The sequence below is a fragment of the Paramesorhizobium leguminum genome (assembly GCF_003217235.1).
In the GTDB taxonomy this organism is placed as follows: Bacteria; Pseudomonadota; Alphaproteobacteria; order Rhizobiales; family Rhizobiaceae; genus Paramesorhizobium; species Paramesorhizobium leguminum.
Map to the genome: position 1 here is coordinate 164,360 of NZ_QJTF01000003.1, position 56,667 is coordinate 221,026.

The 56,667-nt window shown below is 60.4% G+C and carries 57 protein-coding genes (2 of these 57 only partly in view); 32 read left to right on the forward strand and 25 right to left on the reverse strand.

What is annotated here, in order from left to right; translation table 11 throughout:
- The 4 genes from rnr to rpmG form a co-directional block, all read left to right on the forward strand.
- Window positions 1-2,280: the 3' portion of a ribonuclease R gene (gene rnr / locus C7477_RS03945; RefSeq protein WP_425373503.1), read on the forward strand. The gene continues 42 nt to the left of window position 1, outside the view; 2,280 of the gene's 2,322 nt are visible here — the last part of the coding sequence; its start codon lies beyond the left edge, outside the window; it ends in the stop codon at window positions 2,278-2,280.
- Window positions 2,277-2,705, forward strand: a complete 429-nt coding sequence (locus C7477_RS03950) for a DUF983 domain-containing protein (protein WP_110749206.1) — start codon at window positions 2,277-2,279, stop codon at window positions 2,703-2,705. Before rnr ends, C7477_RS03950 begins: the two co-directional genes overlap by 4 nt.
- A gap of 270 nt (window positions 2,706-2,975) precedes the next feature.
- The gene (locus C7477_RS03955) at window positions 2,976-4,139 is read left to right on the forward strand and encodes an MFS transporter (RefSeq protein WP_110749208.1); all 1,164 of its coding nucleotides are present in this window, start codon (window positions 2,976-2,978) and stop codon (window positions 4,137-4,139) included.
- A gap of 101 nt (window positions 4,140-4,240) precedes the next feature.
- Window positions 4,241-4,408 carry a 50S ribosomal protein L33 gene (gene rpmG, locus C7477_RS03960; RefSeq protein ID WP_110749211.1) on the forward strand — a complete coding sequence of 56 codons (168 nt, stop codon included), beginning with the start codon at window positions 4,241-4,243 and terminating at the stop codon, window positions 4,406-4,408.
- Between the two features lie 373 nt (window positions 4,409-4,781).
- Here rpmG and C7477_RS03965 read toward each other — a convergent pair whose 3' ends face one another.
- Together C7477_RS03965 and C7477_RS03970 are read right to left on the reverse strand one after the other, a co-directional pair.
- Window positions 4,782-6,155 (reverse strand): PleD family two-component system response regulator, encoded by a 1,374-nt coding sequence (locus C7477_RS03965; protein WP_110749213.1) that lies wholly within the window; start codon window positions 6,153-6,155, stop codon window positions 4,782-4,784.
- Between the two features lie 12 nt (window positions 6,156-6,167).
- The gene (locus C7477_RS03970; RefSeq protein ID WP_110749216.1) at window positions 6,168-6,539 is read right to left on the reverse strand and encodes a response regulator; all 372 of its coding nucleotides are present in this window, start codon (window positions 6,537-6,539) and stop codon (window positions 6,168-6,170) included.
- Between the two features lie 225 nt (window positions 6,540-6,764).
- Here C7477_RS03970 and C7477_RS03975 point away from each other — a divergent pair, with 225 nt between their 5' ends.
- Together C7477_RS03975 and C7477_RS03980 are read left to right on the forward strand one after the other, a co-directional pair.
- Entirely contained in the window at window positions 6,765-7,067 is a 303-nt protein-coding gene (locus tag C7477_RS03975) for a DUF3572 domain-containing protein (RefSeq protein WP_245411717.1), read from the forward strand.
- 4 nt (window positions 7,068-7,071) lie between these two features.
- Window positions 7,072-8,361: a DNA polymerase IV gene (locus C7477_RS03980; RefSeq protein ID WP_110749218.1), complete on the forward strand. Its 1,290-nt coding sequence runs from the start codon at window positions 7,072-7,074 to the stop codon at window positions 8,359-8,361.
- Window positions 8,362-8,464: 103 nt separating this feature from the next.
- Here the strand turns inward: C7477_RS03980 and dnaE are convergent, their stop codons facing one another.
- Window positions 8,465-11,968 carry a DNA polymerase III subunit alpha gene (gene dnaE / locus C7477_RS03985; RefSeq protein WP_110749220.1) on the reverse strand — a complete coding sequence of 1,168 codons (3,504 nt, stop codon included), beginning with the start codon at window positions 11,966-11,968 and terminating at the stop codon, window positions 8,465-8,467.
- A 502-nt stretch (window positions 11,969-12,470) separates the two neighbouring features.
- On the opposite strand from dnaE, the gene C7477_RS03990 reads away from it, so the two are divergent.
- Window positions 12,471-12,929 (forward strand): MaoC family dehydratase, encoded by a 459-nt coding sequence (locus C7477_RS03990; protein ID WP_110749222.1) that lies wholly within the window; start codon window positions 12,471-12,473, stop codon window positions 12,927-12,929.
- Entirely contained in the window at window positions 12,929-13,633 is a 705-nt protein-coding gene (locus C7477_RS03995) for an HpcH/HpaI aldolase/citrate lyase family protein (RefSeq protein ID WP_110749224.1), read from the forward strand. Before C7477_RS03990 ends, C7477_RS03995 begins: the two co-directional genes overlap by 1 nt.
- On the opposite strand, the gene C7477_RS04000 is transcribed toward C7477_RS03995, so the two are convergent.
- Together C7477_RS04000 and C7477_RS04005 are read right to left on the reverse strand one after the other, a co-directional pair.
- Window positions 13,620-14,243 (reverse strand): flavin reductase family protein, encoded by a 624-nt coding sequence (locus tag C7477_RS04000; protein ID WP_110749392.1) that lies wholly within the window; start codon window positions 14,241-14,243, stop codon window positions 13,620-13,622. The genes C7477_RS03995 and C7477_RS04000 overlap by 14 nt on opposite strands.
- A gap of 1 nt (window position 14,244) precedes the next feature.
- The gene (locus C7477_RS04005) at window positions 14,245-14,835 is read right to left on the reverse strand and encodes a nitroreductase family protein (protein ID WP_110749226.1); all 591 of its coding nucleotides are present in this window, start codon (window positions 14,833-14,835) and stop codon (window positions 14,245-14,247) included.
- 108 nt (window positions 14,836-14,943) lie between these two features.
- Here C7477_RS04005 and C7477_RS04010 point away from each other — a divergent pair, with 108 nt between their 5' ends.
- A complete protein-coding gene (locus C7477_RS04010; RefSeq protein ID WP_245411706.1) occupies window positions 14,944-15,939 on the forward strand; it encodes a hypothetical protein in 996 nt (331 codons plus the stop codon).
- 74 nt (window positions 15,940-16,013) lie between these two features.
- Here C7477_RS04010 and C7477_RS04015 read toward each other — a convergent pair whose 3' ends face one another.
- From C7477_RS04015 to C7477_RS04070, 12 genes are all read right to left on the reverse strand, one after another.
- A complete protein-coding gene (locus tag C7477_RS04015; RefSeq protein ID WP_425373508.1) occupies window positions 16,014-17,351 on the reverse strand; it encodes a peptidoglycan DD-metalloendopeptidase family protein in 1,338 nt (445 codons plus the stop codon).
- Window positions 17,352-17,677: 326 nt separating this feature from the next.
- Window positions 17,678-18,331, reverse strand: a complete 654-nt coding sequence (locus tag C7477_RS04020) for a protein-L-isoaspartate(D-aspartate) O-methyltransferase (protein WP_110749228.1) — start codon at window positions 18,329-18,331, stop codon at window positions 17,678-17,680.
- A complete protein-coding gene (serS, locus tag C7477_RS04025) occupies window positions 18,328-19,608 on the reverse strand; it encodes a serine--tRNA ligase (RefSeq protein ID WP_110749397.1) in 1,281 nt (426 codons plus the stop codon). Before serS ends, C7477_RS04020 begins: the two co-directional genes overlap by 4 nt.
- Before the next feature lie 81 nt (window positions 19,609-19,689).
- Window positions 19,690-20,514, reverse strand: a complete 825-nt coding sequence (tatC, locus tag C7477_RS04030; RefSeq protein ID WP_110749230.1) for a twin-arginine translocase subunit TatC — start codon at window positions 20,512-20,514, stop codon at window positions 19,690-19,692.
- Window positions 20,511-21,038, reverse strand: a complete 528-nt coding sequence (tatB, locus tag C7477_RS04035; protein ID WP_110749232.1) for a Sec-independent protein translocase protein TatB — start codon at window positions 21,036-21,038, stop codon at window positions 20,511-20,513. Before tatB ends, tatC begins: the two co-directional genes overlap by 4 nt.
- 119 nt (window positions 21,039-21,157) lie before the next feature.
- Window positions 21,158-21,388, reverse strand: coding sequence for a twin-arginine translocase TatA/TatE family subunit (locus tag C7477_RS04040; RefSeq protein WP_110749234.1), 231 nt, complete (start codon window positions 21,386-21,388; stop codon window positions 21,158-21,160).
- 231 nt (window positions 21,389-21,619) lie between these two features.
- Complete coding sequence (scpB, locus tag C7477_RS04045) at window positions 21,620-22,375, reverse strand: SMC-Scp complex subunit ScpB (protein WP_110749236.1); 756 nt, start codon at window positions 22,373-22,375, stop codon at window positions 21,620-21,622.
- A complete protein-coding gene (locus C7477_RS04050) occupies window positions 22,368-23,222 on the reverse strand; it encodes a segregation and condensation protein A (protein WP_425373504.1) in 855 nt (284 codons plus the stop codon). Before C7477_RS04050 ends, scpB begins: the two co-directional genes overlap by 8 nt.
- Window positions 23,223-23,244: 22 nt before the next feature.
- The gene (nagZ, locus tag C7477_RS04055) at window positions 23,245-24,264 is read right to left on the reverse strand and encodes a beta-N-acetylhexosaminidase (RefSeq protein WP_110749240.1); all 1,020 of its coding nucleotides are present in this window, start codon (window positions 24,262-24,264) and stop codon (window positions 23,245-23,247) included.
- Window positions 24,265-24,341: 77 nt separating this feature from the next.
- Window positions 24,342-26,774, reverse strand: a complete 2,433-nt coding sequence (locus C7477_RS04060; RefSeq protein WP_110749243.1) for an SPOR domain-containing protein — start codon at window positions 26,772-26,774, stop codon at window positions 24,342-24,344.
- A gap of 150 nt (window positions 26,775-26,924) precedes the next feature.
- Complete coding sequence (gene argS / locus C7477_RS04065) at window positions 26,925-28,679, reverse strand: arginine--tRNA ligase (RefSeq protein WP_110749245.1); 1,755 nt, start codon at window positions 28,677-28,679, stop codon at window positions 26,925-26,927.
- 30 nt (window positions 28,680-28,709) lie between these two features.
- Window positions 28,710-29,933, reverse strand: a complete 1,224-nt coding sequence (locus C7477_RS04070; protein ID WP_110749247.1) for a deoxyguanosinetriphosphate triphosphohydrolase — start codon at window positions 29,931-29,933, stop codon at window positions 28,710-28,712.
- A 114-nt stretch (window positions 29,934-30,047) separates the two neighbouring features.
- Here C7477_RS04070 and erpA point away from each other — a divergent pair, with 114 nt between their 5' ends.
- From erpA to cobJ, 5 genes are all read left to right on the forward strand, one after another.
- A complete protein-coding gene (gene erpA / locus C7477_RS04075) occupies window positions 30,048-30,371 on the forward strand; it encodes an iron-sulfur cluster insertion protein ErpA (protein ID WP_425373509.1) in 324 nt (107 codons plus the stop codon).
- An 81-nt stretch (window positions 30,372-30,452) separates the two neighbouring features.
- The gene (cobG, locus tag C7477_RS04080) at window positions 30,453-31,805 is read left to right on the forward strand and encodes a precorrin-3B synthase (protein ID WP_281032516.1); all 1,353 of its coding nucleotides are present in this window, start codon (window positions 30,453-30,455) and stop codon (window positions 31,803-31,805) included.
- Window positions 31,795-32,424 (forward strand): precorrin-8X methylmutase, encoded by a 630-nt coding sequence (locus tag C7477_RS04085; protein WP_110749249.1) that lies wholly within the window; start codon window positions 31,795-31,797, stop codon window positions 32,422-32,424. Before cobG ends, C7477_RS04085 begins: the two co-directional genes overlap by 11 nt.
- Complete coding sequence (locus C7477_RS04090; RefSeq protein ID WP_110749251.1) at window positions 32,424-33,155, forward strand: precorrin-2 C(20)-methyltransferase; 732 nt, start codon at window positions 32,424-32,426, stop codon at window positions 33,153-33,155. The genes C7477_RS04085 and C7477_RS04090 overlap by 1 nt, the downstream gene beginning before the upstream one ends.
- The gene (cobJ, locus tag C7477_RS04095; RefSeq protein WP_245411707.1) at window positions 33,155-34,576 is read left to right on the forward strand and encodes a precorrin-3B C(17)-methyltransferase; all 1,422 of its coding nucleotides are present in this window, start codon (window positions 33,155-33,157) and stop codon (window positions 34,574-34,576) included. Before C7477_RS04090 ends, cobJ begins: the two co-directional genes overlap by 1 nt.
- Window positions 34,577-34,633: 57 nt before the next feature.
- Here cobJ and C7477_RS04100 read toward each other — a convergent pair whose 3' ends face one another.
- The 3 genes from C7477_RS04100 to C7477_RS04110 all read right to left on the reverse strand — a co-directional run bounded on the left by C7477_RS04100 (window position 34,634) and on the right by C7477_RS04110 (window position 36,669).
- Window positions 34,634-35,152, reverse strand: a complete 519-nt coding sequence (locus C7477_RS04100; protein ID WP_110749254.1) for a hypothetical protein — start codon at window positions 35,150-35,152, stop codon at window positions 34,634-34,636.
- A 115-nt stretch (window positions 35,153-35,267) separates the two neighbouring features.
- Complete coding sequence (locus C7477_RS04105; RefSeq protein WP_425373505.1) at window positions 35,268-36,200, reverse strand: alpha/beta hydrolase; 933 nt, start codon at window positions 36,198-36,200, stop codon at window positions 35,268-35,270.
- The gene (locus C7477_RS04110; RefSeq protein WP_245411718.1) at window positions 36,184-36,669 is read right to left on the reverse strand and encodes a flavin reductase family protein; all 486 of its coding nucleotides are present in this window, start codon (window positions 36,667-36,669) and stop codon (window positions 36,184-36,186) included. The genes C7477_RS04105 and C7477_RS04110 overlap by 17 nt, the downstream gene beginning before the upstream one ends.
- A 265-nt stretch (window positions 36,670-36,934) precedes the next feature.
- On the opposite strand from C7477_RS04110, the gene C7477_RS04115 reads away from it, so the two are divergent.
- The 4 genes from C7477_RS04115 (at window position 36,935) to purB (ending at window position 41,081) form a co-directional block, all read left to right on the forward strand.
- Window positions 36,935-38,044, forward strand: coding sequence for an ABC transporter substrate-binding protein (locus tag C7477_RS04115; RefSeq protein WP_110749260.1), 1,110 nt, complete (start codon window positions 36,935-36,937; stop codon window positions 38,042-38,044).
- Between the two features lie 79 nt (window positions 38,045-38,123).
- Window positions 38,124-38,831, forward strand: a complete 708-nt coding sequence (locus C7477_RS04120; RefSeq protein ID WP_110749262.1) for an SAM-dependent methyltransferase — start codon at window positions 38,124-38,126, stop codon at window positions 38,829-38,831.
- Window positions 38,832-38,902: 71 nt separating this feature from the next.
- Entirely contained in the window at window positions 38,903-39,577 is a 675-nt protein-coding gene (gene rpe / locus C7477_RS04125; protein WP_110749264.1) for a ribulose-phosphate 3-epimerase, read from the forward strand.
- Window positions 39,578-39,776: 199 nt separating this feature from the next.
- Window positions 39,777-41,081: an adenylosuccinate lyase gene (purB, locus tag C7477_RS04130; RefSeq protein WP_110749266.1), complete on the forward strand. Its 1,305-nt coding sequence runs from the start codon at window positions 39,777-39,779 to the stop codon at window positions 41,079-41,081.
- Window positions 41,082-41,158: 77 nt separating this feature from the next.
- Here the strand turns inward: purB and C7477_RS04135 are convergent, their stop codons facing one another.
- The gene (locus C7477_RS04135; RefSeq protein WP_245411708.1) at window positions 41,159-41,962 is read right to left on the reverse strand and encodes a VOC family protein; all 804 of its coding nucleotides are present in this window, start codon (window positions 41,960-41,962) and stop codon (window positions 41,159-41,161) included.
- Between the two features lie 147 nt (window positions 41,963-42,109).
- On the opposite strand from C7477_RS04135, the gene C7477_RS04140 reads away from it, so the two are divergent.
- The 3 genes from C7477_RS04140 to C7477_RS04150 are packed head-to-tail and all read left to right on the forward strand — an operon-like array spanning window position 42,110 to window position 43,367.
- Window positions 42,110-42,337, forward strand: coding sequence for a DUF4160 domain-containing protein (locus C7477_RS04140; RefSeq protein ID WP_110749405.1), 228 nt, complete (start codon window positions 42,110-42,112; stop codon window positions 42,335-42,337).
- Window positions 42,312-42,809: a DUF2442 domain-containing protein gene (locus tag C7477_RS04145; protein WP_110749271.1), complete on the forward strand. Its 498-nt coding sequence runs from the start codon at window positions 42,312-42,314 to the stop codon at window positions 42,807-42,809. The genes C7477_RS04140 and C7477_RS04145 overlap by 26 nt, the downstream gene beginning before the upstream one ends.
- Window positions 42,810-42,818: 9 nt before the next feature.
- A complete protein-coding gene (locus C7477_RS04150; RefSeq protein WP_110749273.1) occupies window positions 42,819-43,367 on the forward strand; it encodes an RBBP9/YdeN family alpha/beta hydrolase in 549 nt (182 codons plus the stop codon).
- A gap of 127 nt (window positions 43,368-43,494) precedes the next feature.
- Here C7477_RS04150 and C7477_RS04155 read toward each other — a convergent pair whose 3' ends face one another.
- Complete coding sequence (locus C7477_RS04155) at window positions 43,495-43,815, reverse strand: DUF1476 domain-containing protein (RefSeq protein WP_110749275.1); 321 nt, start codon at window positions 43,813-43,815, stop codon at window positions 43,495-43,497.
- A gap of 239 nt (window positions 43,816-44,054) precedes the next feature.
- Here C7477_RS04155 and purC point away from each other — a divergent pair, with 239 nt between their 5' ends.
- The 7 genes from purC (at window position 44,055) to C7477_RS04190 (ending at window position 48,881) form a co-directional block, all read left to right on the forward strand.
- Window positions 44,055-44,819: a phosphoribosylaminoimidazolesuccinocarboxamide synthase gene (gene purC / locus C7477_RS04160; RefSeq protein ID WP_110749277.1), complete on the forward strand. Its 765-nt coding sequence runs from the start codon at window positions 44,055-44,057 to the stop codon at window positions 44,817-44,819.
- A gap of 86 nt (window positions 44,820-44,905) precedes the next feature.
- A complete protein-coding gene (gene purS, locus C7477_RS04165) occupies window positions 44,906-45,148 on the forward strand; it encodes a phosphoribosylformylglycinamidine synthase subunit PurS (RefSeq protein WP_110749279.1) in 243 nt (80 codons plus the stop codon).
- Between the two features lie 23 nt (window positions 45,149-45,171).
- A complete protein-coding gene (locus tag C7477_RS04170) occupies window positions 45,172-45,375 on the forward strand; it encodes a hypothetical protein (protein WP_110749281.1) in 204 nt (67 codons plus the stop codon).
- Complete coding sequence (locus tag C7477_RS04175; RefSeq protein ID WP_110749283.1) at window positions 45,372-45,629, forward strand: hypothetical protein; 258 nt, start codon at window positions 45,372-45,374, stop codon at window positions 45,627-45,629. Before C7477_RS04170 ends, C7477_RS04175 begins: the two co-directional genes overlap by 4 nt.
- Window positions 45,626-46,294: a phosphoribosylformylglycinamidine synthase subunit PurQ gene (purQ, locus tag C7477_RS04180; RefSeq protein ID WP_110749285.1), complete on the forward strand. Its 669-nt coding sequence runs from the start codon at window positions 45,626-45,628 to the stop codon at window positions 46,292-46,294. Before C7477_RS04175 ends, purQ begins: the two co-directional genes overlap by 4 nt.
- Window positions 46,295-46,391: 97 nt before the next feature.
- On the forward strand, window positions 46,392-46,790 hold the full coding sequence (locus tag C7477_RS04185) for a hypothetical protein (RefSeq protein WP_110749288.1): 399 nt from the start codon (window positions 46,392-46,394) through the stop codon (window positions 46,788-46,790).
- A gap of 162 nt (window positions 46,791-46,952) precedes the next feature.
- Entirely contained in the window at window positions 46,953-48,881 is a 1,929-nt protein-coding gene (locus tag C7477_RS04190; RefSeq protein WP_110749290.1) for an FG-GAP-like repeat-containing protein, read from the forward strand.
- A 14-nt stretch (window positions 48,882-48,895) separates the two neighbouring features.
- On the opposite strand, the gene C7477_RS04195 is transcribed toward C7477_RS04190, so the two are convergent.
- A complete protein-coding gene (locus C7477_RS04195; RefSeq protein WP_245411709.1) occupies window positions 48,896-49,117 on the reverse strand; it encodes a DUF1127 domain-containing protein in 222 nt (73 codons plus the stop codon).
- Between the two features lie 132 nt (window positions 49,118-49,249).
- Here C7477_RS04195 and C7477_RS04200 point away from each other — a divergent pair, with 132 nt between their 5' ends.
- Window positions 49,250-50,662 carry an aminotransferase-like domain-containing protein gene (locus C7477_RS04200; RefSeq protein ID WP_110749294.1) on the forward strand — a complete coding sequence of 471 codons (1,413 nt, stop codon included), beginning with the start codon at window positions 49,250-49,252 and terminating at the stop codon, window positions 50,660-50,662.
- Between the two features lie 9 nt (window positions 50,663-50,671).
- Here the strand turns inward: C7477_RS04200 and C7477_RS04205 are convergent, their stop codons facing one another.
- The gene (locus tag C7477_RS04205; RefSeq protein ID WP_210206132.1) at window positions 50,672-51,820 is read right to left on the reverse strand and encodes a hypothetical protein; all 1,149 of its coding nucleotides are present in this window, start codon (window positions 51,818-51,820) and stop codon (window positions 50,672-50,674) included.
- Between the two features lie 173 nt (window positions 51,821-51,993).
- Here C7477_RS04205 and purL point away from each other — a divergent pair, with 173 nt between their 5' ends.
- Both purL and C7477_RS04215 read left to right on the forward strand, forming a co-directional pair.
- Window positions 51,994-54,198: a phosphoribosylformylglycinamidine synthase subunit PurL gene (gene purL, locus C7477_RS04210; RefSeq protein WP_110749296.1), complete on the forward strand. Its 2,205-nt coding sequence runs from the start codon at window positions 51,994-51,996 to the stop codon at window positions 54,196-54,198.
- A gap of 118 nt (window positions 54,199-54,316) precedes the next feature.
- Window positions 54,317-54,550, forward strand: a complete 234-nt coding sequence (locus C7477_RS04215) for a BolA/IbaG family iron-sulfur metabolism protein (protein ID WP_110749298.1) — start codon at window positions 54,317-54,319, stop codon at window positions 54,548-54,550.
- Window positions 54,551-54,780: 230 nt separating this feature from the next.
- Here the strand turns inward: C7477_RS04215 and C7477_RS04220 are convergent, their stop codons facing one another.
- Window positions 54,781-55,794 carry an alpha/beta hydrolase family protein gene (locus C7477_RS04220; protein ID WP_245411719.1) on the reverse strand — a complete coding sequence of 338 codons (1,014 nt, stop codon included), beginning with the start codon at window positions 55,792-55,794 and terminating at the stop codon, window positions 54,781-54,783.
- Window positions 55,795-55,964: 170 nt separating this feature from the next.
- Between C7477_RS04220 and C7477_RS04225 the strand changes: the two genes are divergently transcribed.
- Window positions 55,965-56,667, forward strand: the 5' portion of a protein-coding gene (locus tag C7477_RS04225) for a helix-turn-helix domain-containing protein (protein ID WP_110749301.1). 317 nt of this gene lie beyond the right edge of the window; 703 of the gene's 1,020 nt are visible here — the first part of the coding sequence; the start codon lies at window positions 55,965-55,967; its stop codon lies off the right edge, out of view.

A 56,667-nucleotide genomic window follows, 5' to 3' on the forward strand; every position in this document is an offset into this window, starting at 1 on the left:
AAACCGGACGCCCGAGCGCATCTGCCGACGCGCGACGACATCCTGACCTTCATCAACGAGAACCCCGACAAGTCGGGCAAGCGCGACATTGCCAAGGCCTTCAATCTGAAGGGCGACGCCCGGATTTACCTCAAGGACATGCTGCGCGATCTCGCCGACGAAGGCCTGATCGAGAAGCGCGCCAAGCGGCTGACCACCAAGGGGGCGCTGCCGCATGTCGCCGTCCTCGACATTACGGGACGCGACAAGGATGGCGGCCTGATCGCCAGACCGGCGGAATGGGATGCGGCAGGCGGACAGGCGCCGGAAGTGCTCATCCGCATTTCACGCGGCGATAAAGGTCCGGCTCCCGGCGTCGGCGACCGGGTGCTCGCCAAGATATTCCCCTCAGCCGACAAGGCCGGTCCGGCCTATACCGCGCGCATCATGAAACGGCTGGAGCACCGGCGCGATGCCGTGCTGGGCGTGCTGCGCCAGACCCGCGACGCCGAATGGCGCCTGGAGCCCGTGGATCGCCGCCAGCCGGAACTGGTGGTCGACGGGCAGGCGCTGAATGGCGCAAAAGCTGGCGATCTCATTGAGGTCGATGTCACCCAGGCCGGGCGCTACGGCTTGCCCCGTGCCGCCGTGCGGCAGATCGTGGGCTCGATCGACAGTGAAAAAGCGCTGTCGATGATCGCGATTCACGCGCATGAGATACCCCATGTGTTTCCGCAGGAGGTGCTGCGCGAGGCCGAAGAGGCGAAGCCCGCCACCATGGCGCCCCATCAAAAATGGCGCGAAGACTGGCGCGCGCTTCCGCTCGTCACCATCGATCCGGCGGACGCCAAGGACCATGACGACGCGGTATTCGCCGAGCCGGATACCGACCCCGCCAATCCCGGCGGCCATATCGTTACCGTCGCCATCGCCGATGTCGCGGCCTATGTCTTGCCCGGCTCCGCGCTCGACCGTGAGGCGCTGAAACGCGGCAATTCCGTCTATTTCCCCGACCGCGTCGTGCCGATGCTGCCGGAACGGATTTCCAACGATCTCTGCTCGCTGAAGGAAGGCGTGGACCGCCCTGCCCTCGCCGTCCGCATGATCTTCACCGCCGAAGGCCGCAAGCGCTCGCACGGCTTCCACCGTATCATGATGCGTTCCGACGCGCGCCTCGCCTACAGCCAAGCGCAGGCCGCGATAGACGGCGCGCCGGATGACAAGACCGGCCCGATCCTCGATACCGTGCTGAAACCGCTGTGGGCCGCCTATGCGGCGCTCAAGCGCGGGCGCGATGCGCGCGAGCCGCTGGAACTCGACCTGCCGGAAAAGAAGATCCTGCTGACGCCCGAAGGCAAGGTAGACAAGGTCGTCATCCCGCCCCGGCTCGACGCGCACAAGCTCGTCGAGGAATTCATGATCCAGGCGAATGTGGCGGCGGCGGAAACGCTGGAGCGCAAAAGCCAGCCGCTGGTCTTCCGCACCCACGATGCTCCGTCGATGGCCAAGCAGGAATCGCTGCGTGAATTTTTGCGCACGCTGGATATCAGCCTTGCCAAGGGCGCCCAGCTCAAGCCCGGCCAGTTCAACCAGATTCTGAAGCGCGTTCAGGGCAGCGATCAGGAGGAACTGGTCAACCAGGTGGTGCTGCGCTCACAGAGCCAGGCCGAATACAGCCCAGACAATATCGGCCATTTCGGCCTGAACCTCCAGCGCTATGCGCATTTCACCTCGCCGATCCGCCGTTACGCCGATCTGATAGTCCATCGCGCGCTGATCCGCGCGCTCGATCTCGGCCCCGGCGGAATCACCTCGGACGAGGTGGCGCGGCTCGCCGAAATCGCCGCGCTCATTTCCGCCACCGAGCGCCGCGCGATGGCGGCGGAGCGTGAAACCGTCGACCGGCTGATCGCGCATCATCTGGCGGGACAGATCGGCAGCGAGTTTCAGGGCCGGATTTCCGGCGTCACCAAGTCCGGCCTGTTCGTCGCGCTTGCGACATATGGCGCGGATGGCTTCGTCCCCATTTCCACGCTCGGCAACGAGTATTATCTTTACGACGAAGCGAACCATGCCATTGCCGGCGAACGCAGCGGAAAAGGCTATCGCCTCGGCGATATCGTCGATGTCAAACTGGTCGAAGCGCTGCCGCTAGCGGGCTCGCTTCGCTTCCAAATGGTCTCCGAACCGCGCCCCATGCCGGCATCGATGCGTTCGCATCACAAATCGAGCCGCGCGATGCGGGGCCAAAGGGGACGGCCATCGGGAATTCCACGGGGAAAGCGGAGAGATCGTTCATGAACCAGTCAGTTGAACCGCAGATATTCGGCGGCGCACCGGCAATTGCGCGGCCCGTCCGCCCGCTCCTGCAGGCCATGTGGCGTGGCTTCTGCAGCCGCTGCCCGCATTGCGGCGAAGGCAAGCTGTTTCGCGCCTTCGTCAAGCCGGTCGATGCCTGCGCGGCATGCGGCGAGGAATTCCACCACCAGCGCGCGGATGATTTGCCGGCCTATCTGACGATCTTCGTCGTCGGCCACGTGGTCGTCGCCGGCTTCATGGGCGTCGAGGCTTCGGTGGATTTGCCGCTCTGGGCGCATATGGCGATGTGGGGGCCGATAACGATCCTTCTGTCTCTCCTGCTCCTGCAGCCGCTCAAGGGCGCTACCATCGGGCTGCAATGGGCCTATTACATGCACGGATTTGGCGGCGAGGCGGATCATATTTAGCAATTAAAGTAGAGACGCTGGTGCTCGACTGCGCTCGTGTGCAATGGCGGGGATCGGCTCGCACTCTTCCCTCCCCCTTGCGGGGAGGGTGGCCCGAAGGGTCGGGTGGGGGTGGTGACGTTTACGCCATTGTCTCCAGAAAAAGCGTAAACGTCACCACCCCCATCCGTCTGCTCCGCAGACACCTTCCCCGCAAGGGGGAAGGAGGGCGCGAACTGGACTCGCCAACGTTCCCATTCGATCATGACACACTCCAATAAGAGTTTCTCAATGACAGATGCGGCCCCCCCCACCGCCTGGCGCTCGCTCGCCGCGGCAATCGCCACGATCAGCGCCGTGGGCATGGCGATCGGCCTCGGCATTCCGCTCTTGAGCGTGCTTCTGGAAGCGCGCGGCTATTCGGCGAGCCTCATCGGCGCCAACACGGCGGTCGCCGGTCTCGCCTCGATTGCCGCCGCGCCGCTGGCCGCCCCCATCGCCGGCCGCTTCGGCGTGGTGCGCACCATCCTCACCATGCTGCTCCTCGGCGGCTTCGCCTTTCTCGGCTTTCATTTCTTCCAATCCCTCTGGGCATGGTTTCTGCTGCGCATCGCGCTGCATTTTGCGCTGACCGTGCTCTTTGTCCTGTCGGAATACTGGATCAACGCTTCCGCCCCGCCGGAAAAGCGCGGGCTGGTGCTGGGCATCTATGCCACCATGCTTTCCCTGGGCTTCGCCGCCGGCCCTTGGCTGTTCTCGCAGATCGGCAGCGCCGGAATGCTGCCCTTCGGCGTCGGCTTCGCCATTATCATGCTGGCGGCGATCCCGGTACTTCTGGCCTGGAAGGACAGCCCCGATTTCGGCGAGAGCGAGCATGTGCCGTTCGTCCGCTATATCTTCGCGGTGCCAACGGCCACGGCCGCCGTCTTCGTCTTCGGCGCGGTCGAGACAGGCGGTTTCGCACTCTTCCCGGTGTTTGGAACCCGCATCGGCTATACGGAAAGCGAAGCCGCGCTGCTGTTGACCATGATTGGCCTCGGCAATGTATTGCTGCAAATCCCCATTGGCCTCATTAGCGACAAGATCCGCGACCGCCGCAACCTCCTGCTTATCTGCGCCGCCATCGGCCTCGCCGGCATGGTCGTCCTGCCCTTCATCATCGCCAACTGGTATCTGGTGGCCGGGCTGCTCTTCATATGGGGCGGCGTGGTGGCGGGCCTCTATACGGTCGGCCTTGCGCATCTGGGCTCGAAACTGACCGGACGCGAACTCGCCGCCGCCAATTCCGCCTTCGTCTTCTGCTATGCGCTTGGCATGCTGGCCGGGCCGCAGGCGGTCGGCATCGGCATGGACGCCATGGGGCCGAAGGGGTTCGCTGTCGTGCTCGGCATATTTTTCGCGCTTTATATGGTTGTGACCGCGTTTCGGCTTACGGGCAAGAAGAAGCAGGCTTGACTTTTCAGCGCATATTCGTAGTGTCGCGCCGAATTCCCGCTGCCGGATGAAATCGCCGGAATCGCAGGCGGTTTCAATTAAAAAAGAGCAGGTACTGTAAAATGGCTAAGGCTACGACCATCAAGATCAAGCTTTTGTCGACCGCCGACACCGGCTTCTTCTACGTTACCACGAAGAACAGCCGCACGATGACGGACAAGATGACGAAGCGCAAGTACGACCCGGTTGCGATGAAGCATGTCGAGTTCAAGGAAACCAAGATCAAGTAATCTTGCGTTTCAGCGATATCCAAAGCGCCGCCTGACAAGGGCGGCGTTTTTGTTTGTAAGATGATGGTGAAAAATGGGGTCGGTCGGCGATGAGGCAGCGGTACGAGGATTCCACTTGGTGCCAACGCCGACCGACCGACCCCACGGACCCAGGAGATGCGGCGGACCTGAGCATCATGGGGTATTTTTTGTCTGCATACCCTTAAATCGTTTCCGACTTTCGGAAATTATGCAGGTGCGGGTCGCTCCTGCAACGCGCTCTTTACTTCCATAAAATTTGCGCAAATGTGGGAAAAAAGCAACTAGATCTTAAAAATTCAGTAACCATATCGCACAACGTGGTAAATGCGTATCAAAGCACAAACCGTTTAAATCAGGCGACGGCCCCAACCACCCGGTTGCGCCCGCTTCTCTTGGCCTCGTAAAGCGCGGTGTCGGCGCGCTTGAACAATTTCTCGACGCTATCGTCGCGCGGCTGCAGCGAGGCGATGCCTATGCTGATGGTCACATCCACGCTCGCGGTTCCGACGCGAATGGTGAAAGGCGTCGAGGCCACAGTACCCCGGATGCGCTCGGCCACGATTGCCGCCATCCGCTGATCCGTATCGGGCAGCGCCACCACGAACTCCTCCCCGCCATAGCGGCAAGCAAGATCGATGCCGCGAATGTTGCGGTTGAGCCGGCCGGCGAAATCGCGCAGCACGTCATCACCCGCATCATGGCCGAAGGTATCGTTGATGCGCTTGAAATGATCCATGTCGATGATCAACAGGGAAAGCGGACGCTCGCGCGATACCGACCGCGCAAAGAGCACGGGCATATGGCTGTCGAGATAGCGGCGGTTATGCAACCCGGTCAGGCTGTCGGTGACCGCCATTTCAATGGTCCGGCTGAGGCTCTTTCGCAAGAGATCGTTATACCGCTTGCGCTTGACCTGCGTTCGCACACGCGCAAGCAGCTCGTTGCGGTCGAGTGGGCGCATGGAATAGTCGTTGACGCCCAGATCCAACCCCCTAGCGACGAGAGCCGCCTCGCCGGGATCGGCGATGAGAATGACCGGAAGCAGCCGCGTGCGTTCTATAGCCCGCATTTGCGAGCACAGCCGCAAAGGATCGTAGCTGGAAAACCCGGTCGAGACGATGACGCAGTCATAATTGCCCTCCACCGCGGCGAGCAGCGCGGCGGACGGTTCGCTGACGGTATCGACCCTGTTATCCGCGACAAGCAGGCGCTTCAACCGCGCCGCGGCCTGGCCGTCCTCATCGACGATGAGAAGATCGGCCTGGCCGCCGGAATCCGCCGAGCGCGCGAGCAAGAGCGTTTCGATATCCGTCTCGCGCGCCGATGTCGCCCGCATGAGAAGCTCGTCCGAAAGGGTCTTCAACCGCGCCAGGCTTTTCACGCGCGAGAGAAGCTGCAGATCATTGACCGGCTTGGTCAGAAAATCATCGGCCCCCGCCTCCAACCCCCGGATGCGATCCTGCGGCCGATCGAGCGCCGTCACCATCACCACCGGGATATTCATGGTCTTCGGATCTGCCTTCAGACGGCGGCATACCTCGAAACCGTCGATGCCGGGCATCATCACGTCGAGAAGGACGATATCGACATTGCTGCTCTGGCAGATATCCAGCGCGGCTTCACCGCCCGGCGCGGAAACCACATCGTAATATTCCGCCAGCAGCCTCGATTCGAGAAGCTTCACATTGGCCGGCAGATCGTCCACGACAAGAATGCGAGCGGTCACGTAAAATCTCTCTCAGGCATCGCCCAGATAGGATTTGATGGTTTCAATGAACCGGGGAACGGAGATGGGCTTGGAGATATAGGCCTCGCATCCGCCCTGCCGGATGCGCTCTTCATCGCCCTTCATCGCAAAGGCGGTAACGGCGATGACCGGAATGTGACGCAGCTCGTCATCTTCCTTCAGCCATTTCGTTACCTCCAGGCCCGAAACCTCCGGCAGCTGGATATCCATGAGAATCAGATCGGGCTTGTGCAGCCGGGCAAGATCCAGCGCTTCCAGGCCATTGCGGGTGCGGATGGTCTCATAACCGCTCGCCTCGATCAGATCGCGGAAAAGCTTCATGTTCAGCTCGTTGTCTTCAACGATCATCACTTTTTTTATCATTGAAAACTTTCTCGAATATGCCGCGCCCAGAGCCGAGCATCCACGCGTTCACGACGATCCCGCCCATGCCGCTCCAATCCCAGTTAATATCTTAGCTGAACAAGATTGACGAAAGGCAAATGAACCGGCCAATGTCCCCGCACCTTTTATTGTGTTTCCTGTACTATAAAGTTGCCAGCAAGATTGGCTAGCCCTAAAGAGCTTGAAAGGGGACAAATGAAGAACATGATGGCAGCCGGCACGATATCAGTCGAAGGGGCCCAGAAAATAGCGATAGAAGCGCTGGCGTTTCTGGCTCAGGATGATGAACTCCTGCCGCGTTTTCTGGCGCTTACCGGCATTGGACCCAACGATATCAGGGCAGCCGCGCGCGAGCCGGGCTTTCTTGCCGGCGTACTGCAATTCTATCTCGCGCATGAGCCGACGCTGCTGCGCTTCTGCGAGGCAAGCGGCAACAAACCGGCGGATTTGCAACGCGCGCTTCAAGCGCTGCCCGGCGGCGATGAAACCTGGGATCGGCAGGTTTAAATCGATGGACGATCCGCTTTTCGGGTTTTGTCGCGATTGCCTGACGTCGCAACGATCCGCGGCACGGCGCTGCCATGCCTGCGGTACCCCAAGGCTTTTACGCCATGCGGAACTCTACCAGCTTGCGATTGCCCATATCGATTGCGACGCCTTTTATGCGGCGGTGGAGAAGCGCGACAATCCTGAATTGCGCGACAAGCCTGTGATCATCGGTGGCGGAAAGCGCGGCGTCGTCTCCACGGCGTGCTATATCGCGCGCATCCATGGCGTGCGTTCGGCAATGCCGATGTTCAAGGCGCTTGAAGCCTGCCCGCAGGCGGTCGTGGTAAAGCCCGACATGGAAAAATACGTGAAGGTGGGCCGCGAAATCCGGCTGATGATGCTGGAACTCACGCCGCTGGTCGAGCCGATTTCGATCGACGAGGCTTTTCTTGACCTCAAGGGCACCGAGAAACTCCACCGCGATTCCCCTGCCCGCGTACTCGCCCGTTTTGCCAAACGCATCGAGGACGAGGTCGGCATCACCATTTCCGTAGGTCTTTCCTATTGCAAGTTTCTGGCGAAAATCGCCTCTGATTTCGAAAAGCCGCGCGGCTTCTCAGTTATCGGTGAAAGAGAAGCGGTGGCCTTCCTTCGAGACAAGCCGGTGACGATGATCTGGGGCGTGGGCAAGGCCTTCGCGGCGACGCTTGAGGGCAATGGCATCCGCGCCATCGGCCAATTGCAGGACATGGATGAATCGACGCTGATGAAGGCATACGGCCTGATGGGACAAAGGCTCTACCGCCTGTCGCGCGGCCTGGACACGCGCCGCGTCGAGCCGGAAGGCGAGATGAAGAGCGTTTCGGCGGAAACCACCTTCAACACGGATCTATCCGAGGCGAGTGACCTGGTGCCGATTCTGCGCAGCCTCTCGGAAAAAGTCTCGCGGCGGCTGAAGGCCGGCAACATCGCCGGACGAACGGTCGTCCTGAAGTTGAAGACTCAAGATTTCAAATCGAGAACCCGCAACCGGCAACTCGCCGACCCGACACAGCTTGCCGACCGGATTTTCCGCACCGGGCTGCATTTGCTGGAAAAGGAACTGGACGGCACGAAATTCCGCCTGATCGGCATTGGCGTCAGCGATCTCTCGGACGCAGCCCGCGCAGATCCGGCCGATCTCGTCGACACGCAAGCCACCAAACGCGCCGCCACTGAGCGCGCAATCGACCGGCTGCGAACCAAATTCGGCAACAAGGCGGTGGAGACGGGGTATACCTTCGGCACGGGGCGCAGAGAAAGTGAGCAGTGAGCAGTGAGCAGTGAGCAGTGAGCAGTGAGCAGTAGTGCGAACTGTGAGCGGCAAATAGCAAGGGGGCCGCTTTATTTCGCTGCTCACTGCTCACTGCTCACCGCTAAAGCAGCTCCACATCCACCACGCCCTTGATCGCCTTGCATGCGCTGGCGATTTGCGGGGTGACGCGGTAGCGGTCGGGGAGTTCGATCTCGACCTCGCGCAGGCCGTTTTCCTTGATGACGATGAGGCTCACCTGCCCGTCGCCGCGCGTCGTCAGATGCGGCGCGATCTGCTTCAACGCCTCACTCGAACGCAGATAAAGCCGCATGGCTTTCTGGATGCGGCTCGCCTCGTCCTCCAGCGACTGCACGGTCTGGATGCGCAGGCTGATGCCTTCGGGCCGGTCTTCCGCGGCAACCGTGATCACAACCGATTTGCCCGATTCAAGCAGGTCGCGATATTGCGCCAGCGCTTCGGAAAACAGCACCGACTCGAACTGCCCGGTGGCATCCGAAAACTGCACGATGCCCATCTTGTTGCCGGTGCGCGTCTTGCGTTCCTGCTTGGCCGTCACCGTGCCGGCAAGACGCCCGGCGCTCGCGCCGCGCTTTACCGCGATGGAAAAATCGGCCCAGCTCTGCACGCGCATTTTATCCAGCACGGAGCGGTATTCATCTAGCGGATGGGCGGAAAGATAGAATCCGACCGCCTGGAATTCGCGGTGCAGCTTTTCCTGCGAAAGCCATGGGGCGACAGTGGGAAGCTGCAACTTTTCCTTGGGGCTGCCGGAAAGACCGAAAATATCCGCCTGGCCGCTCACCGCATTTTCCTGCGTGCGCTGCGCGTGGCCCATGATGCGATCGAGCCCCGCGATCATCCCCTCCCGGTCCCGCTTGAAGCAATCAAACGCGCCGGCATTGATCAGGCTTTCGAAAACCCGGCGATTGACGACACGCGGATCGATACGCTCGCAGAAATCCTCAAGGCTCTCATAGGGCTTCTCGCGTCGCTTCTCGACAATATGCTCGACAGCGGCCTCGCCGACGCCCTTGATCGCGGCAAGCGAATAGAAAATCCGGTTCTCGCCGACCTCGAACTGCCGGAAGGAACTCATCACCGAGGGCTGCACGACCTCGATGCCGAGGCGGTTCGCCTCCCGGCGGAAGTCGTTGAGCTTGTCCGTATTGGACATATCGTAGGTCATCGATGCGGCGAGAAACTCGACCGGGTAATGCGCTTTCAAATAGGCTGTCTGGTAGGAAACGATGGCGTAGGCGGCGGCGTGCGACTTGTTGAAGCCGTAATCGGCGAATTTTGCCAAGAGGTCGAAGATGGTATTGGCCTGCGCCTTGCCCACGCCGCGCTCGATGGCGCCATCGACGAAGCGGAGGCGCTGCTTGTCCATCTCCTCACGGATCTTCTTGCCCATGGCGCGACGAAGAAGATCCGCTTCGCCGAGCGAATAGCCGGAAAGCTCCTGCGCGATCTGCATCACCTGTTCCTGGTAGACGATGACGCCCTGCGTCTCCTTCACCAGATGATCGATCTTGGGATGGATAGAGGCGATTTCCTCCTCGCCATGCTTGCGCGCATTATAGATCGGAATGTTCTCCATCGGGCCGGGGCGATAAAGCGCCACCAGCGCGATGACATCCTCGATGCAGTCCGGCTTCATGCCGATCAGCGCCTTGCGCATGCCCGCGCTTTCCACCTGGAACACACCGACTGTCTCGCCGCGCGACAGCATCTCGTAGGTAGGCGCGTCGTCGAGCGGCAGGTTGGCGAGGTCGATCTCAATGCCCTTGCGGCTGACGAGCCGCACCGCCGTCTGCAGGACCGTCAGGGTTTTCAGGCCGAGAAAGTCGAACTTGACCAGCCCCGCCTGTTCCACCCATTTCATATTATATTGGGTGACCGGCATATCGGAGCGCGGATCGCGGTACATCGGCACCAGTTCCGACAAGGGTCGGTCGCCGATGACGATGCCCGCCGCGTGGGTCGAGGCGTGGCGGTAGAGCCCTTCCAGCTTCAGGCCGATATCGAGCAGACGCCCGACAACCGGCTCCTTCTCGCGCTCCTCGGCAATCTTGGGCTCGCTCTCGATCGCCTGTCCCAGCGTGACCGGATTGGCCGGGTTCTGCGGCACGAGCTTGCAGAGCCTGTCCACTTGTCCATAAGGCATTTCGAGCACGCGCCCGACATCGCGCAGCACGGCGCGGGCTTGCAGCGTGCCGAAGGTGATGATCTGAGCCACCTGATCGCGGCCATATTTGGCCTGCACATAGCGAATGACCTCATCGCGCCGGTCCTGGCAAAAATCGATGTCGAAATCGGGCATCGACACGCGGTCCGGATTGAGGAAGCGCTCGAACAGCAGGGAAAAGCGCAACGGATCGACGTCGGTGATGGTGAGCGCATAGGCGACAAGCGAACCCGCGCCGGAACCGCGGCCCGGCCCCACGGGAATGCCCTGCCCCTTCGCCCATTTAATGAAGTCGGAAACGATGAGAAAATAGCCCGGAAACCCCATCCGCTGGATGATCGATATCTCGTATTCCAGCCGCTCGGCATATTGCTCGCGCGTATAGCCATCCGCCATCCCCAGCGTCGCGATGCGCTGTTCGAGGCCCTCGCGGGCCTGTCGCGCCAATTCGTCGGCTTCCGCTGCAAGCGCCGCATCGGGATCATCCGCATCGCCCGTGAAGCGCGGCAGGATCGGCTTGCGGGTTTCCGGATACCATGAACAGCGCCGCGCGATCTCTATCGTATTCTCCAGCGCTTCCGGCAAATCGGCGAAGAGTGCGGCCATCTCGGACTGGCTTTTCAGATAATGGTCCGGCGTCAGGCGGCGGCGCTCATCGGAGGAGAGCAATTGTCCGTCGGCGATGGCGAGCAGCGCGTCATGCGCCTCGTAATCCGCGCTTTTGAGAAAGAAGGCCTCATTGGTCGCCACCAGCGGAAGCGCCCTGGCATAGGCCAGCTCGACCATCCGCGCTTCGAGCGAGCGATCATAACCCGCCGGACGCTGCAATTCGATATAGAGACGATCATTAAAGAGCGATTGCAGATGCTGGAGACGCTGCTGCGCCCGATCCGGCCGCTCGGCGGCAAGCGCGCGGCCTATAGGCCCCATCGCCCCGCCGGTCAGCGCGATGATGCCCTGCGAATGATTCGCAAGCCAGCCCGCCTCGATATGCACGGGATCGCCCGACGGCGTTTCGAGATAGGCGCGGCTTACCAGACGCACCAGATTGGCATAACCCGCTTCCGTGGCGGCGATGAACACCATCGGCGCAAGGCCCAGCGCGTCGCGCCGCGACGCATTGCGATTGTCATCGCCGCTATCGCCGAAACCAATATCCAGCTGGCAGCCGACAATCGGCTGCACCCCATCCTTGACGGCTTTCTGGGCGAATTCCAGCGCGCCGAACAGATTATTGGTGTCGGTGATCGCAATTGCCGGCGCATGGTCGCCCACCGCATGAGCAATAATCTTGCCAACCTGAAGTGCACCCTCAAGAAGGGAATAGGCGGAGTGGACCCGCAGATGGATGAATCGCGGAGCCGCCGCCGCATCACGCTCGCTTATGCCCGCTCTCACACCGTTCGCCAAAATGTCCATTTCCCAATTTGCGCTGGAAGCGACTCCGGGTCGCCCCGGGTTTCAATTCTTATGGATTATGCGCGGCCCGGTCCAGCCAAGCCTGAGCCGGTCAACAAATCTAATGCCCCCATCAGATCGCGCTCACCCAGATGGCGAAAGTGGCGATGAACAGGCTGATAGACACGAAAGACATGACGTCGTGAATGAGATCAGGCATGGGTGCGCTCCTCGTTGTTCGCTTATATTTCCCTTTTTGTTCCATTTATGTTCAATTGTCAATCAAGTTTTCCCCACTGTTTTCGGCGTATGGTTTGCGAAAGGTTAAGCAGACAAAACTTCAAGACGTTGTGAAACAAACCGTGCGGGAACCGATCCGCGCTGTGTGTGTTGCAGCTATATCCTGCCAACTAAGTGCGAGCCACTATCGAGGGTTGAGACTTGCCCGTTCTCATGGCAGATTATAAGCATTGGCTAATTCTTAAGCGGGGCCTGAGTCCCGCGAGTGCCGTTCGGAGGTATCATGCGGGGACTCTATCTTGAGCAATTCGAACCGGGACAACGCTTTCGCCATGCGATTCGCAAGACGATCACCGAGAGCGACAACATGCTTTTCTCGACAATGACGCTCAATCCGCAGCCGCTGCATATCGATTTCGACTTCGCAGCCAGGAGCGAATGGGGCAGGCCCACCGTCAATTCCATGCTCACGCTCGGCCTCGTGGTCGGCATTTCGGTGTATGACACCACCTTTGGCACGGCCATTGCCAATCTCGGCATGAGTGAGGTCGTCTTCCCTGCCCCGGTTTTCCATGGCGATACACTGCGAGTCGAGACGGAGGTGATCGCAGTCAGGCCGTCGCGGTCGAAATCCGATCGCGGAATCGTCGAGTTCGAACACCGCGCCTATAACCAGAACGATACGCTGGTTGCCCGCTGCAGGCGGCAGGCCATGATGAAAACGCGGGCAAGAGCGGCCTGATGCGTTCACTGCTGCTTGTGCCTGATGATTCGGACCGAAAACTCGAAGACGCGCTTTCGAGCGGCGCCGACGCGCTGGTTCTTGATCTCCATTCCGTCACCCCATCGCCCGGGGAAGCGGCGCGCGCAAGGATTGCCTCGTTCCTGCGAAGCGCGTCGAAAGACGGACCACGGCTCTATGTGAAAATCAGCGGTCTCGATAGCGCCCTCGCCGATGACGACCTCGCCGCCATCATGCCCGCGCGACCGCACGGGGTTGTGCTGCCAAGGTGCGACAGCGCGGCGAATGTCGTGAAACTTTCCGCGCGACTCAATGTGCATGAAGCAGAGGCCGGCCTGCCGGAAGGCGTGACGGAAATCATCGCCATCACCACGGGAACCGCGATTGGGACGCTTTCCATGGCGAGCTATCGCGGCTGTACGCCACGTCTCGTCGGCCTTGGCTGGGATGCCGAAGGCTTGGCGGCCATCATCGGCGCGCGGACAATGCATGATGAAAACGGCTGCTATACCGATCCCTTCCGCCTGGCGCGGACACTCACCCTGTTCGGCGCGAAGGCAGCCGACGTAGCGGCAATCGATACGGCCTGTATTTTGCAGGATGAGGCCGAACTGCGAAAGGACTGCGCCATCGCCCGGCGCGATGGCTTCACCGCCAAGCTCGCCATCCACCCGGCGCAAGTGCCCATCATCAACGCGGCTTAATTTCTGATGTTTCCCACTGCGGTCGCCACATCTGATAGACCTCGCTGATCGTCGCATAATCCATATATCCCAGACGCGAGACGGGCTGGGCTTTCTTGATATCGATCAGGCCATCGGTGAGAATGGCTTCATCGATGTGGATGCCGACCACTTCGCCCGTCACCAGAAAATTGCCCGATGGGTTGCCATGCCTGTCCATGGGCACCCGAATATCGGTGGCCACGCATTCCAGCGCGGCATAGGCTTCCGCCACGCGCGGCGCTTCTATCAGCTTGCAGGGAGCCGGCGTCAATCCGGCGTAATCGAATTCGCTCACGCCACGCGGCGCATTTACCGCGCTCGCGTTCATCTGTTCCCTGAGATTGCCGCTCACCAGATTGACGGCGAATTCCCCGGTCTCCTCGATGAAGGTGACACTGTCCTTACGCCCGCTCGATGAAAAGATCACCAGATGCGGGCTGTGGGAAATCACGTTGAAATAGGAATAGGGCGCAAGATTGAGCGCGCCAGCCTTCGAGCGCGTCGATATCCAGCCGATCGGCCGCGGCGCGACGATCGCATTGAAGGGATCGTGCGGCAGGCCATGCCCGTTTTGCGGTTCGTAGAACAATTCAGCGCGTCTCCCGCCAAGGCCCGGCATAGTCGCTGACGATTTGCGCGAGATCCGCGCGCGGGCGCTCCGGCACCTTCATCTCGCAGGAACCGATATGCACGAAGCCGGCAACCCGTTCATGGGGAGCGAGGCCCAGCAGCGCCCGTCCCTTCTCGTCCGATGAATACCAGTTGGTGACCCAGTTCGTGGCATAGCCCAGCGCATTGGCCGCAATGCAAAGGTTCATCGCCGCTGCCCCTGCCGAGAGGAACTGCTCCCATTCCGGAATACGCTCATGCGCAACCGGCGAGGATATGACGCCAATGACAAGGGGCGCGCGGGCGAAGCGCTTCAGCTCCTGTTCGCGCCGCGCGTCCGGCAGCGGCCCTTCCCGCTCCTCCGCCAGGGCCGCCAGATATTGGCCCACGTCTTCGCGCGCGGCATCGCGATAGATGATGAAGCGCCACGGCGTCAGCCGTCCGTGATCCGGCACACGGGTGGCGGCGCGAATCATCAACTCTATGTCGGCATCATCAGGCCCCGGCGCACCGATGGCGGAAATGGGGGTGGAACTGCGCTGAAGCAGGAAATCGAGAATGGGAGACGGCAAGGTTTTTGTCCTGTTCTTATAGAGCCGGAAAACTGCCCCCCTTATAAAGAGAGTTGCCGGGAAATTCAGCCTTGAAATTGCCACCGGTTTGGGCCCAAAACTTGGGGCATGGGATTTCTCCGCTTTTCATTTCTGATCCGGCGTCTTGGAAAAGGCGCGGCGTTCTTGCCGCCGGTCGCCGGAACGATCGCGCTCGCCTTCGCGTCCCCGGGTGTCGCGCAGGAGAAATCACCGGTATCCGGCGTCAAGCTTCCGGGCTTAAGCGAATATGCAAATCCCCAGGCGCCGGAAAACCGCCCCCTTGCCGATACCTCCGAGCTGATTCTGGAGGCGAAACTCAAGGAAGATGCGTCGGATATCCAGCGCGGCCTCGTCTGGCGGGTTTTCTCGCCCGAGCCGGCGGATGATGGGAAACTGAGTCTGATCGCCAGCTCGAAGGGCGGGACAGCCTCGTTTCATCTGCCGGAGGGCAGCTATCTCGTGCATGTCGCCTATGGCCGCGCCGGCGCTACAAAGCGCATCACCATGCGCAACGGCACCCGGCGCGAGAGCATGGTTCTCGATGCCGGCGGCATGAAGCTCAATGCTGTGTTGCCCGACGGCGGCAAGATTACGGAAAAGCTTCTGCGCTTCTCGATATATGAGGGCGACGAGGACAATGCCAATGATCGCTCGCTGATCATCCCGAACGTAAAGCCCGACAGTGTCGTTCGCCTTAACACCGGAACCTATCACGTGGTGTCCAATTACGGCACGGCCAACGCCATCATCCGCGCGGATATTCGCGTCGAAGCAGGCAAGCTGACCGAGGCCACGATGGAGCATCGCGCGGCGCTGGTCACCATGAAGCTGGTGCGCGAGCGCGGCGGCGAGGCCATGGCGGATACGTCATGGTCCGTCGTCAACGCATCGGGCGATCCGGTCCGCGAAAGCGTGGGCGCCTTTGCCTCGATGGTCCTTGCAGAGGGCGAATATGTCGCCATCGCCAAGAACAAGGACCGCATCTACCAGCGCGATTTCAAGGTGGTGTCAGGCAAGGACGAGGAAGTCGAAGTTCTGGCCAATGGCGATTACGATCAGGCCGGTGGCGAAGCGATGGATTAGTGAGCAGTGAGCAGTGAGCAGTGAAAAATTACACAATTCTGCTCACTGCTCACTATTTTCCGCTCACTATTCCATTACGATTCCAGATACTTCGCCGGATTGACCGGCGTGGAATTCTTGCGCACCTCGAAATGCAGTTTCGGCGATTTGGCGTTGCCGCTCATGCCGGAACGGGCGACCTCATCGCCACGGCGCACTTTTTGGCCGCGCTGGACGGTGATCTGGCTGTTGTGCCCATAGACCGTCACCAGACCGTTTTCGTGGCGCACCAATACCGTGTTGCCAAATTCCTTGAGCCCATCGCCCGCATAGATGACGACGCCGTTTTCCGCCGCCTTCACCGGCGTGCCCTCGGGCACCATGATATCGATGCCGTCATTGACGGCGCCACCCTCTCGCTGGCCGTAGCTTGAAAGTACCTTGCCACGCACCGGCCACCGCATCTGCGAAATGCCGGTTGCCGACGGCGCGGAGGCAACGTCTGTTTCCGCGTCCTCGATAACCTTGCTGCTCGCCTTTGGCGGCGTATAGGGCTTGACGCTCGAAGGCGCGGGCTGCGCCACGGGCGCTGCCGCCGGCGGCGTCGATCCGGTATTCACCTGATCGATCTTCGGCGCGGCCGCGACCTGCGTCGCGCCGCCCGAAGCGCCCGGAATGACCAATGCCTGGCCGACACGGATCGTACCATTGGCCAGCCCATTGGCCTTCTTGATCGCATCGACCGACGCTCCGGTCTTCTGCGATATCCCAAAGAGCGAATCACCGCTCTTCACGGTATAACTGCCCGTCGCCGGAGGCGTCGTCGTAGCCGGAGCGGTTGTTGCCGAGGCAACGGCGCCCGGCTGCTTTTCCTTGATCGACGGCGTCTGCGGCAGGACGGCTACATCGCTATTGGCGGGACGCTGCGCCGGAACGCGCGGATTTTGCGGCAGTTGCCCGAGAACCTTTTCCGGCTGCCCCTGTACCGCGCCCTGCCCGGATGTTCGTGTGCCATCGGCGGCAATGACGCCACCGCCGGAGGCAACGCCCTGCCCTCCCGGCAGCTTCAGCCGCTGACCGGCCTGGATCTTGTTGGCATCGGTGATACCGTTCGCCTGCATCAGCGCATTGGGCGACACACCGACGCGATTCGCAATACCGAAAACCGATTCACCGGGTTGCACGATGACTTCACCCGAAGCGCCGCGAACCGGGGCAGGATTGGCAGCGGCCATCTGCTGCCCCGTCGCGACGGGGCGAACGGCCTGCGGCTCCGCTGCGGCAACCGAAGCCGGCTGGCGCGGCGCGGCAATGGGAGCGGAAGCAACAGGCGCGGAGGACACGGGCGGAAGGCTGCCACGCTGCACACCCGCACTTCGTATGACAGGCGTGACCGCGGCGCGACTGATCGAGCCGGTATAATTCTGATCCACCGCCGGCGCGCGGGAAACCGCCTGCGGATAAGGCTGCGCCGCCGGGCGCCTCACGGTCGACCGCTGGGTCGATCCCGTCGCGAGGCCATCGGTGAAACGCATCACGTCGGCGCTGCAACCAGCGCCGAACCCCGCGATCAAAACGATCGCAGCGGTCCGCAAAAGCCGTCGGGACGTCTGGTCCATAACCCTGAAACGCATGTTCAACCCGTCCATACTCAGTACTCGAAGCATGGGTGAATTAAAGCGCGTTAATCTTACCTGCGGGTTAAAGCGGTTCGATCTTTATTAGAAATATTCACCATACGGATACCGTACGACGAAATTCAAAGGACGGAAGCAACCCCTTCGATGAAGGGCTGGTAGCGCACGAGCATCAGATCTTCGCGCTCGAAACGGCTGCCGGTCTTGGCAAGGCGTGCGACGACTTGGCTCCCATCTCCCGGGCCGATGGGCGCGACCATCACGCCATTGCTGGCAATCAAATCGACGAAATGGCGCGGCAAACTCTCGAAGGCCGGCCAGACAATGATCCGGTCGAAAGGGCCGCCACCCGGCGGCCCATGCCGTCCGTCCACATGCTTGACCAGCACGTTGTCGATCTTGAGCGCCTGCAGGCGCTGGCGCGCCTGTTCCACAAGCGTCTTGTAGCGCTCGATAGTCGTGACGCGCCCGCCGAGCTTGCCCATGATACAGGCGGTGAAACCGGAGCCGGTGCCGATTTCCAGCACGCGGTGCCCTTCCTCGACCCCCAGCGCCGAAATCATCCGCGCCTGATCGTCGATCCCTTCGATATATTCCCCGCAATCGAGCGGTATCGTGCTATTCTTGTAGGCGATGTCAGCCCATACCGGATTGACGAAACCGCGCCGGGGCGTCGCTTCGATGGCGCTGAAGAGCCGCTGGTCGTTCATCCCGCGCCCGCGCATCCGCAGCACGAAAGCGGCAAACTCCTCGCGCTCCGTCAGCTTTGGCATCATGCGGCTTCGATCCTCGTGAGGCCGCCCATATAGGGGAGCAACGCATCGGGAACGGTCACGCTGCCATCCGCTTCCTGGTAATTCTCCATGACCGCGATCAGCGCCCGGCCGACCGCCACGCCCGAACCGTTCAGCGTGTGGACAAAGCGCGTCGCCTTCTCGCCTTCCGGGCGATAGCGCGCATTCATCCGCCGTCCCTGGAAATCACCGCAGACCGAGCAGCTCGAAATCTCACGCCATGCCTTCTGACCCGGCAGCCAGACCTCGATGTCGTAGGTCTTGCGCGCGCCGAAGCCCATGTCGCCGGTGCACAGCACCACGGTGCGGAACGGCAGGCCCAGACGCTTCAACACCTCTTCGGCGCAGGCCGTCATCCGCTCATGCTCGGCAATCGCGCTCTCGGCATCGGTGATCGATACCATCTCGACCTTGTAGAACTGGTGCTGCCGCAACATGCCGCGCGTATCGCGCCCCGCCGAACCGGCCTCGGAGCGGAAGCACGGCGTCAGCGCCGCCATACGGATCGGCAGCTCTTTCAGATCAACGATTTCATCGCGCACCAGATTGGTCAGCGGCACTTCGGCGGTTGGAATCAACCAGCGCCCGTCGGTGGTGCGGAACGAATCCTCAGTGAACTTCGGCAACTGGCCCGTGCCGAACATGGTGGCGTCATTGACCAAGAGCGGTGCCACCACCTCCATATAGCCATGCTCGCCTGTATGTAGGTCGAGCATGAACTGACCCAGCGCGCGTTCAAGCCGCGCGAGCCGGTTCTTGAGCACCGTGAACCGGCTGCCCGAAATCTTGGCGGCCCGTTCGAAATCCATGAAGCCCAGGGCCTCGCCGATTTCGAAATGCTCCTTCGGCTCGAAAGAGAAATTACGGATATTGCCGACGCGCCGGACCTCGACATTATCCGCCTCGTCCTTACCGACGGGCACATCGTCAAGCGGCAGATTGGGAATGACGGCAAGCGCGTCCGTCAATTCCTTGTCGAGACGGCGCTCTTCTTCCTCCGCCAGCTGCAGGAAGCCCTTAAGTTCAGCCACCTCAGCTTTCAGCTTCTCGGCGGTAGCGCTGTCCTTCCCAGCCATCGCCTTGCCGATTTCCTTCGATACCGCATTGCGGCGCTCCTGCGCCTCCTGCACCCGGCCGATATGCTGGCGCCGCTTTTCGTCAAGCGCGATCAGCCCGGCGGACAATGGCGCAACGCCACGCTTCGCTAGAGCCTCATCCAACGCTTCGGGGTTTTCGCGTATCCATTTGATATCAAGCATGAGAATCGCCGTAAATGAATGAACTGAAAGGAGGATGCCGGACGAAACCGGCAACCTGAACATCGGAGACGACGCAATCAATCAGGAGACGGGGAGATTGTCCGATTCCGATTTCTCAGCTTCGGCCTGTTCCCGCTTCCGCTCGATCAGTCGCGCCAACCAGATGGAAATCTCGTAGAGAAGGATGGTTGGCAAGGCAAGGCCGATCTGGCTCGTCGGGTCCGGCGGCGTCAGAACGGCGGCCACCACGAAGGCGAGAACGATGGCGTATTTGCGCTTCTCTTTAAGCGCCTGAGAGCTGACGAGACCAGCGCGGGCGAGCAGCGAGGTGACGACCGGAAGCTGGAACACGAGGCCGAAGGCGAAGATCAGCGTCATGATCAGGCTGAGATATTCCGACACTTTCGGCAGAAGCGAGATCTGCACCTCGCCCGCCCCACCGGTCTGCTGCATGGCGAGGAAGAACCACATCACCATCGGCGTGAAGAAGAAATAGACCAGCGCACCGCCCATCAGGAAAAGGACGGGCGAAGCGATCAGGAAGGGCAGGAACGCCATACGCTCATGCCGATAAAGCCCCGGCGCAACGAATTTGTAGATTTGTGACGCGATAACGGGAAAAGCGAGCACGACCCCGCCGAACATCGCCACCTTCACCTGCGTGAAAAAGAATTCCTGCGGCGCGGTATAGATGAGTTCGGCCTTGGACGCATCCATGCCGGCCCAGGCGATTGCCCATTGATAGGGAACGACCAGGAAATTGAAGAGGTGCTTGGCGAAGGCGAAGCAAAGGATGAAAGCCAGGAAGAACGCCAGAATCGCCCAGATCAGGCGCCTGCGCAATTCGATCAGATGCTCGATCAGCGGCGCAGCGGTTTGCTCGATTTTTTCGTCTTCGATACTCACGCTTCCGGCCCGTCCGCTTTTATTTTTGCCTTACGTTTTTTCACCGGCGCCACCGGCTTTTCCGCCGCGACCGGCTCGGCTGCAACCACGGGCGCGGCGATTGCCGTTATCTCCGGTGCGGTGATTGCCGTCGTCGGCGCGGCGACGGGGGGTGCGGGCTCAGGCGGCGGCGGTGAATCCGCCATTTCCGGCGGCGGCGGTGGAACCAGAGTCGATTCCGCAAGCGCCGCCTTGTTCAGGCTCAGGCGCAATTCCTCCCCGGCGGAGCGGATTGGATCGAACACTTTGCGAATATCCGTGCGCGGATCAAGACGACGGGCATCATCGATAACGCCCTTTACGTCCTCCAGCTCGGTCTCCCGCAATGCCTCGTCGAACTGGCGGCGAAACTCATCCGCCGTCTTGCGCATCCGCGCCGTCGCCTTGCCGAAGGCGCGGAGCATCTTGGGCAAGTCTTTCGGCCCGACGACCACGATGATAACGATCGCGATCACCAGTATCTCCGACCAACCGACGTCAAGCATGATATCTGGGCTCCATCCGCATCAAGCATGATCCCGAACCGAAGGTCAGCGCCAGCAAAAAGTTGGCTAGCTTTTCGGACAAGATCATGCGACCAAAAAAGAGACGCTCGAAACCTTGATCAGGATTTCGAGGTCTTCTTCACGTTGACGGAAGAAACCGGCTGTTCAGGATTGTTATCGATGGTCTTGGCGGCGTCAGCTTCGGCCTCGTCACCTTCCGACATACCCTGCTTGAAGTTCTTGATGCCCTTGGCCACATCGCCCATCAATTCGGGAATTTTGCCGCGACCGAACAGCAAAAGCACGACGGCGAGCACGATCAGCCAGTGCCAGATTGAAAAACTGCCCATAACTTTCCTCTTGGTTGGCCGGATGCTGAAGAGGGATTCCAGCCTGTTTAAAGATATGTTCCCAACATATCCGGCCCCATGTAAGCTTTTTCTCCGCACGTTTCAAACAGAACCATGCCGTATTGGCTCACGCGCAGAAAACTTTTCCGGGATATTTCGCCTCGTACCGCTGGAATTTGCCAAAACTAACCGGAACGAGCTTGAACAGCTTCTCCTCCGGCACAGAAAAGGCTATTCCTCCACCCTCGGCGTAAGCAGCCCCAGTTCCTCCAGATCGAGATCGGTAAGCGCCAGTTCCTCCAGATCGATCTCGGTGAGCGGCTCCTCATCTCCCGTCAGTTCATCATGGTCGATCGAAGGTATCGGAACGGAGAAATGGGGCGGCATCCGCGCTGAGAGAAGCCCTGCCCCGCGCAGCTCTTCCATCCCCGGCAGGTCGCGGATATCGGGCAGCCCGAAATGGTCGAGGAAGCTCTCCGTCGTGCCATAGGTGACGGGTCGCCCCGGCACACGGCGGCGACCGCGCATCTTGACCCACCCCGTTTCCATGAGCACATCGAGCGTTCCCTTCGATGTCTCGACGCCGCGAATGTCCTCCATCTCAGCGCGCGTCACCGGCTGATGATAAGCGATGATGGCAAGCACCTCGAGCGCCGCGCGCGACAGTTTTTTCTGCTGCACCGCCTCGCGGTTCATCAGGAAAGCCAGGTCCGGCGCGGTGCGGAAGGCCCAGGCGTCGCCCGTGCGCACCAGATTAATGCCGCGCCGCTGATAGTCGGTAAGCAGGATTTTAAGAACGGCGGAAATATCGATATTCGACGGCAGCCGTTCCCTGAGCGCCCGCTCCGTCACCGGCTCAGCCGAAGCGAAGATCAGCGCCTCGGCCATGCGCACGGCTTCCCGGAGCGCCAGCCTCGCCATGCCCTCTCTCTGGGCCTCATCCGGCTCCATACCGGGCAAGGACATGACATTGGCGTTCTCAGACATCGCCGGCCGTCTCCTCATCAAGCGAGGCGCCCGGTTTCACGCGCATGTAAAGCGGACTAAAAGGCTGCTCCTGGCGAATTTCAATTTTCCCCTCGCGTACGAGTTCGAGGCTCGCCGCAAAGGAACTGGCAAGAGCGGTGGCCCGTTCACGCGCGGATGGAATGAAGGCGATCAGGAATTGGTCAAGCGCCGTCCAGTCATTCATCTCGCCCAGCATCCGCCTCAGGATGACACGCGCTTCCTTCAACGACCAGACGCTGCGCTGTGCAATCTCGACGCGGGAGACAGCCTGCCGCTGGCGTTGTGTCGCATAGGCGCTCAGGAGATCGTAGAGCGTGGCGGAAAACCGGTTTTTCTTTTCCACCACCACAATTTCAGGCATTCCCCGGGCAAAGACATCGCGTCCAAGCCGGTTACGGTTGACAAGCTTGCTGGCCGCTTCCCGCATCGCCTCCAGGCGCTTGAGGCGAAATTGCAGTACCGCCACCAGTTCCTCGCCGCTCTCGCCCTCGTCTCCGGGTACCTTCGGGATCAGAAGTTTCGATTTGAGGTAAGCGAGCCAGGCCGCCATGACGAGGTAGTCAGCCGCCATCTCCAGCCGCAAGACGCGTGCCTGCTCGATGAACCGCAGATATTGCTCCGCGAGTGCCAGCACCGAGATGCGCGCCATGTCGACGCGCTGGCTTCGCGCCAGATGGAGCAACAGATCGAGTGGGCCTTCAAAACCCTGAACGTCGATGACAAGAGCCGGTCCGTCCTCTGCGCGGGGCGAATCCGTCTGCCACAGCGCCTCCATGGGGGCCGCCGCATCATCTCTGCCCGTGGTTCTCGCGCTCTTCGCAGCCACGCACCATCATCCTTTGAACCGGTTAAACCACCGCTTCGAAAAAGCGCTGGAATTCTTCGCGTATCTCCGCCTCATCCGACAAATCGGGCTCGCCGGCGAAAACCTCGGCTATCTCCGCCCTCTCCTTCGCTTTTCCGGCGAGGACAGGCGTATGTGCCGCCACTTTCGACAATTCGTCCATCACTCCGTTGCAGTGAAGCACGACATCGCAGCCTGCCGCAAAGATTGCATCGGTCAAATCCCCGCAATCCCCAGAAAGCGCCTTCATGCCGATATCATCGCTCATCAATAGCCCGTCAAAGCCGATGAAACCTCTTATAATCGTCTCGATCACAGTCGGCGAAAGCGTCGCGGGCCTGGCTGGATCAAGTGTAGTGAATAGCACATGCGCCGTCATCGCCGCAGGCAAATCCGCGAGCGCTTTGAACGGCAGGAAATCGCGGACTTCCAGTTCGGAAAGAGGCACGTCCACCTTCGCCAGTTCCTTGTGCGTGTCGGCGGTCGCGCGGCCATGGCCGGGAATATGCTTCATCACCGGCAGCACACCACCGGAAAGAAGTCCTTCCGCGGCGACACGCCCGAGTGCGGCAACGATGTGCGGATCGCTGGCATAGGCCCGGTGGCCTATCACGTCATGAGCCCCCTCCACCGGCACGTCCAGCACCGGAAGGCAATCGGCATTGATGCCGAGCCGCATGAGATCGAAGGCATGGAGACGCGACATCAGCCAAGCGGCGCGCAAGCCGGCCTCTTCATCCCGGCGATAGATTGCGCCCAGTTCGGCTGCGGGCGGATAATTGGGTGCAAGCGGCGGCCGAAGCCGCTGAACGCGTCCGCCCTCCTGATCGATGAACACCGGGGTGCGGGGGCGCCCGGTCAAATCACGCAAATGCGCGGTGAGATCGGAAATTTCCGAGGCCTCACCGATGTTGCGCGCAAAAAGGATAAAGCCCCAAGGCCGCTCGTCGCGGATAAGGGCGATTTCATCCACGGTCAGGCTCGTTCCGGACAGGCCGGCGATTAATGCTTTCGATTCACTCATGTTCAAACTCTACAACTTTTGCGCCTTATAACGAAAGGGCGGCTGACGCCGCCCTTCGAGATTTGCAAATTCGGCCGTCACTGCGTGACGAAGCAACTGCCGCCGGCGGCCTTGTACCGGGTACAAAGCGCGATGGCATCTTCCTTCGAGCCGGCATTGACGCGGACGCGGTAGAAAGTGCCCTTCCCCGCAACATCGGCGCGGCGAATATCGACGCCGTGGCCGCCGATGACGTTGGCGAAGCGCCGCGACAGATTCGCGTAGCTCTTCTTGGCGTCATCAGGCGTGGGCGTCGATGCGATCTGGATCGCATATCCACCGGCGCTCGCCGCAGCGGGCGTCGCCGCAGTTGCAGCCGAAGCAACCTGCGTATTTGCCTGCTGGGTGGCAGGTTTCGCGCTGCCGATGATCCGAACCGGCTGCTCGGCGGGACGCGACGGCACCACCGGCGGCTTCGCAACAGCTGCCTTGGTTGCATTCTGGGCTGCATTCGGCGCCGTTTCGGGCGTGATCGATTGCGTCTTCACCACGCGCGCCGGAGCGGCGGGAGTTTGCTGCGTCTGGACTTCCCGTGCCGGAATAGCGCCCGTCTCGGCAGGCCCGTCATCGACGGCTGCTTCCGGGGCGGGCGTGTCCGTCAGTGCGGCCACTTGCGCCCCAGCCGGACGCGCACGGGGCGTCGCCACATCGTTGCTGCCAGGTGCGGCAGGCGCCGCCTCCTGCTGCACGATCGTGCCATCGGGCCGGACGATCATCGTCTGCACCCGGCGCGGCGCGAAGGCCGGATTGGCCTCGGAGCCATTGGCGACCGTGGTGTCCAGCATGGTAGGCTCAACCCGGTCGTTTACCGCCGTGTCGTCCGTGCTGCCGTCATCGTCGTCGGCCATGCCGATATCGACGGGCTTTTCCTCACTGCTGATCAGCGCCTTCTGCTTGGGCGCGTCGGAGGTCGTTCCGGCCACCTGGTCATAGACGGCCTTATCCTGGTTCGGCACGGTATTTCCGCCCGGATTCACCGGCTGGACCTTGGTGGGCTGGCTGTCGGCGGCGATCACGACGGGTGCGCCATTACTCCCATCCGACGAAAAGCCATAGTAGCCAAGACCACCGATCAGGAGCGCTGCTCCGGTGACCGAGGCAAGCATCAGGTTGCGCCGTCCACGGCCACGCTGGTTTTCATTGGCGGCAGCGGGAATGCCGGCGCCGTCGACCTCTTGCTGGTCATAGCTATCGGCGCCGGAATTGGCCCAATGGTTGTAATAATCGCCCGCCGTACCAGAAGCCTGCGCGGCGGCATTTGCCTGATACCCGGCCGCCTGTCCGCCTTGTGCAGCATAATCAGCGGCATATGCGTTGTTGAAGATATCGTCGAATGTGCGATCCGTGGCTTCCGGCTGGGTCGGCTGCTCATCGACCTCGATCGAGGTAAACACTTCCGCGAATTCGCTTTCGAGCGCGCTCAGGCCATGCCCTGACGCGGGCTCCGGATCATAGTCCACCTCCGGCAGATCGAGCGTATCCGTCTGTTCAACCCGCGATTCGGCGACAGTCACCGTTTCCACCTGCGGAGCAGGCCCGACGGAGGTGTATCTATAGCTCGAATGCCCCGAGCTCGAATGCCCATAGGCCGCCTGCACTGGCCCGTCTTCTGCTTCCGCGTAACGGCTATCGTTGTCCTCGCCGAAAAAATCCTCGTCAAGCTCCTGGTCGTTGCCGTCCCAGCCGTTGGATTGCGGCTCCACGGCGGCAGTTCGAGGTGGAGACTGAAAACGGGGCTCAGCCGAAGCCGGAACCGGGGCCGGCGAAAAATAGCTCTGCGGCGAATGAAATGGATAACGCGGCGTGGGTTCGACGCTCGCCTGCGTATGACCGCGCATGGAAGACTCGGATACCGGGCTCCCAGTTACCGCCCCCCCGGTCGCGAGCATCATTTCAAGCTCGTCCTCGAGGTTTGGCGCAACCACATAACCCGATGCGTCCGCATATTGCTGCGCATCCTCCGCCTCGAAGGCGGGCTCATAAACCGTGAGATCTTCCGCTGCGGCGAACGGGGCATCGAGGGAGAAATCCCCCGGCAATTCGTGATCGTCGTCCAGCGACAGGTTCAGTTCATTCTCGAGCGAAGTGGAGAAATCGGAATGAGGCTCCTGAGCCCGCAGCTGAGTCCGGGGCGCCTCGCTTACCCGTGGCGCCGGGCTCACCCGTGAGGAATAAAAATCCTGCGCACCCGCCAGCTGGCGCGGCACGGACCAGCCTTGCTGCGCCGCCGGCTGATAGTGCCGTGTGGGCTGGGGCTTTGGCGGCTGGGGCTGTGCATAAAGCTCCGCTTCGACCGCGCCCACCAATTCCTGTTCGAGATCGAAGGAGAAATCGTCCGCCTCCTCCCGCGAAGCAGCATTTCGCACCGGCTCATCGAAGCCGATGATCCGCGACAGCTCCATCAGCGGATCGTCCTCTCTCGAGGAACGGGCCGCTCCGTAGTCACGGTTTCTGTAATTGCTGTCCGTCATTGGCGTTATCCTGTACTCATAACACGGGGCGCCCGCCGACGTCACCCACTATTGCGAACTACCAACGCATTGTGGGCAAATGGTGACAGTAATTTCCTACGCTTTTACTTTTAGCATGATCCTGAAAGATTCATGCGTCACAAAAAGACTTTAGCGCATTTCCGTCGGAGCGTCCGCGCCGATGATCGACAATCCGGACGCCAGGACATCGGAAACGACCTGCACCAGCCCTAGCCTGGCAAGTGACAAGTCTGGATCGTTAACCTTAATAAATCGTAAGTCCGGATTTTCCGTTCCCTTGTTCCACTGCCCATGGAAGGCGCTGGCCAGATCGTAGAGGTAAAAAGCAAGCCTGTGCGGTTCCTGATGCTGCGCCGCCGCCTCGATCAGCCGGGGGTATTCCGCAAGCTTGCGAACGAGCGCGATTTCGCTCTCATCTGACAGTTTTTCCAGATGCCGGCCCAGCGTCTCTCGGTCCAGCTTCTCGAAACCAGCCTCCTTCGCCTGCCGGAACACCGAATGACAGCGCGCCGAGGCGTATTGCACATAGAACACCGGATTGTCCTTGGAGTGCTCCGTCACCTTGGCGAAATCGAAATCAAGCGGCGCGTCATTCTTGCGGTAAAGCATCATGAAGCGCACGGGATCACGCCCGACCTCATCCACCACCTCACGCAGCGTCACGAACTCACCCGATCGCTTCGACATCTTGACAGGCTCGCCCGCGCGAAAAAGCCGCACGAGCTGGCACAGGATCACCGTCAGTTTCGCTTCGCCACCAGAAACGGCGCGCGCCAGCCCCTCCATCCGCTTGACGTAGCCGCCATGATCCGCGCCCAGCACATAGATCATTTCGTTGAAGCCACGGTCGTGCTTGTCCTTGAAATAGGCGACATCGGCGGCAAAATAGGTGAACGCTCCGTCCGATTTCACCAACGGACGGTCCATGTCATCACCCACATCGGTGGAGCGGAACAAGGTTTGCTCCCGGTCCTCCCACTCGTCAGGCAACTGCCCCTTCGGCGGCGGCAGCTTGCCCTTGTAGACGTGCCCCTTGAGTGTCAGGTCGTTGATCGCGGAGCGGATCAGCCGGGCATTGCCGGCATGCAGTGAACGCTCGGAGAAGAACACATCGTGCCGCACGTTGAGCGCATCGAGATCGGCCCGTATCATCGCCATCATGGCATCGATCGTGCGGGCCTTGACGATGCCGAGCATTTCTTCTTCGGGCATCTCAAGCAATTGCCTGCCATATTCCCTCGCCAGCGCCTCGCCCACGGGAACGAGATAATCGCCGGGATAGAGCCCCGATGGAATTTCGCCGATTTCCTCGCCCAGCGCCTGGCGGTAGCGCAACATCACCGAGCGCGCCAGCACGTCGATCTGCGCGCCGGCATCGTTGATGTAATATTCCCTGATAACGTCATATCCGGCGAATGCCATCAGATTGGCCAGCGCATCGCCCACCACCGCGCCGCGGCAATGGCCGACATGCATCGGCCCGGTCGGATTGGCCGAAACATATTCCAAATTCACCTTGCGACCCGCGCCGACGCTGGAGCGGCCATAATCGGTGGCAGCCTCGATCATGTCCGCAAGCTGCCGCTGCCAATAGCCGTCCTTTAGCCGCAAATTGATGAAGCCCGGCCCGGCGACCTCGACGCAGGCCACATCCTCGTCCGCGGCAAGCGCCTCGGCCATACGTGTCGCCAGCTCGCGCGGCGCCTCGCCAATGGCCTTGGCAAGCACCATGGCCGCATTCGTCGCCACATCGCCATGGGAAGCATCGCGCGGCGGCTCTACCGCGACGCGCGACAAATCAAGATCGCCGCCATCTTTTGCTTTCAGATCAAGCTTTTGGAGCGTCTTTTTGATGCGTGCGTCGAAATCTGCGAAGATGTTCATGGTCGGCCTCGGATTGAGTTTGGGCTCGCTCTAGTTCAATTCGGGTGTATGGTCAAACAGGCGCTTGTGCTCGCGTATGGCGTAATTGTCAGTCATTCCAGCGAGGAAATCGGCGACGCGGCGCGCCTGCACAGGCAATTCGCACGATTCAAGGCCCACATGCCATTCGTCCGGCATGTTTCCCGGATCGTTCAAATATACATCGAAAAGGTCGCGCACGATATGGTTCGCCGACCGTCTGGCGGCGATGACCTTCTCATGAAAATAAAGGTTTTTATAGAGAAACCGCTTCAGTTCCTTCTCCGCCTGCGCCATCGCGGGCGAAAACGCGACCAGGGCTGATTTTGCTCCGTGCACATCCTCCACTGACGCGGGAGCGAGCGCCGCGATATTGGCCTGCGATTGGCCGATGACATCTTCCACCATGATGGTGATCTGCCGGCGCACCAGCTCATGGCCGGTTCGCGCTGCATCGAGCGCTGGATAGCGGTCCCGCACAGAACCGAGCAACGTCTTCGCCAGCGGCACATCATCGAGGATATCGAGTGTCAGCAAGCCCGAACGCAGGCCATCATCGATATCATGCGCATCATAGGCGATATCATCGGCAATTGCCGCGCATTGCGCCTCCAGGCTGGCGAAGCTCGAAAGCTCCAGATCATGCCGGGCGCAATAATCCAGGATCGACTGCGGCACGTTTTCCTCATTCGTCCCGGCTCCAATCAAAGGGCCCCCGACTCTTATTAAAGGGCCATTATGCTTGACAAGCCCCTCCAGCGTTTCCCAACTGAGATTGAGGCCGTCAAACTCGGCATACCGCCGCTCCAGCCCGGTGACGATGCGCAAAGACTGGGCGTTGTGATCGAAACCGCCGAATTCCCGCATCTTGTCATTGAGCGCATCCTCGCCGGTATGGCCGAACGGCGTGTGCCCGAAATCGTGCACCAGCGCGATCGCCTCCGCCAGATCCTCGTCCAGCCTCAAGGCACGGGCCAGAGCGCGGGCGATCTGTGCAACCTCGATCGTATGCGTCAGCCGCGTACGGAAATGATCGTCTTCATGCGCGATGAAGACCTGCGTCTTGTGTTTCAGCCGGCGAAAGGCGGTGGAATGGATGATGCGGTCGCGGTCGCGCTGGAAAGGTGTGCGCGTCGGGCTTTCACCCTCAAGGAAAAGCCGCCCCCGGCTTTTTGCCGGATCGCAGGCATAGGCCGCCCTCTCCCGATAGCCGAAACCGATATTCCGAAATGTCATGAATCACCGTAATATGATAACATCAGCCTGTCAGCGGCATTGACTTCATATATGCCAGTTCATAGCTATTCGATAAGCTACTTCATAGCCGTGGACCCGATCATGAGCGAAACGATGAGCATTTCCGTATCCGACAACGCCGCAAGACGCATTGCCGCGATCCTCAAAGCGGAACCGGGCAAGACCGCGCTGCGCGTTTCGGTGGAAGGCGGCGGCTGCTCTGGCTTTTCCTATAAATACGATCTGGTTGATGCACAGGCCGATGATGACATCGTCATCGAGAAAAACGGCGCGCGCGTACTCATCGATACCGTCTCCTTGCCTTATATGGACGGCTCGGAGATCGATTTCATCGATGATCTGATGGGGCAGTCCTTCCAGATCAGAAATCCCCACGCCGTCGCCTCCTGCGGTTGCGGCACAAGCTTCTCGATCTAAGCCGGATTGTGGAATAATCTGCTTGGCGAAGCGAAGAAGCGAATCTGCCTTTAAATCCCGCACGCCGGAGAACTCGATAATTTGCGAAAACTCGCGCCGATCAGCGGAGACAAGGTAGAAAGGCGGTCCGCCTGCCCCGGCCTGTTCCGCATGACCGAGGCGGCGGATGGCCGCATCTGCCGCGTAAAACTCTCGTGCGGGCGGCTTTCGGCGATTCAAGCGCGCGCGGTCGCCGATGTCGCGGAGAGATACGGCAACGGTATTATCGAGATCACCAACCGCGCCAATCTGCAATTGCGCGGCATCAGGGAAGACGATGCGGATGATGTGATTCTGGCACTGACCCAAGCCGGTCTCGGCCCCCTCGTTCCCGAAGGCGACGATATCCGCAACGTGATGGTAAGTCCCACCGCCGGAATCGATACGAATCTCGCTTTCGATACCCTTCCCCTTGCCGAAAGCCTTCTCGAAACCCTGCAGACGACGCCGGCCTATTACGCGCTATCGCCAAAATTCTCGATCCTCATCGACGGCGGCGAGGCTTGCGCGGTCACCAACCATACGAGCGATATCTGGCTCGCGGCAACGGAGGATGGCGAGCGCTGCGTCTTCGGTCTTGCGTCGTGTCCGCCGGCGCCTGCCCTCGGCATGGTTGCGGCTGAAGACGCCCAAGCGCTCCTAACTGCCATTCTCGGTCTCTTTCTGGAAATAGGCGCGGAACGGCCCGGCATCGTCCGCATGAAGCACCTCGTTGCCGAAATGCCCGCATCGGATATCCTCGATCGACTGCGCTCTCACCTCACCTTTCCCATAACAGACGCTTTCTACTGGCAGCGCCCCGCTCCTCGCGCATTCGCCCATCTAGGCATTCATCCCCGGCTGCAGGAGGGATTGGTCTACGCGGGAGCCGCCGCACCGCTCGGACGGCTTGATCCCGAAACACTGCGGGCGTTTGCCGACATTGCCGTCGACACCAATACCGACGAAATCCGTCTGACACCCTGGCAAAGCGTGCTCCTGCCTGACATCCCCGCCAGCCGTGCCGCCGATATCCTGGAGCGCATGCGCGCCATCGGCTTGGCCACCGACCCCGCCGTCCCCCTCGCCTCGATGATCGCCTGCTCCGGCTCGAATGGTTGCGCCTCGGCGTTGGCCGACACGCAGGGCGATGGCGAAAAACTCTCCCGCTTGCTGAAAACCGGCGAAGCGATGCCGGTGCACTTGACCGGCTGTCCAAAATCCTGCGCCTCCATCGGTCCGGCTCCCGCCACGCTCGTTGCGGTCGCGGCTGAGCGTTACGACCTCTTTTTGTCCAAAAACAACACTGGACCGTCGCGCTTCGGGCAGCTATTGGCGGCCAACATCACTATCGAGGAAGCGGCGCGCCTGCTGAATGACGCGCGCTCCTTGCAGGAAAAGCCCAATGTCGCTTGACTACATCAAAGACGGCCAGAAAATTTACGACCGTTCCTTCTCCATCATCCGCGCCGAAGCCGACCTTTCCCGAATCCCGGCGGATCTGGAAAAGCTCGCGGTGCGCGTCGCCCATGCCAGCGGGATGGTGGATGTGGTCGGCGATCTCGTCTTTTCGCAAGGCGCGGGCGATGCCGGGCGCAAAGCGCTCGCCGCCGGCGCACCCATCCTTTGCGATGCCCGCATGGTGGCAGAGGGCGTCACCCGCTCTCGCCTGCCCGCGAACAACGACGTCATCTGCACGCTTTCCAACCCATCCGTGCCGCAACTGGCGAAGGAGATGGGCAATACCCGTTCCGCCGCAGCGCTCGAGCTGTGGCGCCCATATCTGGCGGGCAGCGTGGTGGCCATCGGCAATGCGCCGACCGCTCTGTTCCGCCTCATCGAAATGCTCGATGAGGGCGCGCCGAAACCGGCGCTGATCCTCGGCTTCCCCGTCGGTTTCGTCGGCGCGGCGGAATCGAAGGATGCGCTGGCGGAGGATAGCCGTGGCGTTCCCTTCGTCATCGTCCGAGGGCGGCGCGGCGGCAGCGCAATGGCGGCGGCGGCGGTCAATGCGCTTGCCACGGAGCGCGAATAATGGTGAAGCGAGGGCGGCTTTTCGGCCTGGGCGTTGGCCCCGGCGACCCTGAACTCATCACCGTGAAGGCTCTGAAGCGCCTCAAGGCCGCGCCTGTTGTCGCCTACCATGCCGCCAAGGGCAAGAAGGGCAACGCGCTCTCCATCGTCGAGGAATATCTGTCGCCGGACCAAATCCTATTGCCGCTCGTCTATCCCGTGACGACGGAAAAGCTGCCCTCCCACATGAATTACGAAGCGATCATCAGCGATTTCTATGCTGAAATATCAGATGCCCTCGCCGCCCATCTGGACGCGGGCCGCGATGTCGCTGTCATCGCGGAGGGCGATCCGCTGTTCTACGGCTCCTTCATGTATATCCACGACCGGCTGGCGCATGTTTACGAGACCGAAGTGGTGCCCGGCGTCTGCTCGTTTCTCGGCGCCGCCGCCGTCTTGGGCGCGCCTGTCGCCTATCGCAACCAGACACTCACCGTTATTTCCGGTGTTCTGGAAGCGCAGGAACTGAAACGCCGCCTCGCTGATACGGAAGCGGCTGTCATCATGAAGCTCGGCCAGAATTTGGCTAAAGTGCGCGGCGTTCTGGAAGAACTCGGCCTGATGGAGCGAGCGCTCTATGTCGAACGCGCCACGATGACGAATGAGCGCATCCTGCCGCTGGTGCAAGTGGAACCGGACAAGTCACCCTATTTCTCGCTGATCCTCGTCCCTGGACAGAAATGGAACGGCTGATGCGCGGGGAAGAAATGGGCCGTCCTGCCATTGTGATATTGGGGGAAAACAGCCTCGAAACAGCCCGGCATATCCTTCTCACGCTGGGCGACGGGGATATTTATGGCCTCGACACCCGTGTAAAACGGGCCGATATCCCCTTCTCCGATTTCGGCGGCACGCTGCGCGAGCTCTACGAAGCCGGGCGACCGATCATCGCCATCTGCGCCGCCGGCATCGTCATCCGGGCGCTGGCGCGATCGCTTGAAAACAAGCGGGCTGAACCGCCTGTGCTCGTCGTCGCGGAGGATGGCAGCGCCGTGGTGCCGCTGCTGGGAACCTTGGGCGGAGCGAACGATCTGGCGCGGCGCATTGCTGCGGCATTTAATGTCGCCCCCGCCATCACCACGACGGGCGAGTTGCGCTTCGGCGTGAACCTGCTGCATCCGCCGGTGGGCTATACACTTCTCAATCCGGAAGCCGGCAAGAAATTCATCTCCGATCTTCTGGCAGGTGAAAAGGTGAAGCTAGCCGGCGACGCACCATGGATTTCCAACGCACGATTGCCATTGGACCCCGACGCCCGGCTGACTATCACCATCACATCGGAACATCGTGAGCCGGAAGCCGATGAGCTTCTTTATTTGACTCCGGCCCGGGGAGCTAGGCGCGGGCGGCTTGCCGTTGTGGGCCTAGGTCCGGGCGACCCGGCGCTGATGGCCCCTGCCGTCGCCCAAGAACTGCAACACGCGGAAGATATTCTGGGCTACGAAACCTATGTGCGCATGGCCGGTCCCTTCCGTCCGGATCAGATACAACACATGACCGATAATCGCGAGGAAATGCAGCGCGCGCGCCATGCCTTCGCATTGGCGGCAACCGGGCGTTCCGTGGCGATGGTCTCATCGGGCGATCCCGGCATCTTCGCCATGGCGGCGGCGGTTCTGGAAGCGCTGCATGAGTCCGACGATCCGGCATGGCATAAGGTTGAACTCACCATCCTTCCCGGCATTTCAGCCGCCATGGCGGCGGCGGCCCGCATCGGCGCGCCGCTCGGCCATGATTTCTGCATCCTGTCGCTTTCCGACAATTTGAAACCCTGGACGGTTATCGAGCAGCGGCTGGACCATGCGGCGCGCGCCGATTTAGCCATGGCCTTCTACAACCCAATCTCGAAAGCCCGCCCCTGGCAGCTCGCACAAGCGCTCGACATTGTTCGCCAGCACCGCGAGCCGCAAACGCCTGTCGTGCTTGGCCGCGATGTCGGCAGGCCCGGCGAAAAGGTTTCGGTTACGAGCCTCGGTGAACTGACACCGGATCAGGTCGACATGCGCACCGTTGTCATCATCGGCTCATCAACGACGCAACGCTTCAGCAAATCCGGTGGCGGCGAATGGGTCTATACACCCCGCTGGTATGGCGAAGGCCGCCCATCGTCCTGAATCGAAAAGGCAGAGCTTTTGGCTCCGCCTCTAGAGAACTAATTACAAAACAATCGTTTAGCTGCTTTTTTTCTTCTTTTTCTTCGCAACCGGCTTTACCGCCGGCGGTGCATTGCGCTTGGCTGCCGCCGCTTCTTCGGCGGCGATCTGGTCGGCGCTCTTGGGCGAGGTATCGATAACCGAGCGCACCGAGCCGTTGGCGTTGACCGTGCAGAGCGCATCGCGCAGATCGACCTTCAGCACCACCGCCGTATTGCCGCCGCCAGCCGAACGGGTATCGAGCGCCGAAATGGCGCTTTCCGGCATGAAATATTTGTCCGCCGCCGCCGTGACGCAGGCGCGGGCAAGCGCCGGATCGACATCGCCGCGCGAAAACGTCGGCAGGATGCTGGGCAACGGATTGAACGTTTTGGCAGGCGCTGCCGGCTTGGCCGCAACTGTCTTGGCGGCAGTCGCCTTGGCAGCAGGACCGACCGTGACAGGCACCGGCTTCTGCGAAACGGTCGAACAAGCCGCAAGCGGCGCCAGCATGGTTAGCAGAAGAATATGTGTCCCGGTCCGGACGTAAGCACGCATGGCTTGAACCTCATGGAATATTGGATGGATCTAAGGCCGGAAACTATTCGCTTTTACCCGATTGTCGAGTGGCGTTATGGTCACAGCGAGCGAGAATTTCCACTCGCTCCACAAACTATTTCACGCCTGTTCCCGCATGCGCGGCGAGCATCCAGTTAAGCACCCCGCGCCAGTCGGTCATCCGTATCGGCGTACCATGATTGCCTGTCTCGAACCGATGGAAACGGACAGGATACCCGGGGGCGGCCTTGCGGATGGCGCGGTAGAACGCCTCCTGCTTTTCCACCGCGAAAACTGGATCCCGGCTGCCATGACCGAAGTACACCGGAATTCGTCGTTTGAAGGCGGCCGAGGACAGGAAATCTTCGCTCCACAGCGAGCCGAGAAGAATGAGGCCGGAAAGCTGTTGCGCAACCGCCGGATCGCCGGCAAGTCGCCAGCACAGCGCGCCGCCGGCCGAGCCGCAGGCGACGATGACTGGGGCGTTCGGCGATAATGATTTCGCATAGGCGATCAATCCGGCAATTTCCGCCTCGCCTTTATCGGTGAAATCACTGAAATCCGGCGAGAGATAAAGGCCGCCGTTACGCGCCATCAAATTCTTCAGCCGGTTGAAATTTCCACCGAATGTATAGTCGTTCATGCCCTGCAGGCGGTTTCCGCCCTGCCCGTGGAGATAGACGACGACGATTGAGGCATCGCCTTTGACATTGCCCACGGCAAGCGTTTTCACCGGCCCCGCCGGTGTCGTAACGGTCAACTCTTCCTGCGTGCGCCGGACTTTAAGCGAGACATAGGCATCCTTGACGCGGCGCTCCGGCGTCGCATCGCGTCCGTTGATATCGCGCATCTCGGAATAATCGACGACGAGATAATCGCCATTATCAGCCGTTTGCAGAATGCCCGGATAGGCGAAATAATCGTCCTTGTATGGGGCAAGTTGCGCCTGTGCCGTGGCAGGGAGGATCATTAGGCACAGGGCTGCCAGAAATATCCGCAAACCGCGCTTCACGCTTCTCTCCGAAACAGAATCACAAATCCAGCGCATGGTAGCGGCGGTTGAGATAGACCAGCGCCTGGTCCTGGTCCCCTATCCTGAGATCGAGCACCTCGCCAAACAGCACATGGTGCGTCGCGTGATCCTGCTGGCTGACGATGCGGCAATCGAAAACGGCGAGCGCGTCTTTCAAAACCGGAGAGCCGCTTTCAAGCGTTTCCCATTCACCCAGCGCAAAGCGTTCGTCCTGCGAAAGCGGCAGCCGTCCGGAAAATGCTTCCGAAAGCGGCCTGTGTTTCGCTGCCAGCGTATTAATGGCAAAGACGCCGTTCTCCACGAAAAACCCGTTCTGTTCATGCTCACGCAAGAGGCAGATCAGCACCGTCGCCGGATTGTCCGAAACCGAGCAGGTGGCCGAAATCGTCACCCCACGTCTGCCCGCCGGGCCATCCGTCGTCGCCACATGCACCGCACCGGCAAAATGGCTCATGGCGTCGCGATAGGATTGCGGATCGATCATGGGCGTCTTCAGCGTATCTTCCTTCACGTTGAGCACGATTTCACTTTCATCAGTATGGGGCATCAGTATGGGGCATGGATCACCCAAACATAAGGGTTTACGCGCGTTTGTACATGCGCCATTGCATGACCGCGCGGAAACCGCTACCCGCTTGGATGAGGTGGAACGCATGATCTTATCCGAAAAGTCTGCAACTTTTTGCTGACGCTGACCTTCGGTTCGGGATCATGCTTAAATAGAGATATTTGGGGACTAATATAACTGCATGAAGCATTCTCTGCGTCCGCGCACGATATTGCTGGGCGTTGCCCTGTCTGTTCCGGCAGCCATTTGCGATGCCCGGGCCGACATGCGCATCGGCGTCGCGACGCCGCTTTCCGGGCCATTCGCGTTGCTGGGGCAGCAATTGGCCGATGGCGCGCATATCGCGGCGACAAGCGCCGCGCCCACGGGCCAAACGGTCACACCCATCATAATCGACGATAAATGCACGGCGGAGGGGGGCTCTGCGGCGGCAAGGACCTTCATCGAAGCCAAGGTACAGATCGTTGCAGGCTTTCTCTGCACCGAAGCGCTCGAGGCAGCCCTGCCGCAGCTTGCGGAAAAGAATATTCCAGTGGTGACGCCAGCCATTCGTGAACGTAACCTCACCGAGCGACGAGCCAAATCCCCCTTCCCCATATTCCGGCTCGCTTTGTCGAGTGAGCGGCAAGCCGCCAGCATCGGCGATATCCTTGGCCGCCTATGGCGAGACAAGCCATTCGCCATTCTGGATGACGGGACGATCCGTGGCCGCGAACTCGCCCATCATGTGCGCTTGGGGTTGGAGGCGAAGGGCCTGAAACCGGTTCTTGTGGAGACGTTTCGACCGGGCCTGGAAAATCAGGCCGCGCTGGCGGCGCTGCTCAAGCGCGCCGGCGCAAGCCAGGCCTTCATCGGCGGCGAGCGCGACGACGCGGCAGCGATTGCCGGCGCCACTGCCGCAATCGGCCATCCTGTGACGGTCATCGGCGACGAGGCATTGCGGGCTGTGCCGGGCACCATCGATCTTGTCCCCGGCACATTGATGATCGCCATGCCGGAGGCAGAAACATTGCCTGAAGCGGCGGGCGCGCTTGCCGCCTTTCATGCGGCAGGCAGAGAGGCTGAGGGCTATGCCGTGCCGGGCTATGCGGCGCTTCAAATTGCCATGGAGGCCCTGGTGGCGGCGGCAGAACCCCAAGAACAGCCTGTCGCCGCCATGTTGCGCGGCAGGATGTTCAACACCGCGCTCGGCCCAATACGCTTTGACGCAAGCGGCTATCGCGGCGACAATCCCTACCGGCTGTTTCGCTATGACGGCACACGCTTCGTGCCCGAGAACCTGCCCAATTAACCCTCCCGCCAACATTTCCACTTAAAACCGCCTTATATATTTATACGGGCCATAGCGGGCAATTTGGGAGAAATGCGAAATGTCCACCGACAAGCAAACGGTCGAGAAAATTCAGGCCAGGAATCCCTATACGGACCCCACGAGCCTCGAATTCAAATTTCGCGCGCGCCGCTTCGCCAAAGTCCGCGAGCTGATCGAGGATGCGCTGGAAGAGCGCGGCGAAGCCCATATTCTCGACCTTGGCGGCACTGAAGGCTACTGGCTGATCGGTGAGGATTTCATCAACCAGCACAGGGGCCGCCTGAAAATCACGCTGGTCAATCTGGCGCAGGAAGTGAAACCGGTGGGGGACACCGCCCTCTTTACCTCGCTTGCCGGCGATGCCGCGAGCCCCGATCTTTTCCCCGGCGAGCAATTCGATCTGGTCCATTCCAATTCAGTGATCGAGCATGTCGGCGACTGGAGCCACATGACCCAATTCGCCAACAACACCAAGCGCCTCGGCAAACGCTATTATATGCAGACGCCGAACTACTGGTTTCCCTACGAGCCGCACTTCCGCACCTTGGGCTTTCAATTTTTGCCGGAAAGCGCGCGCATCGCGCTTATCCAGCGCGTCGCCATGGGGTTCTTCCCGCGCATCGAGTCTTACGAAAAAGCGCGCGACATCATCAAACACCACAGCATCATTTCGACGCGCCAGGTGCGGCAGTTATTCAGTGGAGCCGAGATCACCCATGAGAAATTCATGGGTCTCAACAAATCCATCATCGCGATAAAACGATGAGCATGATGCCAAAAAGATGTAGGCTTTTTGGATAAGATCATGCGCTAAAACAACAATTATTCGGAGCTTCCATGCCTCGCCCCCTCATCATTTCGCCCTCAATCCTCGCTTCCGATTTCGCAAAGCTCGGCCAGGAAGTCACCGACGTGCTGAAAGCCGGCGCGGACTGGATTCATATCGATGTCATGGACGGGCATTTCGTGCCGAACATCACCTTCGGCCCGGATGTGGTGAAAGCGATAAGACCACTCACGGATGCCGTTTTCGACACGCATCTGATGATTGCCCCCTGCGACCCCTATCTCGAAGCCTTCGCCAAGGCCGGCTCCGATATTATCACCATTCATGCCGAAGCAGGCCCGCATCTGCACCGCTCGCTGCAGACGATCCGCGCGCTGGGCAAGAAGGCCGGCGTCGCGCTCAACCCGGCAACACCAGAGGAAATGCTCGAATATGTGCTTGACGATATCGACCTGATCCTCGTCATGACCGTCAACCCGGGCTTCGGTGGCCAGAAATTCATCCCCGCCATGCTGGAAAAGATCCGCCGTATCAAGGCGATGGTGGGCGATCGTCCGATCGATATCGAGGTGGATGGCGGCATTACCGCCGAAACGGCGGGCGACGTCTACAAAGCTGGCGCCAACGCGCTTGTCGCAGGCTCAGCGATCTACAAGGGCGGCTCGGTCGAGAGCTACAAGGCCAATATCGACGCCATCCGCACGGCGGCACTGGGGAAGAGATAGTTTGCCCCTCACCCTTACCCTCTCCCCGCAAGCGGGGCGAGGGGGGCATAGACGTTGCCGCTTCGCCCGATTCCCCGTTCTTCACGGGGAGAAGGTGCCGGCAGGCGGATGAGGGGCAATTGCGATTTTCGCAATTCTAATTGCGAAAATCGCAACATCTCTATAGACCGCGGCCAACAACCTTCAACAGGATGAACATATGATCCCGCGCTATTCGCGGCCGGAAATGGTCGCCATCTGGTCTCCCGAAACGAAGTTCCGCATCTGGTTCGAGATCGAGGCCCATGCCTGCGATGCGCTCGCCGCGCTTGGCGTCATCCCCCGGCAGGCGGCGAAGACGATCTGGGAAAAGGGCGGCAATGCGACGTTCGATATCGCCCGCATCGATGAGATCGAGCGCGAGACCAAGCATGACGTCATCGCCTTCCTGACGCATCTGGCTGAATTCGTTGGCCCGGATGCGCGCTTCGTCCATCAGGGCATGACCTCGTCGGACGTGCTCGACACGACCTTCAACATCCAGCTCGTACGCGCCGCCGATATCCTCCTCGCAGACATGGACCGGGTGCTGGCAGCGCTGAAGAAGCGCGCCTTCGAGCACAAGGACACGGTGCGCATCGGTCGCAGCCACGGCATTCATGCCGAGCCGACGACGATGGGCCTCACCTTCGCGCGCTTCTATGCCGAGATGTCGCGGGGTCACGCCCGCCTCGTCGCCGCGCGGGCGGAGATTGCCACCGGCGCCATATCGGGCGCGGTCGGCACCTTCGCCAATATCGATCCGCGCGTCGAGGAATATGTCTGCGCCAAGCTGGGCCTCGAGCCGGAGCCGGTTTCCACGCAGGTGATCCCGCGCGACCGCCACGCCATGTTCTTCGCCACGCTCGGCGTCATCGCCTCGTCCATCGAGAACGTCGCCATCGAAATCCGCCACATGCAGCGCACCGAGGTGCTGGAGGCGGAAGAATTCTTTTCGCCGGGACAGAAAGGCTCGTCGGCCATGCCGCACAAGCGCAACCCGGTCCTGACCGAAAACCTGACCGGCCTCGCCCGTCTGGTGCGCATGTCCGTGACGCCCGCCATGGAAAATGTGGCGCTATGGCACGAGCGCGACATCTCGCATTCGAGCGTCGAGCGCGCCATCGGGCCGGATACCACCATCACCCTCGATTTCGCACTCAACCGTCTCGCCGGCGTGATCGAGAATCTGGTGATCTATCCAGAGAACATGCTCGCCAACATGAACAAGTTCCGTGGCTTGATCCACTCACAGCGCGTCCTGCTCGCGCTCACCCAGGCGGGCGTCAGCCGTGAGGACGCCTATCGGCTCGTCCAGCGCAACGCCATGAAGGTGTGGGAACAGGGCAAGGATTTCCTTGAGGAGCTGCTCGCCGATCAGGATGTCCGCGCCGCGCTGTCGGAACAACAGCTCCGCGAGAAGTTCGATCTTGGTTATCACACCAAGCATGTCGATACGATCTTCCGGCGGGTATTTGGGAAATAGTGAGCGGTGAGCGGTGAGCGGTGAGCGGTGAGCGAAAGTTACATCACGAACCATTCTTCCGTCCACTGCTCACTGCCTCACTGTTCACCGCTCACTACGATCACATTTCCCCAAGGGTCTTCCAGACTGCGTCCCTTGCCGCCTCGCATATCCTCCAGTTCCACCCATGCCAACCCTGCGCGGTCCTTGTCGCGCTTGCCGGCGCGGGGGCTTTGCCAGGAATTGACGGCGATGTGGTGATGGTATCCGCCGGATGAAAGAAACACCGCCCTGTCGCCATAGGTCTGCATGGTATCGAAACCAAGCTCCCGATGCCACCAACCTTCCGCTTCAGCCGCATCGCCGACGCGCAAATGCACATGGCCGATGACGGTGTTGTCAGGCGCGCCTTGCCACATCCGTCCGCCCAGATCGCGTAGAAGGGCGCCAACATCGAGCGCCTCGGTGGCCATGGCGATCGTCTCACCGTCCCATTGCCAGCTTGTCTGCGGCCGGTCGGCATAAATCTCGACGCCATTGCCTTCCGGATCGGTCAGGTAGATCGCCTCGCTGACCAGATGATCGGATGCGCCGGCAATGGATATGTGCCGGTCGATCGCCTGCCGCGCCCACCGCGCCAGATCGCCGCGCGACGGCAAAAGAAACGCTGTGTGATAGAGCCCGGCGCTGCGCGGATCGTCAGCCTTGGCGGCGGAAAACTGCTCGATCTCAATGAGTTCTCGTTCCCCTGCCCCAAGAACGATGGCGCTGCCCCGCCGCGCCATCTCTTTCAGACCGACGATATCCTGATAATAGGCAGCGAGGCTTTCGGCATCCCTGGCCTTAAGCCCGATCTTTGCCACCCGGACCGGCGTTGTCGCTGCAAAAGGTATATCGCTCATCTTTGCCTCCAATCGTTCCGGCATAGATCGCCGTTGTACCGCTTTGGGGCAAGCCACGTTTCGGCGAACAAGCTGTTCACGGATTGCGAAGTGCTGCTTGAAAAAGTGCGCGCTGTGCACTATAAATCTTGAGTGGGGGAAGTGGGGATGCCGACAATCGTTGAAATCGGGAATGTAAAAATTCAGGTTTTTCCAGATGATCATAACCCTCCCCACTTTCACGTGGTGACGCCGGACTCGGAAGCGGTGTTCCGCATCGCGGATTTTCAGCGCCTTGCGGGTCAAGTAGACCGTCGCGCTTTACATAAGGCTCTTGCGTGGGCTCGTCTTAATAGAAAGGTTTTGGAAGATGAATGGAACCGTCTCAATTCCTGAAGACTACGATGAGAATGAAATCATCTCCGTTGGCGCCCCGCTTCCCCGGATCAGGGAAGCGATTCCTTTGGACGGCCGCAAAATCCAGGTTACTTTCGATGATGGGCATACCAAGACCATTGATCTCGCGCCCGCTTTGGGAAGCCGACGCTACTTCATTCCATTGCGGGACAATGATGAATTGTTCCGCTCGTTCAAAATAGCGGATTACCGAAACGCGATCGAGTGGAGCGACGATCTTGATTTCTCTGCGATGGGGCTTGATGCGCTCCCACCCGTGGATTTCAGCAATGAAGATTTTCGTAATGCAATGGACGAAATGCGGATGACGCTGGATGGCATGGCCTCCATGCTGGATATTTCCCGTCGTCTGGTTGCCGACTATCGAAAAGCCAAACCAATTCCGCGCCATATCGGCTTTGCAACCCGCTATTTGGTAGAGTACTACCGGAAAAAATCGCGCTTCAGCTAAAGAGATAAGATGAAAGTTCAGGATACCGATATCCTCATCATTCCCGGCTACACCAATTCCGGCCCGGACCATTGGCAGAGCCGGTGGCAGGCGAAGCTTTCGACCGCGCGGCGGGTCGAGCAGGCGGAATGGACCAAGCCGGTGCGCGAGGACTGGGTGGCGGAGGTCGTCAAGGCGGCCAATGAAGCGACGAAGCCCGTTGTCCTCGTCGCCCATTCGCTGGGCGTCGCCGCAGCGGTCCACGCGCTGCCTGAGATAAAGGACAAGGTGAAGGGCGCCTTCTTCGTCGCGCCTCCCGATGTCGCCGATCCCGCGATCAGGCCACGCCATTTGATGACATTCGGCCCTTACCCGCGCGATCCGTTGCCCTTCCCTTCGATCACAGTTGCCAGCCGCAACGACCCCTTCTGCCGCTATGAAGTGGCCGACGAGATCGCCGGTGCCTGGGGCTCATTCCTGATCGATGCGGGCGAAGCCGGCCACATCAACAGCGAATCCGGCCATGGTCCCTGGCCGGAAGGCTCGATGGTTTTTGCGCAGTTTCTGTCGAAGCTTTAATAGTGAGCAGTGAGCAGTAAGCAGTAAGCAGTAAGCAGTAAGCAGTAAAAGTTATAAGTAGTCAGGTAGAGGAAAAGAGATATTTTCTATCTTGCTCACTGCTCACCGCCTCACTGCTCACCGATTTTCAATTTTCCTGAATCTGGCGGACCGCCTCCACAAGCAGTTCCTGCATGGCGCGGCGAATTTCGTCGTCGGACTCGTTCACGCCGGCCGCGTCGAAATCGGCGCGGACCTTGCGGAATACATCCTCATCGCCCGCTTCCTCGAAATCGGCCGCGACGACCGTCTTGGCATAGGCCTCCGCCTCTTCGCCGCTCTTGCCCAGCTTTTCCGCCGCCCAAAGCCCCAGAAGCTTGTTGCGACGCGCCTCCGCCTTGAATTTCAGCTCCGCATCGTGGGCGAATTTCTTTTCGAAGGCATCCTTGCGATCGTCCATACCGGTCATCGTCTAACTCCAAGCGCTGGTGTTTTCGTTCTAGAATCCGCGTGAGCCTTGTCTAAATCAAAAGAGGCGCGCAAGATCAATCGGAGAATGCCCGTTGGCCCGATTCCGGCGGATCGGGAACGAAAACGTTAAGGAGCGGCGTAAAGCATGATTGTGAAAGCGGCCCGATTGCTATAGGTAGCGCGCGAACACTGCGGCCGGCAAGGCCGCTCCGATAGGTCAGACATCTGGGAAAATCCATGAATCGTCGCCGCCGTATTTACGAGGGCAAGGCCAAGATCCTTTATGAGGGGCCCGAGCCCGGAACCTTGATCCAGTTCTTCAAGGATGACGCCACCGCCTTCAATAAAAAGAAGCATGAAGTGGTCGATGGGAAAGGCGTGCTCAACAACCGCATTTCCGAGCACATCTTCACGCAGTTGAACCGGATGGGCATCCCCACCCACTTCATCCGCCGCCTGAACATGCGCGAGCAGCTGATCAAGGAAGTCGAGATCATCCCGCTCGAAGTCGTCGTGCGCAATATCGCCGCCGGCTCGCTCGCCAAGCGTCTCGGCCTCGAAGAAGGCACGGTCCTGCCGCGCTCGATCATCGAATTCTATTACAAGGCCGATGCGCTCGACGACCCCATGGTCTCCGAAGAGCATATCACCGCCTTCGGCTGGGCGAGCCCGCAGGAGATCGACGACATCATGGCGCTCGCCATCCGTGTCAATGATTTCCTCTCCGGCCTGTTCCTCGGCGTCGGCATCCAGCTCGTCGATTTCAAGATCGAGTGCGGACGCCTCTGGGAAGGCGACATGATGCGCATCGTCGTCGCCGACGAGATTTCGCCCGACTCCGCGCGCCTGTGGGACATCCAGACCAACGACAAGCTGGACAAGGACCGCTTCCGCCGCGACATGGGCGGCCTCGTCGAGGCCTATCAGGAAGTGGCGCGCCGTCTCGGCATCATGAACGAGAATGAACCGCCCCGCCCCGCCGGCCCGGTACTGGTTAAGTAGAGCCAAAAATAAGCCGGTGCCCCGAAGCGAATTTGCATTCGGGGCCGGCAATCCCCAAATCAATGCAAGATTCCAGGATTAAGACAGTGATCAAGGCACGCGTCACCGTTACATTGAAAAACGGCGTTCTCGACCCGCAGGGCAAGGCCATCGTCGGCGCGCTCGACAGCCTCGGGTTCGAAGGCGTCAATTCCGTGCGTCAGGGCAAGGTCTTTGACGTCGAGATCGACACGAAGGACAAGAACGACGCCGAAGCCCGCGTCAAGGCGATGTGCGACAAGCTCCTCGCCAACACTGTGATTGAGGATTATAGTGTGGAGATAGCTTAAGGGCTGGAGCTTGGAGAAGGTGCATGGCCGGAATCGATCGCGAATGTCTTTTGAGAGAAATTCTCGTGATCGATCGCCAGGTGCAGGAACTAAAGATTGCCATGCGTGAGTGTGTCGTTCTTCTGAAAGATACCAATAGGGAATTGGCAGAAGGACGAGAACGCATAGAGAAGACGAAGAAAGCGTTGTCAGCCAAGGGATATTCTTTTTCGGGGCCGTCGATATGAGCGAAGTATCACAAGATCTTCTGCATGAACTTCTGCGCCGGATGCATCAGCGCTTTGACAAGCTTGATCACGCAATTAGCGAGTTGCGGAGCGATAATGTGGCGATCCGCAACCAGATTCATACGATGCAGGGCGATGTGAACGGCGTCCGAGCCAGCATGGCCCATATCGAAACCCGTCTCGACCGGATCGAGAACCGTCTCGATCTTCATGAATTGGCGGAAGCACAAGCAAGGTTTGAACCGCACCCATGAAATCAGCAGTCGTCCTCCTCCCCGGCCTTAATCGTGATCGCGACATGATCGCGGCGCTCACCAAGATTTCCGGCAAGGCGCCGCAGACCGTCTGGCAGACCGACACGGAAATCCCCGATGTCGATCTCATCGTCATTCCCGGCGGTTTCTCCTATGGCGATTATCTGCGTTGCGGCGCCATCGCCGCCCGGATGCCGGTCATGCAGGCGATCCGCGAGAAGGCGGAAAAGGGCGTCATGGTCATGGGCGTCTGCAACGGCTTCCAGATCCTGCTTGAGGCGGGTCTCCTGCCCGGCGCGCTGATGCGCAATGCCTCGCTCAAATTCGTCTGCCGTGAAGTGAAGCTCGAAGTCAGCAATGCCAACACTGCATTCACGCGCGGCTATGCCCCAGGCGAAATCATCCGCTGCCCCGTCGCGCATCATGACGGCAATTTCTTTGCCGACGCGGAAACGCTGAAGCGCATCGAGGGCGAAGGCCAGATAGCCTTCCGCTATGCCGAACGCACCAATCCGAACGGCTCGATCAACGATATCGCCGGCATCGTCAGCGAGCGCGGCAATGTGCTGGGCATGATGCCGCACCCCGAAAACCTGATCGAGTCCGCCCATGGCGGCATCGACGGGCGCGCCCTGTTCTCCGGACTGCTCGGGCTCGCCGCTTGAGCGCCTTTCTGCGTTGAGCTTGCACACGAATAAATAACCGGCGGAAGGCTATTCTGCCGGTTCGTTGTTTTTCCCCTCGCCTCCCGGAGTCCAATGCATGAAAAGAGCGTTTCTCGCGATTGCGGTGCTTGTCCCGCTTGCAGCCTGTCAATCGGAGAAAAAGCCAAGCCCCGTGGCTACCTTGCCGCGTGACAACAGCGCGCTCGGCACCATGGAGCGCGTGGCGCTCGCCGCCAATTCATGCTGGTTCAAATCAAAAGACGCGGCATTCCGTCCCTATAGGCTGGCGCCTGAGCTGAACTCGTTCTCGGGGCGCCCGAGGATTCTGGTCGTGCCTGCGAAAAATCCGGGAGACCGCCCGGTTCTCGTCGTCCAGGCGGAAGGGCGCCCAGCCAAGGTCGAAACCTTCGGACCGCTGATGCAGCAATCGAACGGCAGCCGGATCGCCTCGGATATCCGTCGCTGGTCGGCGGGCAACAACGGTTGCAACGGCTGACCGCATCAACCTGACACAATCCGAATACCTCGATTAGCAACAATAATTACAACTATTAGTAGATATTAAATACGAAACGTGATAAACGATTGGCAGGTGGAGCTTATCCGCCTGCATTTTGACCGAAAGCTATTTGACGAAGCCGTTTATTGAGGAATTGCCATGCCCGCGATTTTCTCTGGCCTGAATCGATTTTCCGCCGCCCTCGTTGTCCTGTGGCTCCTTTGCGGAGGCGCGGTTGCCCAGACGATACCCACGGTGACGCTGCAGGCCGACAAGACGACAGCGAATGCCGGCGATGTCGTCATATTCACCGCCACGGTAACCTCCGACGGCAGCAAGCTGCCGCGCGGCATCGTGCGGTTGTGCGAAGCCTCCCCCATCGCCAAGACGTGTGAAGGGTTCCGCAAGTTCGGCGAGATGCCGGTGGTCGCCAGCGGCCCGGCCCAAGGCACCGCCACCTTCCGCCTGCGTCCGCCACCAGCCATGAAACATCAATACAAGGCCGAGCTGCTGCCCATGCCTAACGGCAATCCGGCCTATGGTTCGGCTACGTCGCCAACGATATCCGTCACCGTTGGGGGCCACAAGACGATCACAACCCTCGATAAGCCATCTGGAACCGTAGGCGATTACACGCTGACAGCGCACGTAACCGGCTTTGGCACACAGGCATTCATCGGCGGATCGGTATCATTTCTGGATGCCAGCAACGGCGATGCCGAGTTGAAAAGCGCGGATGTGCTGGGAAGCACCGCAAGCCTGACTTTTCCGTCAGCCCCGGCGCCGCAGTCCTGGCCTACCAGCGAAAGCGGAATCGTCGCCGACATCAAGGAGGACGGCTTTCCCGATCTTGTAAGCGACATGATCGGGAGTGACACCACGGGTACCGCCAACTTCCTGATCAACGATGGCCAAGGTAATTTCTCTTATAGTTCCTTTCCCACGCCTGCGCCTGATAGCACGGACTATGCCAATATGGTCATCGGAGACTTCGATGCGGACGGTCATGTGGATTACATCAATTGGCAGCTGAACTATGGCGGCGCCAATACGGTGGAAGTCTTGCTGTATCTCTGGAAAGGGAATGGCGACGGCACATTCGGCACCAATCCCATTGAGAGCAAGATTACAGTCTACCTGCCTGGGAATTATCTTGGGGCCTCTCCCTACCGGCACATCGATAGCGGTGATTTGAATAACGATGGAGTTCTTGACGTTTTCCTCAGTCTCCAAGCGTATAAAACAGATCAGACCATCATAAAGTTTTATACATTTACAGGATCCGGAAACGGTACCTTCACGGAAGGACAATCGATAGTTACGTCCTTTAATACACAACCATACAGAGACCCGATATCCCGCTGCCAGGTTGTTTTGAATGATTTCAATAATGACGGCAATCTGGATTTTCTTTTGGCTGGCTTTAGCAGTTTAAGTCGCGCTTCCAATTCCGAGCCTCCCGATCTTTTGTTTTTCTACCCCGGAAATGGCATTGGCGGCTTCAATCCATTCACTACGATAAAGCCGTCGCCTGAATATATCGGCCGGTGTCTGCACAGCGATGATTTCGATGATGATGGAAAGCTCGATGTCGCCACCGGGGCCGGGAAAGCGCTTTTCCTGCTCAAGGGCAACGGCGGGGGCGGTTTTTCACAAGTGGGCGACCCGCTGCCCCTGTCCATCACTCCGTACCATGTCAAGGTCGGCGACTTTAATGGAGATAACCAGCGCGATTTCATCGTTTCCAATAATAATCAGGCGGATATCGGCTTGGGCACGAGCGCATGGCAGTTTGACCAGCAGACCGTTCCGGTGGGAAGCGCCGGCGGGTACGTGTGGGTGGCCGACTATAATGGGGACGGCGCATCCGATTTTGTAACCGGCATAATCATATGGTCATGGGGCGGGACAGGTTCGGTCCAGCTGACCCGCGCGGTTGTCGAGGGCGAAGCGTCAGCCGGCGACGTTTATGTGCCGGGCACCGGTACGCATGAAGTGGAAGCGCGTTATGACGGAACGCGCCAATATGCAGGCAGCATTTCCTCAACCCAGCCGCTGACGGCAGGGAGGAGCGGTCCGAGCCAATAGCTGGGAGCTGCTCCTCACCTCGACCAATCGTACGTGGTCTTGCGATCCCAGATCGGGCGTCCGGCTTCCCGCGCCGCCTCGTCCGGCCTGAACCCGATATCTTTGAGTTCATCATCTGTCAGGTTTCGCAGTGCCCGGCGTGAACGCTGGACTGCAAAGCCATGCAGCACCCAGGCGATCCATTGCCGGATCGTAGTCGGCTTTGCCTGGACAACATTATCCGGTTTTGGCTCCAAGGATGGATACTCCACCCTTATCTGGGGGACAATTGTCCTTATTGTACCCATTTTTCAACTCCAATTCACCTCCACCGCCCAATTGTCACCATTGATTGACGCAAATTTGTTTTCAAGCTAAACATTGTCACCATGACAAATTGGACCCCTGATCTCACAGGCCTCAAAGGGCCGAAATATATTGTTATCGCCGATGCGATGGACAGGGATATCGATGCCGGCGTCCTGCCGGCCGGCGCACGCCTGCCGCCGCAGCGGGATTTGGCCTATGACCTGAAGGTGACAATAGGGACAATTACCCGTGCCTATGCGCTCGCCGCCGAGCGCGGTCTCATCGCCGGCGAGGTGGGCCGGGGCACCTATGTGCTGGCGCGGGAAGAGCCAAGCCCCTTGGCTGGCGCGGCGCATTTTCAGGATGCGCGGATCGATCTTCCTCCGGCGGTTGCCGGCGCAATGCGCATGGATTCGACCGCCGCGCCCGATATCGGCCAGTCGGCGGTCATCGGGCCGCTGCTGGCGCGAATTTTTGCCGAGCAGCCGCATCTCGCCCAGGATTATACCCGTACCATTTCCAATGATTGGCGCGAGGCGGGCGCGGCATGGCTCGCCACCGGGGGCTGGCGCCCTGCCCTCGATACGATCGTGCCGGTAACCGGCGCATTGAGCGGCGTTGAAAATGTCATCGCGGCCATGACCGCGCCGGGCGACAAGATCGCCTTCGAGGATCTGACTTACAGCGCGCTGGCGCGAGGCGCGGCGCTCATCGGGCGGCGCGCAGTCAAGGTACGCGGCGGCGACGAGGGGCTGGACCCGGACGATTTCGAACGCGTCTGCGCCCGCGATCATCCGAAGGCGCTGGTCGTCATCCCGACGATGAACAATCCGACGATCACCGTGATGCCCGAGGAAAGCCGCAGGCGGATCGCCGAAATCGCGCAAGCCTACAATGTCTGGATCATCGAAGACGGAGCCTACGGCAACGCGCTGGACGATGCGCCACCGCCTTTCGCCGCAATCGCTCCGCAGCGGACCTTCCATGTTTCCGGTGTTTCAAAGACGCTCTGCGCGGGGTTGCGGACGGGCTGGATTTCCGGTCCCACGGCCTTCGCCAGACAGATCATCAACGCCAAGAAGCTCATGACCGGCGGCATTTCCTATGCGATGACGGAAGTGACGGCACGGCTTATCCTGAGCGGCGAAGCGGCAAGGCTCAAGGCGTCCGTCCTCGATGAAATACGCGCGCGCGAGGCAATCGCCCGCGAAATGTTCGCAGGCTACAGCTTCGCGAGTCATCCCCGCTGCCCCTATATATGGCTCACCCTGCCCGATCCCTGGCTGCCCGGCACCTTTAAGGACGCCGCCCTTGAAGCGGGCGTATCGATCCTTGAGGCCGACGCCTTCAAGGTCGGCCAGGCCGACCGCGTCTGCCATTGCGTGCGCGTGGGCTTCTCGGCGCTTGAATCGCAGGCAGACGTCCGCCGAGGCTTCACGATCCTGCGCCAGCTTCTCGATAATGCCGGGGCTGGCTTTGACGGGATGGAGTAGGGTTTCCCGTCAAGGATTGGCGCAGCGGCGGAAATCGTCGATCCAGGCATAGCCGCGTCCGGGCGTGCCGTCAGGCCAATTGCGCACGGTCTGCGTCGCGAAGACGCTGTTGAGCAGCCATGGCGTCTTGTCCGGGCTCCAGTTTTTGGCCGCCTCCGGGCCCTGTATATAACCGTGGGTGGCGACCGCCAGGCGCTTGGTGGCGCGGAACAGCGCCATCTGGTTGCAGATATAGTTTTTGCGGCTTTCGTACCACCGGCTGGAAGCCAGGAAATCATTCCACTTCTTCTGCGGAAACGGGGATTTGATCGCAGCGCCGATCACCTGCCAGACCTCCAGATTGGGCGGCATGTCATACTTGGCAAGGAAACCGGCGGGGGCAGCGTCGGTCAGATGTTTCTTCCAATGGTGCACCAGCGAGAATTCGGTGACCAGGAAGCGCTGATCAGGCCGCAGCCGTTGCAGCACGTAATCGACGAAGGGTTGGGAATCCTTGATCGAAGCCACATGCGGATGGATATCCACCCCTTTTATATCCGGTTCGCTTGCCGCGTAGCGGACCCAGCGGTCGGTGGCCGGGGTTTGATGCCTGGGGCTCTGCAAGCGGTTCAGCGCACCAAGATAGAGCTGGGTCGAACAGTCGGCCCCGCACTTGTCCCTGCGGAACGCAATTACCTGTTTGGCAATATATTCGTAGAACGCGTTCAAATTCTCGTTGCGGTCCGCCGGGCGGCTCTCGATGAATGGCTCGTTGCCGATGACCAGAATATCCACCCGGCCCATCACTGCGTCCAGCAGCTTCGTCACCCGCTGCATTTCCCGCGCCATGGCGGGTGTGCCCGGCTTGGGAAAGGCCCGCTTCTGAAACGGGAACTTCATGTTGAGCACTGTCCCGTAGCCTCGATCCTCCGCCTGCAGGAGGTTGCGGATTCCGGGATTGTCCTGGGGCGGTTGCTTGTCGGCCAGCGGCATCGGATAGAAGCCGCGCACCCATTTCGTCCGGCCAAGCTCCAGCTCGTCGAACCGCAGCATGTCCAGATGCTCGTTGAAATTCGCTCCGAGCGCGCCTTGAGGGTCTCGTGGCGCGGCCTCGGCTCCGCCAAGGGCTGCGGCCAGCGTCAGCCCGGCGATGAGCGCAATGGTCCGTAGTGAGTTCATAGGAAATGATCCTTTCCTTGTCCCACAACGGATATTCCCAGAGAAAAGTTGCCCCAATGTTTAAATCGTTATTGCGGCCTAGCCTTCCATCGGAACGGGAACTGTTCTATAGCCCCCGCAGAACGATCCATCCGCTTTTCAGGCCGCGCCTGTAACAAAAGAAACCGGACAGAATGACCATTCGCAACGACATCGCCATCACGCCTGACCTGATCGCCGCCCATGGCCTGAAGCCGGACGAGTATCAGCGCATTCTCGATCTGATCGGCCGCGAGCCGAGCTTCACCGAGCTTGGCATCTTCTCGGCCATGTGGAACGAGCACTGCTCCTACAAATCCTCCAAGAAATGGCTGCGCACGCTTCCCACCACCGGACCGCAGGTCATTCAGGGACCGGGCGAGAATGCCGGCGTGGTCGATATCGGCGATGGTGATTGCGTCGTCTTCAAGATGGAGAGCCACAACCACCCCTCCTATATCGAGCCCTATCAGGGCGCGGCGACGGGCGTCGGCGGCATCCTGCGCGATGTGTTCACCATGGGCGCGCGCCCGATCGCGGCGATGAACGCGCTGCGCTTCGGTGCGCCGGATCACGCCAAGACGCGGCATCTGGTATCCGGCGTGGTTGCGGGTGTCGGCGGCTACGGCAATGCCTTCGGTGTGCCGACCGTCGGCGGCGAGGTGAATTTCGACAAGCGCTACAATGGCAATATCCTCGTCAACGCCTTTGCCGCCGGTCTCGCCAAGACCGACGCGATTTTCCTTTCAGAGGCCAAGGGCGTCGGCCTGCCCGTCGTCTATCTTGGCGCCAAGACCGGCCGCGACGGTGTCGGCGGCGCGACGATGGCCTCGGCGGAATTCGACGAATCCATCGAGGAAAAGCGCCCGACCGTGCAGGTCGGCGACCCCTTCACCGAGAAATGCCTGCTCGAAGCCTGCCTTGAATTGATGGCGTCCGGCGCTGTCATCGCCATTCAGGACATGGGCGCGGCGGGGCTCACCTGCTCGGCGGTCGAGATGGGCGCCAAGGGCGATCTCGGCATCGAGCTCGACCTTGACAAGGTGCCGGTGCGCGAGGAGCGCATGACTGCCTACGAGATGATGCTCTCCGAAAGCCAGGAGCGCATGCTCATGGTGCTGCGCCCGGAAAAAGAGAAAGAGGCCGAGGCGATCTTTCGCAAATGGGGGCTCGATTTCGCCATTGTCGGCCACACGACCGACGATCTCCGCTTCCGCGTACTGCATCAGGGCGCGGAAGTCGCCAATCTCCCGATCAAGGAGTTGGGCGACGAGGCGCCGGAATACGACCGCCCATGGATCGAGCCAGGCCGCCATGCGCCACTCGCCCCGGAGAGCGTACCGGAGGTTACGGATTACAGCGCGGCACTTCTCAAGCTCATCGGCTCTCCCGACCTCTCCTCGCGCCGCTGGGTCTACGAGCAATATGACACGCTGATCCAGGGCAATTCGCTGCAGATCCCCGGCGGCGATGCCGGCGTCGTCCGCGTCGAGGGGCATGAGACGAAGGCCCTCGCCTTCTCCTCCGACGTCACCCCCCGCTATGTCGAGGCCGACCCGTTCGAAGGCGGCAAGCAGGCCGTGGCCGAATGCTGGCGCAATATCACCGCCGTCGGCGCGGAGCCGCTTGCGGCCACCGATAACCTCAATTTCGGCAATCCGGAAAAGCCGGAGATCATGGGCCAGCTCGTCAAGGCCATCCAGGGCATCGGCGAGGCCTGCCGCAGCCTCTCCTTCCCCATCGTCTCGGGCAATGTCTCGCTCTATAACGAGACCAATGGCGAAGCCATTCTCCCTACCCCGACCATTGCCGGCGTCGGCCTCATCCCCGACTGGAGCAAGATGGCGAAGATCGGCGGCATGCAGGATGGCGATGTGCTCGTGCTGCTTGGCGTCGATGGAACCCATCTCGGCCAGTCCATCTATCTGCGCGACTTGTCTGACCGTGCCGACGGGCCGCCGCCGCCGGTGGATCTGGGAACCGAAAAGCGCAACGGCGATTTCGTCCGCTCGGCCATCCGCAACGGCCAGGTAACCGCCTGCCATGACCTTTCCGATGGCGGCCTTGCCGTGGCGCTGGCAGAAATGTGCATGAAGTCCGGCAAGGGCGCGACGGTTGATATCGGCGAAGGCCCCCGCCATGCCCGCTTGTTCGGCGAGGATCAGGCCCGCTATCTCATCGCGGCGACGCCGGAAATGGCGCGGCTCATCACGCTCAATGCCGAAGGCGCGGGCGTACCCTTCCGTACGCTCGGCACCGTCGGCGGCGCGGCGCTGGTCGTGAACGGCGTACTCGACGTTACGGTCGACGCGCTGACGAAGGCGCATGAGGGCTGGTTCCCTGCTTATATGGCGGGCTGAGACAGCTGGATTGACGCTGCCGGGCATTGCCGCCATATCATGGGAACGGCCCGGCGTTAAACGCGACTCGAAATGAATGCATCTGCGGGATTGCCCGCCTGCATGGGGAGACTGCAAAATGGCGATGGACGCACACGACATTCAAAAAATGATCGAGGAAGCGATACCCGATGCGAAGGTAACCATCCGCGATCTCGCCGGCGATGGCGATCATTATGCCGCCGAAGTCGTAGCCGAAAGCTTCCGCGGCAAATCCCGCGTCCAGCAGCATCAGATGGTCTACGATGCGCTGAAGGGCAATATGGGCGGCGTGCTGCACGCCCTGGCGCTGCAGACGAGCGCACCGGAGTAAGCGGGGCTCGCGTTCACCCGATAAAGGCTGGCGAAACACCCCCCTCTGCCCTGCCGGGCATCTCCCCCTCAAGGGGGGAGATTGGCTGATGCTGCCCAAGGCTCCAATTCTGCAGCGTTTTGCGACTGGTGCCGAGCGCCTGTTGAAGGCTAATCTCCCCCCTTGAGGGGGAGATGCCCGGCAGGGCAGAGGGGGGTGTCTGGGCGCTTCCATCAAAAACATGATCTGCTTTAACGTCCCGCCTTCAGCCCCCGGCTAAAAGCCGCAACCACCATATCAATCAATTGCGCATGGATTTCGTTCCGCACGCCTCCGCCATCCGAACAAATCGGATCGCCGATCTTTTCCGATTCCGCCAGTTCCGCCGCGCCGGGCTTGCACTCAGGAAGCAGACTATAATGGCTAGCATCCTTGACCGCGACGTAAGTGGCTTCCGGAATGGCTTTCGTAATTTTGGAAGCATCCGTAGACACAAGAAGCTTTCCCGGTTGCCCCATATTTATCAGTTCGACGGGAATGGAGATTTTGGAAAAGCTCCTGATGTCGAACACATCGATCGGAGTGGGATCAAGGGCCATGACAAACCGGATGCGCTTGTCTTCATAATCACCGCCAGCGGCACTGAAATCCATTGAATGTAGATCGACACCACTGTCCCTCACCCATCCACAAAAGGAAGGGTTGAGTTCATCCGTGTCGCAATAACTAGCCAGACGTTGTGGAACCATGCGGGCGCCGGCAATGGTAAGCACTGTGCCGCCGCCCATCGAAAGTCCCAAAGCGCCTACCTTGTCGCCTTGAAGATGCGCTTTGAAAAAGCTGTTTTTCTCCACCGCATTCAAGGTATCGGTGAGATCCGAAGGGCGCAGCCAAAGTTTTATCGTTTCGACCACCGAACGGTTTGGCCCTGAATTTCGGGGGTGAGTGGGCGCGGCCACTATAAATCCCTTCTTCGCTAATGGGGCCGCGAGCCAGTTTAGCACTTGTGGGTTTCCCCCAAGTCCCGCGCCGTGCGAGAGCAATATCAGCGGAAACTTCCCATCGGCTATCGGCGCATCGCGCATGGCGGGCGTTCCCTTGAAAAACGCACTCTCGCCAAGTGTGACTGGCGCGCCGCCTGAACCAGCCGGATACCAAACGGTAACGTCGAGATTAATTCCCCGCGCTTTGGAGGGGGCCATGATCTGGCGCACGCCAACGTCGCTTGCATGACAAGGCGCGGTGAGAGCGCCGAAAGCCAGCATCGCTACAGAGAAAAGATGAAGAAGACCCATTGTAACCTCACTCGGTTGCTGAAAGACCAGCGAACCATTGCAGGCATTGCGCTTTTGCGCGTCCTGGATCACGATAAAGGTCGTCCTCTAATCGCAATCCGGACCATTTTTGACCGGACTGATTCTAAGTAAAGCGCGCCGTGATCTTCATCCCGCTCCCCTTCGTCGTCGCCCTGCTGCTGCTGATCTTGCTCGCGGCGTTGTTGCGTAACCAAGGGTACGCCAGGGGCAATCGGCCCTTTCTTGCCCTGCTGGCGCTATGCGCCCTGCAGTCGACCATTGTCGGCTTGCGATGGGGATATGGCATCGCGGAGCTGCGCTATGTGCTGCCGGTGCTGGCAAGTTGCGTTCCTCCGCTGGTGCTGGCGAGCTTTCGCAGCCTGATCCACCGCGACCGGGCAGACAGCGCGGCGCGATGGCTCCAATTCGCGGCGCCGCCGATCGTCATGGTGGTGTTGGAACTGCTGGCGCCGGAATTGATCGACGCGGCCCTGATCGTGCTTTTCATCGGCTATGCGCTGGCTGTCCTGAACCTTGGCCGCACCGGACCGGACAGTCTGGACGAAGCGCGGCTTGAAGGCGTCGTCGCGGCGCACCGCGCTCTCGTCATTGCCGCCGTGTCGCTGTGCCTATCGGCCTCGTTCGATCTGGTGATCTTCCTGGACTTCGAATGGAGCAAGGGAACGAATGCGGCCTTGCTGGTAAGCAATGCAAACCTGCTCTGGCTGCTTCTTCTCGGTCTCACCGCAATCGTCGCCGCGCGGGCGCAAGCCGTGCCAGCCCCGGATGCGGAGGAAGCCGCAACGACGGCGGCGCAGGATCGCGAGGTTCTGGACCGCGTCA

Coding starts and splice junctions, on each gene's coding strand:
- C7477_RS04090 (WP_110749251.1), top strand. CDS start 32,424: ATGGTGAAGCGAGGGCGGCTTTTCGGCCTGGGCGTTGGCCCCGGCGAC.
- scpB (WP_110749236.1), bottom strand. CDS start 22,375: ATGTCTGAGAACGCCAATGTCATGTCCTTGCCCGGTATGGAGCCGGAT.
- C7477_RS04170 (WP_110749281.1), top strand. CDS start 45,172: ATGGCCGGAATCGATCGCGAATGTCTTTTGAGAGAAATTCTCGTGATC.
- rpe (WP_110749264.1), top strand. CDS start 38,903: ATGCCTCGCCCCCTCATCATTTCGCCCTCAATCCTCGCTTCCGATTTC.
- rpmG (WP_110749211.1), top strand. CDS start 4,241: ATGGCTAAGGCTACGACCATCAAGATCAAGCTTTTGTCGACCGCCGAC.
- purL (WP_110749296.1), top strand. CDS start 51,994: ATGACCATTCGCAACGACATCGCCATCACGCCTGACCTGATCGCCGCC.
- C7477_RS04175 (WP_110749283.1), top strand. CDS start 45,372: ATGAGCGAAGTATCACAAGATCTTCTGCATGAACTTCTGCGCCGGATG.
- C7477_RS04010 (WP_245411706.1), top strand. CDS start 14,944: ATGGGATTTCTCCGCTTTTCATTTCTGATCCGGCGTCTTGGAAAAGGC.
- C7477_RS04105 (WP_425373505.1), bottom strand. CDS start 36,200: ATGCGCTGGATTTGTGATTCTGTTTCGGAGAGAAGCGTGAAGCGCGGT.
- C7477_RS04115 (WP_110749260.1), top strand. CDS start 36,935: ATGAAGCATTCTCTGCGTCCGCGCACGATATTGCTGGGCGTTGCCCTG.
- C7477_RS04190 (WP_110749290.1), top strand. CDS start 46,953: ATGCCCGCGATTTTCTCTGGCCTGAATCGATTTTCCGCCGCCCTCGTT.
- C7477_RS03990 (WP_110749222.1), top strand. CDS start 12,471: ATGCGGGGACTCTATCTTGAGCAATTCGAACCGGGACAACGCTTTCGC.
- C7477_RS03955 (WP_110749208.1), top strand. CDS start 2,976: ATGACAGATGCGGCCCCCCCCACCGCCTGGCGCTCGCTCGCCGCGGCA.
- C7477_RS04200 (WP_110749294.1), top strand. CDS start 49,250: ATGACAAATTGGACCCCTGATCTCACAGGCCTCAAAGGGCCGAAATAT.
- C7477_RS03950 (WP_110749206.1), top strand. CDS start 2,277: ATGAACCAGTCAGTTGAACCGCAGATATTCGGCGGCGCACCGGCAATT.
- erpA (WP_425373509.1), top strand. CDS start 30,048: ATGAGCATTTCCGTATCCGACAACGCCGCAAGACGCATTGCCGCGATC.
- C7477_RS03970 (WP_110749216.1), bottom strand. CDS start 6,539: ATGATAAAAAAAGTGATGATCGTTGAAGACAACGAGCTGAACATGAAG.
- C7477_RS04185 (WP_110749288.1), top strand. CDS start 46,392: ATGAAAAGAGCGTTTCTCGCGATTGCGGTGCTTGTCCCGCTTGCAGCC.
- purQ (WP_110749285.1), top strand. CDS start 45,626: ATGAAATCAGCAGTCGTCCTCCTCCCCGGCCTTAATCGTGATCGCGAC.
- serS (WP_110749397.1), bottom strand. CDS start 19,608: ATGCTTGATATCAAATGGATACGCGAAAACCCCGAAGCGTTGGATGAG.
- C7477_RS03980 (WP_110749218.1), top strand. CDS start 7,072: ATGGACGATCCGCTTTTCGGGTTTTGTCGCGATTGCCTGACGTCGCAA.
- nagZ (WP_110749240.1), bottom strand. CDS start 24,264: ATGAGTGAATCGAAAGCATTAATCGCCGGCCTGTCCGGAACGAGCCTG.
- cobJ (WP_245411707.1), top strand. CDS start 33,155: ATGCGCGGGGAAGAAATGGGCCGTCCTGCCATTGTGATATTGGGGGAA.
- C7477_RS03995 (WP_110749224.1), top strand. CDS start 12,929: ATGCGTTCACTGCTGCTTGTGCCTGATGATTCGGACCGAAAACTCGAA.
- C7477_RS04140 (WP_110749405.1), top strand. CDS start 42,110: ATGCCGACAATCGTTGAAATCGGGAATGTAAAAATTCAGGTTTTTCCA.
- C7477_RS04085 (WP_110749249.1), top strand. CDS start 31,795: ATGTCGCTTGACTACATCAAAGACGGCCAGAAAATTTACGACCGTTCC.
- C7477_RS04110 (WP_245411718.1), bottom strand. CDS start 36,669: ATGATCGATCCGCAATCCTATCGCGACGCCATGAGCCATTTTGCCGGT.
- purC (WP_110749277.1), top strand. CDS start 44,055: ATGAATCGTCGCCGCCGTATTTACGAGGGCAAGGCCAAGATCCTTTAT.
- argS (WP_110749245.1), bottom strand. CDS start 28,679: ATGAACATCTTCGCAGATTTCGACGCACGCATCAAAAAGACGCTCCAA.
- C7477_RS04070 (WP_110749247.1), bottom strand. CDS start 29,933: ATGACATTTCGGAATATCGGTTTCGGCTATCGGGAGAGGGCGGCCTAT.
- purB (WP_110749266.1), top strand. CDS start 39,777: ATGATCCCGCGCTATTCGCGGCCGGAAATGGTCGCCATCTGGTCTCCC.
- C7477_RS04215 (WP_110749298.1), top strand. CDS start 54,317: ATGGCGATGGACGCACACGACATTCAAAAAATGATCGAGGAAGCGATA.
- C7477_RS04220 (WP_245411719.1), bottom strand. CDS start 55,794: ATGCTGGCTTTCGGCGCTCTCACCGCGCCTTGTCATGCAAGCGACGTT.
- C7477_RS04205 (WP_210206132.1), bottom strand. CDS start 51,820: ATGAACTCACTACGGACCATTGCGCTCATCGCCGGGCTGACGCTGGCC.
- C7477_RS03975 (WP_245411717.1), top strand. CDS start 6,765: ATGATGGCAGCCGGCACGATATCAGTCGAAGGGGCCCAGAAAATAGCG.
- C7477_RS04020 (WP_110749228.1), bottom strand. CDS start 18,331: ATGATGCCAAAGCTGACGGAGCGCGAGGAGTTTGCCGCTTTCGTGCTG.
- C7477_RS04060 (WP_110749243.1), bottom strand. CDS start 26,774: ATGACGGACAGCAATTACAGAAACCGTGACTACGGAGCGGCCCGTTCC.
- C7477_RS04120 (WP_110749262.1), top strand. CDS start 38,124: ATGTCCACCGACAAGCAAACGGTCGAGAAAATTCAGGCCAGGAATCCC.
- C7477_RS04155 (WP_110749275.1), bottom strand. CDS start 43,815: ATGACCGGTATGGACGATCGCAAGGATGCCTTCGAAAAGAAATTCGCC.
- dnaE (WP_110749220.1), bottom strand. CDS start 11,968: ATGGACATTTTGGCGAACGGTGTGAGAGCGGGCATAAGCGAGCGTGAT.
- C7477_RS04145 (WP_110749271.1), top strand. CDS start 42,312: ATGAATGGAACCGTCTCAATTCCTGAAGACTACGATGAGAATGAAATC.
- C7477_RS04040 (WP_110749234.1), bottom strand. CDS start 21,388: ATGGGCAGTTTTTCAATCTGGCACTGGCTGATCGTGCTCGCCGTCGTG.
- C7477_RS04100 (WP_110749254.1), bottom strand. CDS start 35,152: ATGCGTGCTTACGTCCGGACCGGGACACATATTCTTCTGCTAACCATG.
- tatB (WP_110749232.1), bottom strand. CDS start 21,038: ATGCTTGACGTCGGTTGGTCGGAGATACTGGTGATCGCGATCGTTATC.
- C7477_RS04135 (WP_245411708.1), bottom strand. CDS start 41,962: ATGAGCGATATACCTTTTGCAGCGACAACGCCGGTCCGGGTGGCAAAG.
- C7477_RS04150 (WP_110749273.1), top strand. CDS start 42,819: ATGAAAGTTCAGGATACCGATATCCTCATCATTCCCGGCTACACCAAT.